Source organism: Rhizobium sp. 01L410 (genome assembly GCF_056400165.1).
On sequence record NZ_JBFTST010000003.1, the window covers coordinates 112,259 to 166,194 of the forward strand.

Annotated in this window: 58 protein-coding genes and 1 tRNA gene (1 of these 59 cut by a window edge); 22 read left to right on the plus strand and 37 right to left on the minus strand. The window is 60.4% G+C overall.

The window, feature by feature from the left end; genetic code table 11:
• Together AC1DV9_RS07745 and AC1DV9_RS07750 are read right to left on the minus strand one after the other, a co-directional pair.
• Nucleotides 1–760, minus strand: the 5' portion of a protein-coding gene (locus tag AC1DV9_RS07745; RefSeq protein ID WP_477947078.1) for a carbohydrate kinase family protein. It extends 167 nt beyond the left edge of the window; 760 of the gene's 927 nt are visible here — the first part of the coding sequence; it begins with the start codon at nt 758–760; its stop codon lies beyond the left edge, outside the window.
• A 60-nt stretch (nt 761–820) separates the two neighbouring features.
• Nucleotides 821–1,516, minus strand: coding sequence for an orotate phosphoribosyltransferase (locus tag AC1DV9_RS07750; RefSeq protein ID WP_112385318.1), 696 nt, complete (start codon nt 1,514–1,516; stop codon nt 821–823).
• A 330-nt stretch (nt 1,517–1,846) separates the two neighbouring features.
• Between AC1DV9_RS07750 and AC1DV9_RS07755 the strand changes: the two genes are divergently transcribed.
• A complete protein-coding gene (locus tag AC1DV9_RS07755; protein ID WP_477947080.1) occupies nt 1,847–2,749 on the plus strand; it encodes a GGDEF domain-containing protein in 903 nt (300 codons plus the stop codon).
• Nucleotides 2,750–2,760: 11 nt separating this feature from the next.
• On the opposite strand, the gene AC1DV9_RS07760 is transcribed toward AC1DV9_RS07755, so the two are convergent.
• On the minus strand, nt 2,761–3,423 hold the full coding sequence (locus AC1DV9_RS07760; RefSeq protein ID WP_477947082.1) for a TetR/AcrR family transcriptional regulator: 663 nt from the start codon (nt 3,421–3,423) through the stop codon (nt 2,761–2,763).
• Between the two features lie 93 nt (nt 3,424–3,516).
• Here AC1DV9_RS07760 and AC1DV9_RS07765 point away from each other — a divergent pair, with 93 nt between their 5' ends.
• A complete protein-coding gene (locus tag AC1DV9_RS07765; protein WP_477947083.1) occupies nt 3,517–3,999 on the plus strand; it encodes an anthrone oxygenase family protein in 483 nt (160 codons plus the stop codon).
• Nucleotides 4,000–4,039: 40 nt separating this feature from the next.
• Here the strand turns inward: AC1DV9_RS07765 and AC1DV9_RS07770 are convergent, their stop codons facing one another.
• The 7 genes from AC1DV9_RS07770 to AC1DV9_RS07800 all read right to left on the minus strand — a co-directional run bounded on the left by AC1DV9_RS07770 (nt 4,040) and on the right by AC1DV9_RS07800 (nt 10,924).
• On the minus strand, nt 4,040–4,576 hold the full coding sequence (locus AC1DV9_RS07770) for a glyoxalase superfamily protein (protein WP_477947084.1): 537 nt from the start codon (nt 4,574–4,576) through the stop codon (nt 4,040–4,042).
• Nucleotides 4,577–4,762: 186 nt separating this feature from the next.
• A complete protein-coding gene (locus tag AC1DV9_RS07775) occupies nt 4,763–5,944 on the minus strand; it encodes a GGDEF domain-containing protein (protein WP_477947086.1) in 1,182 nt (393 codons plus the stop codon).
• A 189-nt stretch (nt 5,945–6,133) separates the two neighbouring features.
• Nucleotides 6,134–7,174 carry a dihydroorotase gene (gene pyrC / locus AC1DV9_RS07780; RefSeq protein ID WP_477947088.1) on the minus strand — a complete coding sequence of 347 codons (1,041 nt, stop codon included), beginning with the start codon at nt 7,172–7,174 and terminating at the stop codon, nt 6,134–6,136.
• A gap of 85 nt (nt 7,175–7,259) precedes the next feature.
• Nucleotides 7,260–7,889, minus strand: coding sequence for a nucleoside triphosphate hydrolase (locus tag AC1DV9_RS07785; protein ID WP_477947089.1), 630 nt, complete (start codon nt 7,887–7,889; stop codon nt 7,260–7,262).
• Nucleotides 7,886–8,668: a sugar ABC transporter ATP-binding protein gene (locus AC1DV9_RS07790; protein ID WP_112514060.1), complete on the minus strand. Its 783-nt coding sequence runs from the start codon at nt 8,666–8,668 to the stop codon at nt 7,886–7,888. The genes AC1DV9_RS07785 and AC1DV9_RS07790 overlap by 4 nt, the downstream gene beginning before the upstream one ends.
• Nucleotides 8,668–9,747, minus strand: coding sequence for an ABC transporter permease (locus AC1DV9_RS07795; RefSeq protein ID WP_112385309.1), 1,080 nt, complete (start codon nt 9,745–9,747; stop codon nt 8,668–8,670). The genes AC1DV9_RS07790 and AC1DV9_RS07795 overlap by 1 nt, the downstream gene beginning before the upstream one ends.
• 157 nt (nt 9,748–9,904) lie before the next feature.
• On the minus strand, nt 9,905–10,924 hold the full coding sequence (locus AC1DV9_RS07800) for a sugar ABC transporter substrate-binding protein (protein ID WP_112385308.1): 1,020 nt from the start codon (nt 10,922–10,924) through the stop codon (nt 9,905–9,907).
• 239 nt (nt 10,925–11,163) lie between these two features.
• Between AC1DV9_RS07800 and AC1DV9_RS07805 the strand changes: the two genes are divergently transcribed.
• From AC1DV9_RS07805 to AC1DV9_RS07820, 4 genes are read left to right on the plus strand one after another with little or no spacing between them, the layout of a single operon-like run.
• Nucleotides 11,164–12,411: an ROK family transcriptional regulator gene (locus AC1DV9_RS07805; protein ID WP_477947091.1), complete on the plus strand. Its 1,248-nt coding sequence runs from the start codon at nt 11,164–11,166 to the stop codon at nt 12,409–12,411.
• Nucleotides 12,395–12,877 carry an RbsD/FucU family protein gene (locus AC1DV9_RS07810; RefSeq protein ID WP_477947093.1) on the plus strand — a complete coding sequence of 161 codons (483 nt, stop codon included), beginning with the start codon at nt 12,395–12,397 and terminating at the stop codon, nt 12,875–12,877. The genes AC1DV9_RS07805 and AC1DV9_RS07810 overlap by 17 nt, the downstream gene beginning before the upstream one ends.
• Before the next feature lie 53 nt (nt 12,878–12,930).
• Nucleotides 12,931–13,206, plus strand: a complete 276-nt coding sequence (locus AC1DV9_RS07815) for a BrnT family toxin (RefSeq protein ID WP_112514063.1) — start codon at nt 12,931–12,933, stop codon at nt 13,204–13,206.
• Nucleotides 13,191–13,499 carry a BrnA antitoxin family protein gene (locus tag AC1DV9_RS07820; RefSeq protein WP_477947095.1) on the plus strand — a complete coding sequence of 103 codons (309 nt, stop codon included), beginning with the start codon at nt 13,191–13,193 and terminating at the stop codon, nt 13,497–13,499. Before AC1DV9_RS07815 ends, AC1DV9_RS07820 begins: the two co-directional genes overlap by 16 nt.
• A gap of 15 nt (nt 13,500–13,514) precedes the next feature.
• Here AC1DV9_RS07820 and AC1DV9_RS07825 read toward each other — a convergent pair whose 3' ends face one another.
• The 3 genes from AC1DV9_RS07825 to AC1DV9_RS07835 all read right to left on the minus strand — a co-directional run bounded on the left by AC1DV9_RS07825 (nt 13,515) and on the right by AC1DV9_RS07835 (nt 17,187).
• Nucleotides 13,515–14,552, minus strand: coding sequence for a proline racemase family protein (locus AC1DV9_RS07825; protein ID WP_477947097.1), 1,038 nt, complete (start codon nt 14,550–14,552; stop codon nt 13,515–13,517).
• A gap of 45 nt (nt 14,553–14,597) precedes the next feature.
• Nucleotides 14,598–15,848, minus strand: coding sequence for an NAD(P)/FAD-dependent oxidoreductase (locus AC1DV9_RS07830; protein WP_477947099.1), 1,251 nt, complete (start codon nt 15,846–15,848; stop codon nt 14,598–14,600).
• Between the two features lie 85 nt (nt 15,849–15,933).
• Entirely contained in the window at nt 15,934–17,187 is a 1,254-nt protein-coding gene (locus tag AC1DV9_RS07835; RefSeq protein ID WP_477947502.1) for an alpha/beta hydrolase, read from the minus strand.
• A gap of 177 nt (nt 17,188–17,364) precedes the next feature.
• Here AC1DV9_RS07835 and AC1DV9_RS07840 point away from each other — a divergent pair, with 177 nt between their 5' ends.
• The gene (locus tag AC1DV9_RS07840) at nt 17,365–17,748 is read left to right on the plus strand and encodes a hypothetical protein (RefSeq protein ID WP_112514347.1); all 384 of its coding nucleotides are present in this window, start codon (nt 17,365–17,367) and stop codon (nt 17,746–17,748) included.
• A 338-nt stretch (nt 17,749–18,086) separates the two neighbouring features.
• Here AC1DV9_RS07840 and AC1DV9_RS07845 read toward each other — a convergent pair whose 3' ends face one another.
• The 5 genes from AC1DV9_RS07845 to AC1DV9_RS07865 all read right to left on the minus strand — a co-directional run bounded on the left by AC1DV9_RS07845 (nt 18,087) and on the right by AC1DV9_RS07865 (nt 23,499).
• Nucleotides 18,087–18,968 (minus strand): aldo/keto reductase, encoded by an 882-nt coding sequence (locus AC1DV9_RS07845; RefSeq protein ID WP_477947100.1) that lies wholly within the window; start codon nt 18,966–18,968, stop codon nt 18,087–18,089.
• Between the two features lie 255 nt (nt 18,969–19,223).
• On the minus strand, nt 19,224–19,538 hold the full coding sequence (locus AC1DV9_RS07850) for a hypothetical protein (protein WP_477947101.1): 315 nt from the start codon (nt 19,536–19,538) through the stop codon (nt 19,224–19,226).
• A gap of 107 nt (nt 19,539–19,645) precedes the next feature.
• Nucleotides 19,646–19,722 (minus strand) — tRNA-Arg (locus AC1DV9_RS07855).
• Between the two features lie 120 nt (nt 19,723–19,842).
• Complete coding sequence (locus tag AC1DV9_RS07860) at nt 19,843–21,345, minus strand: ATP-binding protein (protein WP_477947102.1); 1,503 nt, start codon at nt 21,343–21,345, stop codon at nt 19,843–19,845.
• Between the two features lie 156 nt (nt 21,346–21,501).
• Nucleotides 21,502–23,499 carry a methyl-accepting chemotaxis protein gene (locus AC1DV9_RS07865; protein ID WP_477947103.1) on the minus strand — a complete coding sequence of 666 codons (1,998 nt, stop codon included), beginning with the start codon at nt 23,497–23,499 and terminating at the stop codon, nt 21,502–21,504.
• A 468-nt stretch (nt 23,500–23,967) separates the two neighbouring features.
• On the opposite strand from AC1DV9_RS07865, the gene rpmH reads away from it, so the two are divergent.
• The 4 genes from rpmH to yihA all read left to right on the plus strand — a co-directional run bounded on the left by rpmH (nt 23,968) and on the right by yihA (nt 27,047).
• Nucleotides 23,968–24,102: a 50S ribosomal protein L34 gene (gene rpmH / locus AC1DV9_RS07870; RefSeq protein WP_112385299.1), complete on the plus strand. Its 135-nt coding sequence runs from the start codon at nt 23,968–23,970 to the stop codon at nt 24,100–24,102.
• A 22-nt stretch (nt 24,103–24,124) separates the two neighbouring features.
• Entirely contained in the window at nt 24,125–24,532 is a 408-nt protein-coding gene (gene rnpA / locus AC1DV9_RS07875; RefSeq protein ID WP_112385298.1) for a ribonuclease P protein component, read from the plus strand.
• Complete coding sequence (yidC, locus tag AC1DV9_RS07880; protein WP_477947504.1) at nt 24,532–26,325, plus strand: membrane protein insertase YidC; 1,794 nt, start codon at nt 24,532–24,534, stop codon at nt 26,323–26,325. Before rnpA ends, yidC begins: the two co-directional genes overlap by 1 nt.
• A 65-nt stretch (nt 26,326–26,390) precedes the next feature.
• Nucleotides 26,391–27,047, plus strand: a complete 657-nt coding sequence (gene yihA / locus AC1DV9_RS07885; RefSeq protein ID WP_477947105.1) for a ribosome biogenesis GTP-binding protein YihA/YsxC — start codon at nt 26,391–26,393, stop codon at nt 27,045–27,047.
• A 49-nt stretch (nt 27,048–27,096) separates the two neighbouring features.
• Here yihA and AC1DV9_RS07890 read toward each other — a convergent pair whose 3' ends face one another.
• From AC1DV9_RS07890 to AC1DV9_RS07900, 3 genes are all read right to left on the minus strand, one after another.
• Nucleotides 27,097–27,654, minus strand: a complete 558-nt coding sequence (locus AC1DV9_RS07890; RefSeq protein ID WP_112444477.1) for a fasciclin domain-containing protein — start codon at nt 27,652–27,654, stop codon at nt 27,097–27,099.
• A 109-nt stretch (nt 27,655–27,763) separates the two neighbouring features.
• Nucleotides 27,764–28,483 carry an anti-sigma factor gene (locus AC1DV9_RS07895; RefSeq protein WP_477947107.1) on the minus strand — a complete coding sequence of 240 codons (720 nt, stop codon included), beginning with the start codon at nt 28,481–28,483 and terminating at the stop codon, nt 27,764–27,766.
• The gene (locus AC1DV9_RS07900) at nt 28,480–29,019 is read right to left on the minus strand and encodes a sigma-70 family RNA polymerase sigma factor (RefSeq protein WP_112385294.1); all 540 of its coding nucleotides are present in this window, start codon (nt 29,017–29,019) and stop codon (nt 28,480–28,482) included. The genes AC1DV9_RS07895 and AC1DV9_RS07900 overlap by 4 nt, the downstream gene beginning before the upstream one ends.
• A 145-nt stretch (nt 29,020–29,164) precedes the next feature.
• Between AC1DV9_RS07900 and argB the strand changes: the two genes are divergently transcribed.
• On the plus strand, nt 29,165–30,052 hold the full coding sequence (gene argB / locus AC1DV9_RS07905) for an acetylglutamate kinase (RefSeq protein WP_112514072.1): 888 nt from the start codon (nt 29,165–29,167) through the stop codon (nt 30,050–30,052).
• Between the two features lie 7 nt (nt 30,053–30,059).
• Here the strand turns inward: argB and AC1DV9_RS07910 are convergent, their stop codons facing one another.
• On the minus strand, nt 30,060–30,833 hold the full coding sequence (locus AC1DV9_RS07910) for an isocitrate lyase/PEP mutase family protein (RefSeq protein WP_477947109.1): 774 nt from the start codon (nt 30,831–30,833) through the stop codon (nt 30,060–30,062).
• Nucleotides 30,830–31,909, minus strand: a complete 1,080-nt coding sequence (locus AC1DV9_RS07915) for a bifunctional transcriptional activator/DNA repair enzyme AdaA (protein WP_477947111.1) — start codon at nt 31,907–31,909, stop codon at nt 30,830–30,832. The genes AC1DV9_RS07910 and AC1DV9_RS07915 overlap by 4 nt, the downstream gene beginning before the upstream one ends.
• A 96-nt stretch (nt 31,910–32,005) precedes the next feature.
• Between AC1DV9_RS07915 and AC1DV9_RS07920 the strand changes: the two genes are divergently transcribed.
• On the plus strand, nt 32,006–32,713 hold the full coding sequence (locus AC1DV9_RS07920; protein ID WP_112385290.1) for a pyrimidine 5'-nucleotidase: 708 nt from the start codon (nt 32,006–32,008) through the stop codon (nt 32,711–32,713).
• 101 nt (nt 32,714–32,814) lie between these two features.
• Nucleotides 32,815–33,426, plus strand: coding sequence for an EF-hand domain-containing protein (locus AC1DV9_RS07925; RefSeq protein WP_477947113.1), 612 nt, complete (start codon nt 32,815–32,817; stop codon nt 33,424–33,426).
• Between the two features lie 41 nt (nt 33,427–33,467).
• Here the strand turns inward: AC1DV9_RS07925 and AC1DV9_RS07930 are convergent, their stop codons facing one another.
• Nucleotides 33,468–34,334: an LOG family protein gene (locus tag AC1DV9_RS07930; protein WP_477947115.1), complete on the minus strand. Its 867-nt coding sequence runs from the start codon at nt 34,332–34,334 to the stop codon at nt 33,468–33,470.
• A 180-nt stretch (nt 34,335–34,514) separates the two neighbouring features.
• On the opposite strand from AC1DV9_RS07930, the gene dapD reads away from it, so the two are divergent.
• The 3 genes from dapD (at nt 34,515) to AC1DV9_RS07945 (ending at nt 37,263) form a co-directional block, all read left to right on the plus strand.
• Entirely contained in the window at nt 34,515–35,375 is an 861-nt protein-coding gene (gene dapD, locus AC1DV9_RS07935) for a 2,3,4,5-tetrahydropyridine-2,6-dicarboxylate N-succinyltransferase (RefSeq protein WP_112538449.1), read from the plus strand.
• 111 nt (nt 35,376–35,486) lie between these two features.
• A complete protein-coding gene (gene dapE, locus AC1DV9_RS07940; RefSeq protein ID WP_477947117.1) occupies nt 35,487–36,680 on the plus strand; it encodes a succinyl-diaminopimelate desuccinylase in 1,194 nt (397 codons plus the stop codon).
• Complete coding sequence (locus AC1DV9_RS07945) at nt 36,667–37,263, plus strand: hypothetical protein (protein ID WP_310293255.1); 597 nt, start codon at nt 36,667–36,669, stop codon at nt 37,261–37,263. Before dapE ends, AC1DV9_RS07945 begins: the two co-directional genes overlap by 14 nt.
• Here the strand turns inward: AC1DV9_RS07945 and arsC are convergent.
• From arsC to AC1DV9_RS07980, 7 genes are all read right to left on the minus strand, one after another.
• Nucleotides 37,251–37,667, minus strand: a complete 417-nt coding sequence (gene arsC, locus AC1DV9_RS07950) for an arsenate reductase (glutaredoxin) (RefSeq protein WP_477947119.1) — start codon at nt 37,665–37,667, stop codon at nt 37,251–37,253. The two genes, AC1DV9_RS07945 and arsC, sit on opposite strands and share 13 nt — an antisense overlap.
• Nucleotides 37,645–38,448, minus strand: a complete 804-nt coding sequence (gene truA / locus AC1DV9_RS07955; protein WP_477947120.1) for a tRNA pseudouridine(38-40) synthase TruA — start codon at nt 38,446–38,448, stop codon at nt 37,645–37,647. The genes arsC and truA overlap by 23 nt, the downstream gene beginning before the upstream one ends.
• Complete coding sequence (gene fmt, locus AC1DV9_RS07960; protein WP_477947122.1) at nt 38,448–39,383, minus strand: methionyl-tRNA formyltransferase; 936 nt, start codon at nt 39,381–39,383, stop codon at nt 38,448–38,450. The genes truA and fmt overlap by 1 nt, the downstream gene beginning before the upstream one ends.
• Before the next feature lie 19 nt (nt 39,384–39,402).
• Nucleotides 39,403–39,825, minus strand: a complete 423-nt coding sequence (locus tag AC1DV9_RS07965; RefSeq protein ID WP_477947124.1) for a PIN domain-containing protein — start codon at nt 39,823–39,825, stop codon at nt 39,403–39,405.
• Nucleotides 39,822–40,085, minus strand: coding sequence for a FitA-like ribbon-helix-helix domain-containing protein (locus tag AC1DV9_RS07970; protein ID WP_112514082.1), 264 nt, complete (start codon nt 40,083–40,085; stop codon nt 39,822–39,824). The genes AC1DV9_RS07965 and AC1DV9_RS07970 overlap by 4 nt, the downstream gene beginning before the upstream one ends.
• A gap of 60 nt (nt 40,086–40,145) precedes the next feature.
• The gene (gene def, locus AC1DV9_RS07975) at nt 40,146–40,661 is read right to left on the minus strand and encodes a peptide deformylase (RefSeq protein ID WP_112385279.1); all 516 of its coding nucleotides are present in this window, start codon (nt 40,659–40,661) and stop codon (nt 40,146–40,148) included.
• Between the two features lie 97 nt (nt 40,662–40,758).
• Complete coding sequence (locus tag AC1DV9_RS07980) at nt 40,759–42,255, minus strand: methyl-accepting chemotaxis protein (protein ID WP_112538441.1); 1,497 nt, start codon at nt 42,253–42,255, stop codon at nt 40,759–40,761.
• A gap of 205 nt (nt 42,256–42,460) precedes the next feature.
• Between AC1DV9_RS07980 and AC1DV9_RS07985 the strand changes: the two genes are divergently transcribed.
• The 3 genes from AC1DV9_RS07985 (at nt 42,461) to AC1DV9_RS07995 (ending at nt 47,197) form a co-directional block, all read left to right on the plus strand.
• On the plus strand, nt 42,461–43,687 hold the full coding sequence (locus AC1DV9_RS07985) for a DNA recombination protein RmuC (RefSeq protein WP_112385277.1): 1,227 nt from the start codon (nt 42,461–42,463) through the stop codon (nt 43,685–43,687).
• Between the two features lie 45 nt (nt 43,688–43,732).
• Complete coding sequence (locus tag AC1DV9_RS07990; RefSeq protein ID WP_477947126.1) at nt 43,733–44,632, plus strand: ribokinase; 900 nt, start codon at nt 43,733–43,735, stop codon at nt 44,630–44,632.
• 231 nt (nt 44,633–44,863) lie between these two features.
• Nucleotides 44,864–47,197 (plus strand): methyl-accepting chemotaxis protein, encoded by a 2,334-nt coding sequence (locus AC1DV9_RS07995; RefSeq protein ID WP_477947128.1) that lies wholly within the window; start codon nt 44,864–44,866, stop codon nt 47,195–47,197.
• Between the two features lie 79 nt (nt 47,198–47,276).
• Here the strand turns inward: AC1DV9_RS07995 and ptsN are convergent, their stop codons facing one another.
• The 6 genes from ptsN to lptC all read right to left on the minus strand — a co-directional run bounded on the left by ptsN (nt 47,277) and on the right by lptC (nt 52,416).
• Nucleotides 47,277–47,741 carry a PTS IIA-like nitrogen regulatory protein PtsN gene (gene ptsN, locus AC1DV9_RS08000; RefSeq protein WP_112385274.1) on the minus strand — a complete coding sequence of 155 codons (465 nt, stop codon included), beginning with the start codon at nt 47,739–47,741 and terminating at the stop codon, nt 47,277–47,279.
• A 70-nt stretch (nt 47,742–47,811) separates the two neighbouring features.
• Entirely contained in the window at nt 47,812–48,387 is a 576-nt protein-coding gene (hpf, locus tag AC1DV9_RS08005) for a ribosome hibernation-promoting factor, HPF/YfiA family (RefSeq protein ID WP_112385273.1), read from the minus strand.
• A gap of 219 nt (nt 48,388–48,606) precedes the next feature.
• Nucleotides 48,607–50,145, minus strand: a complete 1,539-nt coding sequence (gene rpoN, locus AC1DV9_RS08010; RefSeq protein WP_477947506.1) for an RNA polymerase factor sigma-54 — start codon at nt 50,143–50,145, stop codon at nt 48,607–48,609.
• A gap of 156 nt (nt 50,146–50,301) precedes the next feature.
• The gene (lptB, locus tag AC1DV9_RS08015; protein ID WP_112385271.1) at nt 50,302–51,084 is read right to left on the minus strand and encodes an LPS export ABC transporter ATP-binding protein; all 783 of its coding nucleotides are present in this window, start codon (nt 51,082–51,084) and stop codon (nt 50,302–50,304) included.
• A 36-nt stretch (nt 51,085–51,120) separates the two neighbouring features.
• Nucleotides 51,121–51,735 (minus strand): LptA/OstA family protein, encoded by a 615-nt coding sequence (locus AC1DV9_RS08020; protein ID WP_477947130.1) that lies wholly within the window; start codon nt 51,733–51,735, stop codon nt 51,121–51,123.
• 15 nt (nt 51,736–51,750) lie between these two features.
• The gene (gene lptC, locus AC1DV9_RS08025; protein ID WP_112385269.1) at nt 51,751–52,416 is read right to left on the minus strand and encodes an LPS export ABC transporter periplasmic protein LptC; all 666 of its coding nucleotides are present in this window, start codon (nt 52,414–52,416) and stop codon (nt 51,751–51,753) included.
• A gap of 213 nt (nt 52,417–52,629) precedes the next feature.
• On the opposite strand from lptC, the gene sppA reads away from it, so the two are divergent.
• Both sppA and AC1DV9_RS08035 read left to right on the plus strand, forming a co-directional pair.
• A complete protein-coding gene (gene sppA, locus AC1DV9_RS08030) occupies nt 52,630–53,580 on the plus strand; it encodes a signal peptide peptidase SppA (protein WP_477947131.1) in 951 nt (316 codons plus the stop codon).
• A 29-nt stretch (nt 53,581–53,609) separates the two neighbouring features.
• Nucleotides 53,610–53,909, plus strand: a complete 300-nt coding sequence (locus AC1DV9_RS08035) for an integration host factor subunit beta (protein ID WP_018898213.1) — start codon at nt 53,610–53,612, stop codon at nt 53,907–53,909.
• Nucleotides 53,910–53,936 lie beyond the last annotated feature (27 nt).

Consider the following 53,936-nt stretch of genomic DNA (forward strand, 5'->3'; position numbering starts at 1 on the left):
CAGCATCGAACGTGTCGCCGGCACCGACGGTGTCGACCACGGTCACGCGCTCGCTGGGAACAGTGACCTTGCGCTCGTTCGTATAGCCCGACGCGCCTTCGGCGCCCTTGGTGATGACGACGAGCTTGGCGCCGTGCTTCAGCCAGTAGGCGGCGAGATCGTCATGGCTGCCTTCGAGACCGAACCACTCCAGATCCTCATCGGAGAATTTCAGGATGTCCGACTTGGCCGCCATGCGCTTGATGCGCGCCATGTGGGTTTCCTTGTTCTTGATGAAGCCCGGACGGATGTTGGGATCGAGCGAGATGACGCGCTTTGCGGCCTCGCGGTCAAGCAGCGCCTCATAGGTTTCGCCGCAGGGGCTTGGGATAAGGCTGATGGCGCCAAAGTGCAGCGCTTCGCAATCGTCACCAAGAACAGGAAGGTTGTAAGTGGTGATCATGCGTCCTGCTGTTCCTTCGTCGTAGAAGGCATAGGTGGCCTGGCCGTTGACCAGCTTGACGAAAGCAATGGTCGAGGGCCGTGGCGTGATGGCGCAAGGGCTGTAATCGACATTGCTGGCCTTCAGAGTGCCGAGCAGGATTTCGCCCATCATGTCATCGGCAATGCCGGTGAAGAAGGCGGTCGGCACGCCAAGGCGGCCGAGCGCGATCGCGGTGTTGAAGATCGCGCCACCGGCATAGGGTGCAAAACCCTTTTCGCCCTGGGTCGTCTCACGCGGCAGCATATCGATCAGCGCTTCGCCGCAGCACAAAATCATCGGATTTCCTCCAAAAAGGCCGTGTTGCCTCAATCCATTAAGTGAGCTTTTGTCAAAAGGCTAGAGCGAAAGCTCACTGACGCCACCGTTCCGGCCCGACCAGGCAAGCGGCGCGTCCAGGAAGGCTTCCACTTCGCTCAGCGTCTTTTCGTCGAAAAGCTTCTGTTCCTTGGCAACAGCCAGAACGTTGCGCCAAGTCGCGATATGATGGAGCTTCACCTTGCCGTCAGCAAAGCGCAAGGCACCTTCGTTGAAGATCCCGTAGTAGAACAGCGCCATGCCGTGATCGACGATGCCGCCGGCTGCGCGGATCGCATCGATGAAGGTGAACATGCTGCCACCGGCCGTCGTCAGATCCTCGATGACCAGAACGCGCGAACCTTCCGGCATATGCCCCTCGATCTGCGCGTTGCGGCCGTGACCCTTCGGCTTCTTGCGCACGTAGATCATCGGCAGGCTGAGACGATCCGCCAGGAGTGCCGCGAAAGGGATGCCCGCGGTTTCGCCACCGGCGATGCAATCGAAGCGCTCGAAGCCGGCGTCGCGGGTGATGACGCTGGCCGCAAAATCCATCACGGCCGAGCGGACGCGCGGATAGGAGAGCAGCTTGCGGCAATCGATATAGACCGGGCTCGCCATGCCGGAGGCCAGCTTGTAGGGCTGCTCGGCGTTGAAATGAACCGCCTTGATTTCCCAGAGCATCTTCGCAAGGAGTTCTGCCATAGTGGCGCGATCGGGAAATGTCGTGTGGGTCATTGCTCTCTCCTTGGCTCACGGTGTTACGCGGCAATAGCAGCAACCAAAAAATCTTTCCAGTGCCGGAACTTTTTGATCTTTCGACGCGGGCGCGAGACGGCGCGCAGACCACAAAACCATAGCGCGCCTAAACTGATACAGCCCGCGATTTTTCCACAATGCCGAGCATACTTCAGTAATTTATGATATTCATTGCATTCCAGAGCGTTCAGCCATTTCGTCACGCCAGATCCCTGAAATTACTCGAATTTTAACGATCCGTTTAACATTTGGATGAGACCTGACGGGTCACCTTCGCCGCGGTTATGAGAACCGGGCAAGGAGTCCAGAATGAGTCTGACGGTATCCGAGATTACTCAGAAGGTCAGCGCTTCCCTGACGTTCAAGATTTTCTCTATCTGCTTTGCATCCACCCACATTCCGCTCTTGGCACTGGTCGTTTATCTGGTTACCGGCTTCCGCAGCGAAGCGATGCCCGTTCTCGGTACGGTGCTTGCCGCGACGCTGCTCGGAACGGGCTTTTGCCTCGCCTCCGTCTGGATGCTGATCAAGCCGCTGCATGAAATCTCGGTCGCCGTCGAAGCGTACCGTTCGACAGGCGCAGTCAAACCGATCCGCAGTAAACGGACCGACGAGGTGGGCGTCGTCACAAACGGAATTTCGATGCTGATCACCGAGCTCGATGCAACACTCTCCCAGCTTCGCCGTCAGGCAACAACAGACGTTCTCACCGGCCTTGGCAATCGCCGCTGGCTGAAAGAGATCGGATCCATGGAAATCACCCGGGCAATGCGCGAGCGCACGCCGGTATCAGTCGTCGTCTTCGACCTCGATCACTTCAAGTCGATCAACGACGAGTTCGGTCACGATGTCGGTGATCAGGTGCTGATGGCGACGGGTGCGACCATCCAGCACAATCTTCGGCCCTACGATATCGCCGCGCGCATCGGCGGCGAGGAATTCTGCCTGGTCCTGCCGAAGACCGGGACGGCCGCGGCCATCGCCATTGCCGAGCGGCTCCGCAAGGAACTGGCATCGAGAGCGATCGGCGTCCTGCCGGCTGGGCGCGTGACCGCGAGCTTCGGCGTCTATCGTGGCGACCCGGCGAATGAAAGCTTGAAGGTCATGCTGACGGCCGCCGACCGGAAACTCTACTCGGCAAAAAACAGTGGCCGCAATGCGGTTCACTGGGCGGCGGCGAAATCGATCACCGGAGAAAGCGTTGCAAGCTAAGTATTTCCTGGTCAGGAAGCACTTGAGATCAGCCCTTCGATATCGGCGGGCAGCATCCTCTTGTAGAGCGTGATCGCCCTACCCCCCTCTTCCTCACCCAGCGAGATTGCATAGCGGACAGCGGCGGCGAGAAGCTGCATCAGCAACCGCGCTGGCGGCAGAAGCTCGCCCGCCGGCCGCGCAGGCCAGAGCCTTGCGAGGACTGCAAACAGGGCCTGCGCGTGAAACTCCATGTCTTCGGCATCGACCGCACGCAGCAGCCTGTCGGCCTGCGTCGCGTGCCAGATATCGCGCATGACCGGTTCGCGGCGGAAAAACTGGTAGTATTCGTCGGTAATATTGGCAAGCGCCCGATGCAGCGACGCGGCATCCGAAACACGCGACAGCTCATCCTCCACGCAACGCCTGCCCTGCTCGTTGAAGCGTTCGGCCAGGGTTCGGATGATCGAACTCTTGTCGGGGAAATATTGATAAAGCGCTCCGAAAGACAGATCCGCCTTCTCGACGATCTCGCTCATTTTCAGTGCGTCACTGCCCTTCGCCTCAATGAGTTCGGCGGCCACCGCCAGGATCCTTTCGAAGCGCTCGCGGCCGCGCTGCTGGCTTGGAATGCGGCGTGGCTGGCCGGTATTGTCAGCCGCGCGCTTGCGCCGGGACGGCATTTTCTCATCCATGGTGCGCCTCTCGAAAGTTGACAAGAAAAATATGAGAGTTTATCTCATTTTGCAAATGAGAGATTTTCTCTTGTTTTAACCGGAGGAATTCGCATGGCCGCCACTCTTCCCATTCTTCTCGTCGCCGCCGCGATCGGTAGCGGTCTCATTGCAGGCATATTCTTCGCATTCTCGACCTTCATCATGAGCGCCTTTTCGAAAATTCCGCCGGAACAAGGCATCGCGGCAATGAACTCGATCAACGTCACCATCGTCCGATCGCCCTTCATGCTGCTGTTCATCCCGGTCGCCATCATCTGCGTGGGGATTGCAGTCATCGCCTTCACGGACTGGCGAGGCAGCGCAAGCCTCTGGATGATTTTCGGTGCCGCCTGCTATCTAATCGCATCGTTCGTCTCGACGATCGTCTTCAACGTACCGATGAACGATGCGCTGGCGAAAGTCAGCGGCAATGGCAGCACAGCGGCCGATCTGTGGAATGTCTATCTGAGGGATTGGACCTGGTGGAATCATGTCCGCACCGTAGCATCGCTGGCTTCGGCAATTGCCTTCGTGCGTGCGCTGGTGCTGCTCTGAAAGCGAGGCAGGAGATAAAGCTCCCGCCTCGTAGATCACTTTACGTCCGCTCGCAGAAGGCAATCTTGTTGCTGAACGGATCGATGACAGTCATCTCGGCGCCCCAAGGCGCGTCCTCGACACCGGGTTTCATATAGCGATAGTCCTTGCCGGCAAGCTCGGCCTGAAAGGCGCGGACACCCTTCATCCAAACGAAGGCCTTGGCCCCGGGGCTGGCATCGCCGGAATGTTCGCTCAGATGCATGATCATGCCGCTGCGCGACACCTGGCAATAGAGCGGAAAGTTTTCGCCGAAGCGGTGCTCCCAATCGAGGGTGAAGCCCAGGAAGCCGCAATAGAATTCCATGGCTTTCGCCACGTCGAAAATGCGGAAGATCGGGATCGGCGGCTCGATCGCGATCGATGGTCCGCCGCCTTCCGCATCATCCAGCTTCGCGGCCAGAATATTCCATTGATCGAAGCCGAATTGCCTGGCAACGATCTCCAGCGTCTCGCTGTGCGTCAGGGAAATGTCGCGGCTGGCCAGCGCCTGCCGCAGTGCTTTTGCCATGGTCTTGGCATCGCGAAAATCGCGCATCGTTCATCCTTCCATCGGCGGCGAACAGGAAGATCAGTGCCCGCGTCTGCTGACCCGTTCGCCATCGTTCGCCATTGGCAAGGATGTGAAGGATTTCATCTGGATGCATTCACCTTAGCGCTTGCGCGCCGCGGGACGGCTGGCTGCATCCGGCCAGCGCCGACATTAGCGATTAATGTTGGATGATCAAGAGGCGCTACGAACGGAGGGCGCGTCGGGAACAGCCAGCAGATGGCTGGCAAGTTCAACGCGGTTGCGGCCGGCGCGCTTGGCGGCGTAGAGCGCCTTGTCGGCTTCGCTCAGCATGGTGTCGAAATCCATCGGTGTCGCGCGGCCCGGCGCCACGCCGATGCTGACAGTGCAGCGCAACATCTCGTCTTCGACATAGATCTCGCGCTCCTCAAAGGTGCGGCGGATGCGTTCGGCAATCATCTCCGCCCGGCCCGGCATGATCTCCTTGAGGACGAGGGCAAACTCCTCGCCGCCGAGACGAGCGACGGTATCCCCATCGCGGCAATGAGCGCCGAGCTCGCCGGCGAAAACCCGCAGCACGCGGTCTCCGACAGCGTGGCCATAGCGGTCGTTGATCGACTTGAAATGGTCGAGATCGAAAATGATGACGGCCGTGGAGGCGCCCATCAGACGCTCGCCGTGACGATCGAACAGCGCGCGGCGGTTCATCAGGCCGGTCAGCGGATCGGTAATCGCATCCTGCCTGTGGCGGGCCGCCAGACGCCATTGATGCAGCGCCAGCGACAGGGCGCCGATACCGGTCATGCTGGCGATGCAGATGGCAAGGCTCAGGTCCTCGGCCCAGTTGTTGGGTGCAGCGCCCAGCACCATCTTGCCATCCCAGATCAGCACCGCCGCGCAGAGCGCAAAGGATATGCCCGTCAGCGTGTAAAGGACGGTGATACCCATGATGGGTGCCGGCGCCTCGGCCCGCGCCCGCCAGTATTGATAGGCGGTGGCGAGCAGCAGGAGGGTGATCGACGTGTTATCAGCGATGAAACCGAGCCCATCGTAGCCAGCAATCATGCTGCCGACCGGCACCAGCATCGCAAGCAGCGTATATGAGAGAATGCCCGCGAGCGGCAGACGGCTGGTGCGGAATTGATAGCCGGCGCCCCATATGGCAGCGAAGCCCGCTTGAAAGAGGACAAAGCTGGCGGTGCCAGAGATCAGGCCGGGCGATGAAACATAGACACTGTAGACGAAGATGCCGCTGACGACGAGGACGAGGCCGCAGGTGCAGGTCAACAGAAAGGTTTCGGCACGCCGCGCAAACCAGCTGCCCATCAGGGTCACAGCCAGACACGTTGCTGAAACGCCGAGCGCCAGCAAAAGGGAATTATAATCCAGCATCATGCTTTCAAAACTCCGCGGCTTCTGCCGCGCCCTACAATTCGTCCAGAAACTAGCCTGTCACTGGTGACGAATGTCTTATGCATTCTGTTAAAAAATCATGGACCGCGAACGCGAATATTCGAACCGCGAGCCTGTCATAGTATCGGCAACACGGATACCCGCCGAAATTGACGGTAAAGCCGGTTTTCCTTAGCGTTTTACATCCCAATGCAGCGGGAACATCGGATCGAAGACTGTCACAGGGCCTGCCCCCGTCTCTATCTTTGACGGAAACGTGATCGCTTCATCCCGCTTGACCAGCGTGACCTTCTCCTCATTCGGCTGCAGGCCATACCAGGCCGGGCCATTCAGCGAGGTGAAAGCCTCGAGCTTGTCGAGCGCATTCTCCTGTTCGAAGACATGCGCCAGGCAGCTCATCGTATTGATCGAGGTATAGATACCGGCGCAGCCGCAGGCGCATTCCTTCAGCGGATCGACGTGGGGGGCCGAATCCGTGCCGAGGAAGAAGCGCTGATCGCCGCTAACGGCGGCGGCCCGTAGCGCCAGACGATGGTTCTCGCGCTTGGCGACCGGCAGGCAGTAATAATGCGGACGGATACCGCCGACGAGGATGGCGTTGCGGTTGATGATCAGGTGATGCGTGGTGATCGAGCCCGCCAGATTGGCTTTCGACGACTTGATGTAGTCGATGCCATCGGCCGTCGTCACATGCTCCATCGTCACCTTCAGTTCCGGCAGACGCTTGCGCAGCGGCTCAAGCACGGTTTCGATGAACACGGCCTCACGGTCGAAGATATCGATCTCCGGCGTCGTGACCTCGCCGTGGACGCAGAGCGGCAGACCGATCTTCGCCATGCGCTCCAGAACAGGCATTGCCTTGTCCATATCGCGCACGCCGCCATGCGAATTGGTGGTGGCACCGGCCGGGTAGAGCTTCACGGCGGTGATCAAGCCGCTCTTCTTCCCCTCTTCGACATCGTCGGCGCTCGTATGCTCCGTAAGATAAAGTGTCATCAGCGGTTCGAAGCGATCGCCCTGCGGCAGCGCCTTCATGATCCGCTCGCGGTAGGCGCGCGCATCTGTGGTGGTGACCACCGGTGGCACGAGGTTTGGCATGATGATGGCACGCGCGAAATCGCGGCTGGTATCGCCGATCACCCCCTCCAGCATGGCGCCATCGCGCAGATGCAGGTGCCAGTCATCGGGACGGCGGATGGTGATCGATTGCATGGGAGCCTCCGGAGCGCTGCGGGTGGCGCTTCGATAGCATCAACAGGCCGATGGAAACAACCGTTTAGCCGTGACCAGATCGGCCCTAAAGCGCAATCTCTAATGTCATATCAGAGGGGCGGCGGTTCTCCAGGATGAGGCGGCCGTTGGGGAGGTCGTTGCCATAGACCTTGGCGCTTGCCTCTTCTTCCGTGAGCTTGTAGCCGCGCCAGCGCTCCCAGAGGCGCTCCTCGAGCACTTCCATCGGCGGCGCTAGCATGATCGTGTAGTCGAAGATACCGTCCAGGGCAGCCCACTTGCCCTGCGTGAAGAGCAGGTAGTTGCCTTCGATGATGATGAAACGGTCGTGCGGCGAGATGGGGCGGGCGGAAGCGATCGACAGTTCGCGGGAACGGTCGAAGACCGGGACCAGCACTTCCTGATCGGCCGGGCGCACGGCGCGGACGATATCGAGGAAGCCGCGGACGTCGAAGGTCTCGGGGATGCCCTTGCGGGCGAGCAGGCCGCGCTCGATGAGCACGGCATTGTCCATGTGAAAGCCGTCCATCGGCAAGACAGCGGCGGTTTCGCCGCGTGCTTTCAGGCCGTTGGCGAGGTTGTCGGCCATAGTCGATTTGCCGGCGCCGGGCGGGCCGGCGATACCCACGAGGAAGCGCTTCGCACTTCCGGCGCGGTCAAGAACCGCGCCGGTGATTTCATCTATCCTGACATTCATGCGGCGACCGGCTCCGTGGGGGCTGCCTTGGCGCCTGTCATGAAAGCGACGGCATCCGACATCGTGTATTCCTTCGGATTGATCACCGTCAGGCGGCGTCCGAGGCGGTGGATGTGGATGCGGTCGGCCACTTCGAAGACATGCGGCATGTTGTGCGAGATCAGCACGATCGGGATGCCGCGTGAGCGGACATCCAGAATGAGCTCCAGAACGCGGCGGCTTTCCTTGACGCCGAGCGCTGCCGTCGGCTCATCGAGGATGATGACCTTGGAGCCGAAGGCGGCAGCACGTGCCACGGCAACGCCCTGGCGCTGACCGCCGGAGAGCGTTTCCACCGCCTGATTGATGTTCTGGATGGTCATCAGGCCGAGTTCGGAGAGCTTGGCGCGCGCCTGCTTTTCCATCGCCGAGTGATCGAGTTTGCGGAAGAACTGACCCATGAAGCCCGGTTTGCGAAGCTCGCGTCCGAGGAACATGTTGTCGGCGATCGACAGCGCCGGCGACAAAGCGAGGTTCTGGTAGACCGTCTCGATGCCTGCCTTGCGGGCTTCGATCGGCGACGAGAAGTGGATCGGCTGACCTTCCAGCCGGATCTCGCCTTCGTCGGGACGGATTGCGCCCGAGATCGCCTTGATGAGCGAAGACTTGCCCGCGCCGTTGTCGCCGATCACGGCGAGAATTTCGCCGGGATAGAGGTCGAAGTCGGCATGATCGAGGGCGGTGACGCGACCATAGCGTTTGACCAGACCGCGCGCCGTGAGAAGGGGTTCGGTTGCCATCAGCCTGCTGCCTTTCTGATCCACTGATCGATACCAACGGCGGCGATGATGAGCACGCCGATCAAGAGATAGGTCCACTGGACATCGGTGCCGAGCAGACGCAGGCCGAGCGAGAAGACGCCGACGATGAGCGCCCCGAACATCATGCCGAGAATGGAGCCTCGGCCGCCGAAGAGAGAGATGCCGCCGATCACCACCGCCGTGATGGACTCGATGTTGGCAAACTGACCCGCTGTCGGAGAGACGGAGCCGATACGGCCGATCAGAGCCCAGCCGGCAAGCGCACAGATCAGACCTGACAGCACATAGGTCGAAACCAGCATGCGCTTGACGTTGACACCGGAAAGGCCGGCGGCTTCAGGGTCGTCGCCGACGGCATAGAGATGCCGGCCCCAGGCGGTATGGTTCAAGACATACCAGAGGACGGCGACGAGCAGGACCATGGCGATGACGCCGTAGGTGAAGACTGCGCCGCCGATGCGGAACGTGTTGCCGAAGAGCTGCAGCAGCGGCGCCTGGGTTTCGATGTCCTGAGCGCGGATCGTCTCATTGGCCGAATAGAGGAAGTTCGTGGCAAGCACGATCTGCCACATGCCAAGGGTAACGATGAACGGCGGCAGCTTCATGCGGGCGATCAGCAGGCCGTTAATGTAGCCGCAGAGAGCGCCGACGGCAAAGCCTGAGAGCACCGCGATCTCAACCGGAAGGCCGTAGCGGAACACGAACTGTCCCATCACCACCGACGACAAAACCATGATGGCGCCGACCGACAGATCGATGCCGGCCGTCATGATCACAAGCGTCTGCGCAGCGCCGACGATGCCGGTGATCGCCACCTGCTGCAGGATCAGCGTCAGCGAGAAGGCCGAGAAGAATTTCGTACCCAGGAGGGCGCCGAAGATGATCAGCGAAAGCACAAGAACGATCAGCGATACGGCCGAAGGCGACGAGTGCAGGAAATGCCTGAATTTCTGGAGGACCGAATTGTCATCCGTGTCGAAAGACGCGACGTCCTTCGAGCTGTCCTTGAGAACTTTTTCGTAGTCGTGATGCGGTGCGGCTGTTGTTGGCTCGCTCATGGAAATCCTCCGCGTGACCCCACTCCCTAAGGGGTGTCCGGCCGCTTTCGGGCAAGACGTGGGTTAAGCTGCACCCAATTCGGCGCGCTGTCAAAGATGAGCAGGGAGCGGAGATGCCGCTGGGCATCTCCGCGTTTTGGTTCAGGCTAGGCTGGGATCAACCCCAGCACTTGCCGAGGCCTTCCTTGGTGTCGATCGACTTGACGCCGGAAACCGGCTTGTCGGTGACGAGGGTGACGCCGGTGTCGAAGAAGTTCTTGCCTTCAGTCGGCTTCGGCTTTTCGCCGGAGTCTGCGAACTTCTTGATCGCTTCGATGCCGAGAGCGGCCATTTGCAGCGGGTACTGCTGCGAGGTGGCGCCGATGACGCCGTCGGCAACATTCTTGACGCCCGGGCAACCGCCGTCGACGGACACGATCAGCACGTCCTTCTCGCGGCCGACAGCCTTCAGCGCTTCATAGGCGCCGGCAGCAGCCGGTTCGTTGATGGTGTGGACGACGTTGATGGTCGGATCCTTCTGGAGAAGGTTTTCCATCGCGGTGCGGCCGCCTTCTTCGTTGCCGTTGGTGATGTCGTGGCCGACGATGCGCTTGTCGTCTTCGTCACCGATCTTGTTCGGATCCTTCGGGTCGATACCGAAGCCCATCATGAAGCCCTGGTCGCGCAGAACGTCGACGGAAGGCTGGGACGGGGTCAGATCGAGGAAGGCAACCTTGGCATCGGCAGCCTTGTCGCCGAGTGTTTCCTTGGCCCACTGGCCGATCAGCTTGCCGGCGAGCAGGTTGTCGGTCGCAAAGGTCATGTCGGCGGAATCGATCGGCTCAAGCGGGGTGTCGAGCGCGATGACGAGCAGGCCGGCATCGCGGGCCTTCTTGATGTTGGGAACGATGCCCTTGGTGTCGGAAGCAGCAATCAGGATACCCTTGGCGCCATCGGCGATGCAGGTTTCGATAGCGGCAACCTGGCTTTCGCTGTCACCGTCGATCTTGCCGGCGTAGGACTTCAGCGTAACGCCGAGTTCCTTGGCTTTGGCAGTCGCGCCTTCCTTCATCTTGACGAAGAAGGGGTTGGTATCGGTCTTGGTGATGAGGCAGGCCGAAACGTCGGCGGCCATTGCCGGAGCCGAGAAGGCGACGCCGAGTGCGAGCGCGCCGAAAGCGAGAACTGATTTCTTCACGAGAACTCCTCCCAGAGATTAAGCGGATCGCCACGATGGCCGGACCCGTATTTTCAAGCACGAACGCCGCCTCGGATTTCGCCGGAAGCCTCCTCCAAGACCGTTCGATGCCGTTCACGATGGCGATTAAAAGCGAAAAGAAAATCGCTTGTCAATAAATAAATCCAATTGAATTATTAATTCGATGTGGCATGGTGGTTGAAAATAGGGCATAGGCCGATGATCGGGAGGAGTGCCCAATGTCGTCCCTGGAAGGCCCGGCGCATGCGCCGGCCGCACCGCCAATTCTGAACCCCGCTGGGGGCGCAAACCAGATCCGGGTGCGCGCCTATAACGAGCGGCTCGTGCTATCGCTGGTGCGCCTCTACGGCGCCCTGTCGAAGGCGGATATCGCGCGCCGCAGCGGCCTTTCGGCCCAGACCGTCTCGGTCATCATGCGGGAGCTGGAAAAGGACGGCCTGTTGTCACGCGGCGCTCCCGTGCGCGGGCGCGTGGGCCAGCCATCCATTCCCATGCATCTCAATCCGGATGCCGTCTATTCCTTCGGCGTGAAGATGGGCCGGCGAAGCGCCGATCTGGTGTTGATGGATTTCGTCGGCAATATCCGCATGCAGCTGCACAAGACCTACGCCTATCCGCTGCCCGGCGACTTCCTCGATTTCATCGTTTCGGGGATCGCCGAACTCGAAAACCGGCTGGATGCGAAAGAGCGCAGCCGCATCGCCGGCATCGGCATCGCCGCCCCCTTCGAGCTGTGGAACTGGGCGGAGGAGGTCGGCTCGCCGCCTGGCGCCATGGATGTCTGGCGCGGCCTCGACCTGCAGGCCGAAGTGACGAAACGGGTCTCCTATCCCGTTTTCCTGCAGAACGACGCCACCAGCGCCTGCGGCGCCGAACTGGTTTTCGGCGTCGGGCCATCCTATCCTGATTTCGTCTATTTCTTCATCGGCTCGTTCATCGGCGGTGGTATCGTGCTGAACTCGGCGATCTTTTCCGGGCGCACCGGAACGGCCGGCGCGATCGGCCCCCTGCCCGTCCGCGGCAAGAATGGCGAGACGCTGCAGCTTCTTGAAATCGCTTCGATCTTCGTGCTCGAAAACATGCTGCGTGAGCGCGGCATCGATCCCGAACCGCTCTGGTATTCTGCCGACGACTGGGTCGATTTCGGCGAGGCGATGGAGCTCTGGATCCAGGACTCCGCCAAGGCGCTGGCACAGGGGATCGTCGCCGCAGCCTCGATTATCGATTTCAGCGCCGCGGTGATCGATGGCGGCTTCCCCGGCTGGGTGCGCGAACGCATCGTGCGCGCGACCATACACGAGGCGGAAAAGCTCGACCTTCAGGGCGTCGTCATGCCGGAGATTATCGAAGGTGCGGTGGGATCACAGGCGCGGGCGATCGGCGGGGCGAGCCTTCCGATCTTTGCGCGCTATCTCACCGACCAGAACGTGCTGTTCAAGGAGATTGAAAATGCTGAAGGGGCTTGATCCGCTCTTGAGTCCGGAACTGCTTTCGACGCTGCGCGCCATGGGCCACGGCGACGAAATCGCCATCGTCGACGGCAACTATCCAGGCGTCGAACACGCGCGCCGGCTGATCCGCCTCGATGGCCATGGCCTCATCCCGGTTCTCGATGCGGTGCTCAGCGTGCTGCCGATCGACGATTTCGTACCCGAAGCGATTTTCCGCTCTACGGTGAAGGCCGAGCGCGACAAGCTCGATCCGGTGCATGAGGAGATGATCGACTGCTGCGCCAGACACGAACCGTATCAGCCCGTCGTACCGCTGATCGGCCAGGACTTCTACGGCCGCGTCCGCGCCGCCCATGCGCTGATCCAAACCAGCGAACCCCGGCTTTATGCCAACATCATCCTGCGCAAGGGCGTGATCTATCCGCATGCCGCCGGTCAGCATGCCACAGCAAAGGGGAAGACCGACCCCTTCGAGTATTGAGCGGGCTGCGCACTTCCTGTTGCCAACGCAAATAAACGTAACTACATTAAATCATGAAGATCGTTTGGGACGAACCGAAACGGCAGGCAAATCTGGATAAACACGGATTCGACTTTGCCGAGGTCGGCGAGTTCGACTGGCAAAATGCCGCGATCGAAATCGCGAGGCCCGACGCGGACGGCAGACAGCGGATGAAAGCAGTGGGCTACTACCGCGACGGAACGGCCGTCGTGATCTTCGCGTTGCTTGGAAGTGAAGCGATTTCAATCATCAGCTTCCGTAAGGCAAACGCCAAGGAAAGGAGCAAGCTTCAATGGCCAAAACAATAAAGACCTTTCAGCCTGGCCGCGGCTACTCCAAGGACGATTGGGATGCGGTCGATTCACTGCCGCTAACCGATGAAGAACTCGCGGCCCTGCGTCCTGCGAAGGAGGTTCTGCCTCAGGCGTTCTTTGACGCAATGGACGAGCAGCGCCGTTCGCGTGGCCGGCCTCCTGTCGAGCATCCAAAGAAGCAGGTGACGCTGCGCATCGACGAAGATGTCATCGCCAAATTCCGGGAAACCGGCCGGGGATGGCAGGGGCGAATGAACGCCGCCTTGCGAAAAGCTGCCGGGCTCTAAAGCCCGGCATTCCGTTTAAATCTCACCCGCCTGCGGACCCCAGACATCAGTCAGGGCAAAACCGCCCGGATGGGGGTCGAAGGGATCGAGGGCGACCTGGGAGAGGCCGAAGGTGAAGCCGCGACCGGTGATGGTCGGGATGATTGCCGGGCGTCCGGCGACCTCGGTGACCGACTGCAGGCCAACTTCGAATTCCGAGCCGATGATCGAACGCGACGTGAAGATGTCGCCGGGCTTGGCCTTGCCGCGGGCATGCAGTGTCGTCAGGTTTGCCGAGCTGCCGGTACCGCAGGGCGAGCGGTCGGCGCGGCCGGGCCACATGGTCGTGCAGGTGCGCACCGCTCCGTCAGGCTCGATATCGCGGAACATCACATAAGCAACGCCTGAGATCGCCGGGATTTCGGGGTGAACAACCTTGATGTCGCGGTTGATGATATCCTTGAGAACCATGCCGGCGCGTACCAGCTCGGCGGCATTCGACTTCTCGATCTTCGAACCGATCTGGCCGACATCGACAAGCGCATAGAAAATGCCGCCATAGCAAAGATCGACCTTGATCGTGCCCCATTCCGGCGTCTCGACGTCGACATCGAGCTCGTGAACGAAGGCCGGGACCATGGTCAGGCGGACCTTCTCGCAGCGACCGTCGCGGCAGGTTGCGACTGCCTTGACCAAACCGGCCGCGGTCTCGAGCGTCACCACCGTTTCTGGCTCCTTCATCTCGACGATGCCGGATTCCAGCAGGGCCGTCGTCACGCAGATCGAGTTCGAGCCCGAGCTTGCATGCGCCTGATCGGGCTGCAGGATGATGAAGGCCGCATCGGCATCCGGATGCTTGGCGGGCAGCAGGAGATTGACCGAGCCGATCGGCGCGCCGCGCGGCTCAAGGCAGAGAAAGCGGCGAAGCTCGGTGCCCTTCGGATCGGTGTTCAGCCAGTGCAGTTGAGCCGCCACCGTTTCGCCAGGAATCTTCGGGACGCCGCCGATCGCGACCTTGCCGATTTCACCCTCGCAATGAACATCCAGAAGCTGGATCGTGCGCTTCCATCTCATCCGTCTCGTCCTTCCAAAGAGAGCCAGACCGGCTCGTCGTGCAAATCAGTATCTATCGATGCGGAACGGCGTCATGTCGATCGCCGGCTTTGTGCCCGAGACCATATCGCCAATCAGCTGCGCCGTCGTGGCGGCAAGCGTCAGGCCGAGATGGCCGTGTCCGGTGGCATAGAAAATACCCGGCACCTTCGACGAGGCCGATATGATTGGGATGGTATCAGGCAATGCGGGGCGATGGCCCATCCACTCGCTGGTATCCTCGACCTTCAAGCCGGGCAGCACGCGCTGCGCATGGCGCACGAGAACCCGTGGACGGCGGAAATCAGGCGCGGCATCGAGGCCTGCGAGCTCGACATTGCCGCCGACGCGAATGCCGCCTGCCGTCGGCGTGACCATGAAGGCGCGATGCGGCCAGATCACCGAATAGCGCATGGCAATGCCCGGTTTCATGATCTGAGTGTGATAACCACGCTCGGTTTCCAGCGGGATCGGTTCTCCAAGCTTTGCAGCGAGATCACGGGTATGAACACCGGCGGCAACGATAACGGAATCAACCTCGATGCGGCCTCCGCTTTCCAGAATAACGGCCGACGGCCCCCCCGGCTTGCGCTCGATGCTGCGCACGCTACCCGACAGGAACCGCGCACCGGCTGCCTCTGCGGCAGCGGCCAGCTTAACGACGAGCTGGTAGGGTTCGCGGATCGATTTGTTGTCCGGCAGCAATACCGCCTTGGCGACCTTGGACGACAGCGCCGGCTCATAATGCTGGATCGCGCCGCCGTTCAGCACCTCGAACTCGAAGCCGTAGCGCTGCATCATCTCGATATGGCCGCGATCACCGGCAAACTCCGACTCGGTCTCGTAGATTGCGAGGCAGCCTTCATCGGTCATCAGTTCAGGCGCGCCGATTGCCGAAAGCATGGCGCGGGTATCGGCGAGCGCGCGTCCGGTCAGCAGCATCCCGGCATCCTCGATCTGCCGCAGACGCGAGGGCCGTCCGGCGGCGATGAAGCGCAGGAACCATGGCAGCATCTTCGGCGCGTAGGATGGGCGAAGCCACACCGGACCCTCGGGATCGAGAAGCCAGCGGGGGATCTTCTTCCAGGTGGCGGGGCCGGATCCGGCGGCGAAATCGAGCGCGATGCTCGCCATGTTGCCGTAGGACGTGCCGCGGCCCGGTCCACCCTTGTCGATCAGCGTGACCTGAAACCCGCGCCTTTGAAGCTCGAAGGCAATCGAGGCGCCGATCACGCCCGCGCCAATCACTGCAACTGTTCGCTTCACGTCTTCAGTCATCGCGTCATCCATCATAGCGGGGCCGCCTGCAGCCGCCGTCAATCGACGTGATATATCAGATCGCGGACCTTGCCTATGGAAATTTTCACTGGCTCGGCAGCCCTGCCCCGACGCTGTCGCCGACGGAGCCTGCAGTGTTTTCCACCGACTGACCAAGGCGCTTCAGCTGCGCATCATAGTTGCGCCGGGTGCGCGGATCGAAGATCGCAATCGGCGTGCTGACGGCAACACTGGCGGCGCTGCCGACGGTCTGCGCGGCACCGATCGCAACAGCACCGACAGCTTCGCCAAGCCCGACATTGGAGTCGGTGATGGTCTGGCCTGCGATCAGGCGATCACCGATCAGCTTCACGACTTCGGGGCTTTCTGCAAACTTTCCGTGGTTCAGCCGGTCGCCGCCCTTGAGCTTGGTCAGGTCGAGCACGGTGATGCCGGCGGCTTCGAGCTTGCTGCGATAAGGCTCCACCGACGGGTCGATCTGGCCGAGGCGATCGACATTGCCGGAGATCCGCCGCGACAGTGCCAGTGCCCGGTCGTCGCGCGACACGAAGATGGTGAAATGCGGCTTCTCCTTGCCGAGGCTGGCGAACTGGCGGCCGAAGACGTCCACATCGAGATCGGGAGAAGCGAGGATGACGTTGTTGATCTTCGACGCGACTTTCCCGTCGCGGATCGCCATCTGCCGGAGCGCCTCGACGGTCAGCCAGGTTCCCATCGAGTGGGCCATGATGGTGACGTCGCTGACGGCGGGGTTATCGGCCGTGCGCCGCAGCAGCTCCTCCAGCGCGTCGCGCGAATAATTGGTGCTTTCCTTGTCGTAATTGTAGTCGAAGATCGAACCGCGGGAGGGCCAAGTAAAAACCACCGGCGCCACGTCCGCATGCGAATCGTGGACGATCTGGGCAAAGCGGTAGACGGCGTCCTCGTAGAGGTTGTTGAAGCCGTGCACGAAGATCAGCACGCGGCGGCTCTTCGGCATATGACCCTTTAGCCATCCCTCGCCTGCCTTCTCTCCCTGCAGCGGATCGACGGAGACGGTGACGAAATTGCGCAGGGGATCCGCGGGCAAGCGTGTCGGCCACTGGACCTGACCGACCTTGCGATTGGCCTCCGGCGGGATCGAGACATCGACGGCATTGACCAGCAGACCGGTGCCGCGTTCGCCGGAGAACAGCACGCCGGGATCGGTATCCGGCGCGCGCGTCGTGGCGACCAGCAGATTGACCTGCGATGTGCCGGGCTGAACGGAGCCAACCGGCGTCATGACGCCGGTCGCGCGGCCACCGCATCCCGACAGGATAAAAGCCGACAGCATTACCGCCGCAAGCGTCCTGCGCATGGCTCCCGAGCCGCCCAGCATGCATTCTCCTCTTCGAATACCGGCAATGCGGCTACGGCCCAAATAAGACGTCGGCAGGAGCGGAGTCAAATAAGGCAGCGATCGTGGACATGGTGAAACTTTGCGCCCGGCTTTGCCGTTATTGCCTCTGACCCCGGGACAAATCGGATGGACGCCATGAAAGCCGTTCTTATCGCTCTTGCTTCGACGACCCTGCTGCTTCCATCCCTCGCCCGCGCGGAACGCCTCGCCGAAGACGATATCCGCCGTGACATCATCGGCAGGACGATCTATCTCGCGACGCCGCTCGGCGGCGAACTGCCGCTCAACTACCACACATCCGGCGCAGTGGACGGCAGCGGCAAGGCGATCGGCCTCGGGCGCTATTTCAAGCCCAGCGATACCGGCAAATGGTGGATCCAATCGGACCAGCTCTGCCAGAAGTTCCAGACCTGGTACAAGGGCGCACCGATGTGCTTCCAGCTGGAGCGGGCTGGGGCCGGCAAGGTGAAGTGGACGCGCGACAACGGCGAGACCGGCGTGGCTCGGATCGGCGAATAATTTTCGAGAGCTGAAATAGAAAAGAGCTCGGTGCGGGAGGAGGTGCACCGAGCTCTTGATCTTGACTGGCAACTGGGAGGAGGAGTGTTACCAGTCGGCGTAAGAGCGCTGGGAGGAGGAGTGCGCTGCTTACGGAGATATAGATAGCCCATTCATTTGGTCAGGAATAGGGATAATACCGCAACGCAGCAATGCAAAAAGCGCATGACTAAGTGTATCAATCTTGAGAATATGCCTCATTTTACAGCAATTTTAATCAGATGGTCAAATATCTGCGCAGAGTTTGATCGTGAAGAAGGACACGGCAGCCTAATTGCCGCCGCGTCCCGATGATGACGTCAAGCGGCCTTGAAGAGCTTCCTGCCTTCCGCGTCGAGGGCGGTGAATTCCTCCTCGGACAGCGTTATGCCGACAGCTGCGACGTTTTCTTCCAGATGCTTGACCTTGGAGGTACCGGGGATCGGGAGCATCACCGGGCTGCGCTTCAGCACCCAGTCGAGCGCGATCTGGCTCGGCGCGGCATTGTGCTTCCTGGCGATCGTATCCAGCAGCGAGCCTGGCTTTGCCAGATCGCCTGCAGCAAGTGGATACCACGGGATGAAACCGATATTGTGCTTTTCCGCGTAATCGAGCACGTCCTCGCTGGTGCGATCGACGAGGTTATAGCGGTTCTGGACCGTTGCGACCTTGAAGTACTTCGATGCAGCCTGGATATCGGCCACCGAAACCTCGCTCAATCCCGCATGCCGGATCAGCCCGGCGGCCTGCAGCGACTTGATCGTATCGAATTGCTCGCCGGCCGGCACCTTCGGGTCGATGCGGTGCAGCTGCCAGAGATCGATCTGTTCGACCCCGAGATTGCGTAGGCTCTTGTGCACCTGCTGGATCAGATATTCTGGGCGGCCGAGCGGCAGCCAGATGTCGGGACCATGGCGGGTCAAGCCACCCTTCGTGGCGATGACCGAGCCGTGGCTATAGGGATGCAAGGCTTCCTTGATCAGCCATTCGGAAACGTCGGGCCCATAGGAATCGGCCGTATCGATGAAATTGACGCCAAGCTCTGGAAGACGCTTCAGTGTGCGGATGGATTCGGCGTGATCGGCAGGTTCACCCCAGATACCCCGGCCGGTGACGCGCATGGCGCCGAAGCCCAGACGGTTGACCTCGAGATCGCCGCCGATCTTGAAGGTGCCGGATTGCGCGGCATTCAAAGCGGACATGGTCTTTCCTCCCTTATGGATGCGTGAAAACAGGCGAAGTCGCTGAGCTGGCGACGTGCTCCCTGGCGCCTGATGACAGCGCCGGCGGCGTCAGCCTCGTGCAGGCGGAACGATCCCGTTCCGTGCCAGCTTTACATGGGCAGGCAGCTCGCCGGAGGCAATATGTCTGATGCCGCCGCAGCTGCTTTTTCAGCCACAGTGCGATCGGGCGCCGGTGGAGCCCGCTCCTAGTGTCGAGAGGAAGCGTGTAACGCCCTACTGATCGTAGACGGCGCGATAGCCTTCGGAGGAAGCACAGGCGGTATAAGCCCGCCGGGCAGCGCTACGCGACACGGCCTCGCCCTCGCTCTGGTCGTATTGGCCGCTGATCTGCGAGCGCTCCTTGTAGAGCCGCATGGATTCGTCATAGGCGGCATTGCCTTCGCCCATGCACATCGTATGCGCGACGAAGGATGGATTGACCGGCGTACCGACGGGATAAAGAACCGGAGAGTTGGCCCGATCGACGCAACCGGAAAGCAAGGCTGCCGCTCCAGCAACCGACACCGCAACCAACATTCTTGTCTTCATCGCATTCACTCCTGCCTGCCTCCGGACAATCCGGCGCCAGACGCAGATAGCCGCGCAAGGTTGCGCGAAGCTAGGCTACTCGATGATTTTCAAGGAAAGAAAATGAGTGGCGCACCCGAAGAGATTCGAACTCCTGACCCCCAGATTCGTAGTCTGGTGCTCTATCCAGCTGAGCTACGGGTGCGTCTCGAAGCGGCTGAACCGCTTGCGTGGCGATCCTCTAAAGCCTCCTCCGGGGGAATGCAATAGGCTTTGTGAAAAAATCGCGACTTTCGATCTTCAGAGCTGATCTGTGAATTTTGCTTTACTTTTCAGCGTGGCTGCGGATGCGGTAATCTTCCAGCGAAACCGGGCGATCCGGCACTTCGATGCGGAACTGCGTGCCCGCTGAGGGCTTTTCCACAAGAGCAATGGTGCCGCCGTGGGCAAGCACAAGCTCACGAGCAATCGCCAGACCGAGGCCGGTGCCGCCGGAGCGGGCCGAACCGCGGAAGGCGGTGAAAAGGTTCTGACGAGCTTTCAGCGGCATGCCAGGACCGGTATCGTCGATGATGATGCTGACCACGCTGCCGACGCGTTGCGCGGAGACGGTGATGCGCTTGACGCCACCGGCACCGAGTTCGCCGGGCATCATCAACGCCTGCAGCGCATTGCGGCAGAGATTGTGGATCACCCGGAAGAGCTGCTCGTTGTCGCCGTCGATCTCGATGTCGCTGGGCATCTGCTCCAGAAACTCGATGCCGCTGGCGGGATCTATGGCCAGCATGTCACGAACGTCCTGGGTCAATTCCAGCAGCCGGATGCGGCGTCGGCGCGGCGCCGATTCGGTCGTCTGGCCATAAGACAGGACTTCGGTCGTGTAGCCGACGGCGCGGTCGATCGTTCTGAGCAGCTTCGGCGCAAAACTCTTCACCATCGGATCGTCGACATCGACGAGACGGTCGGACATCAGCTGCGCCGAAGCCAGAATGTTGCGCATGTCATGATTGATCTTGGAGACGGCAAGGCCGAGCGCTGCAAGGTTCTTCTGCTGCTTCAAGGTCTTCTGCAATTCGATCTGCATCGCCGTCAGATGACGGCCGGCGACTGCCAGCTCGTCCCGTCCGCCATCGCCGACAAAGACGTTCTGCGGGTTCTCCGGATCCGTCGAAAACTGCTGCATGCTGCCGCTCAGATTGCGGATCGGGCGGATCAGGATGCGGTTGATAACGAAGAAAACCAGCGTCGCGGTGAACAGCGAGATCAGGACCGACAGAAGCAGAACGTTTCGTGCATAGACGAACATCGCATTGCGCAACGCCCTGTCCTTCATCACCACTTCGACGCCCGTCGCGGTATCGCCGACCGGGCCATAGACGCGAATCATCCGGTTGCCGCCGAAGATCAGCGTATCGAGCGCATCGCAGATGGCGTTTACGGGAGTGACTTTCGTCAGATCGTACTGCTCATCGACGGAGGTCGGCATCTCGGTCATGGCCAGAAGCCGCGAGGTGCCGTCCTTGCGAAGTACGATCGCCTTGGTGCCGGTTGCCTCCAGGGTTTCCTTCTGGAGCATGCGCGGCAGCTCGACGGGCTGAAGGCCATCGATGACGATGGCGGCAGCGGCAGCGGTGTTGAGCTTGTCGTCAAGCCAGCGGATGCGCATGCTGGCAACCGACGGGAAAAAGATCAGAACTTCGGCCAGCATGATGAAAAGCACGGTCATCCAGAGCAGCTTGCCGGAGAGCCCGCCAAACCACCCTGCAGGGCGTTCGCCGCCCGCAGCCGTCATATTCACTGGCATTTCGCTTTGGTCTTGCACCGGCATCGCTGTTTCCGTTCGGCGCAAGCGCCTGCGAGGCAGAGACTTATAATAGACGGTTTGCGATCTGCTTTCAAATCTTCGCGAGGCGCGGCAAGTCGTCACAAAAGAAAACGCCGCCCGAAGGCGGCGTTTCCGATTAGAAAGCTGTGGATTCGGAGATCAAAACTCTTCCCAGCTCTGCTCTGCGACCGCCGCATTGCCGTTGAAGGCGCGGGCGACGGTGTTCATGGCGCGGCGCGCAGGCGAGGCCACCGGGCGATGCTCCTCACGGCGGGCAACGGCCACCTGCGGCGCAGGGCCGTTGGAGACCTTGAAGCGCGAGATGAGGCGGACGAGGCCATCGGCTTCGGCAGACAGCTTGTGCGTCGCAGCCGAGGTTTCCTCGACCATTGCCGCATTCTGCTGGGTCACCTGGTCCATCTGGTTTACGGCGGTGTTGACTTCCTTGAGGCCGGTCGACTGTTCCTTCGCCGCGGTTGCGATCGAATGGATGTGGTCGTTGATGGCGATGACGCGGGTCTCGATTTCCGACAGCGCCTCGCCGGTTGCCTGCACCAGCTTCACGCCGACATTGACTTCATCGCCCGACTTGGTGATGAGCGCCTTGATGTCCTTGGCAGCGGTTGCCGAACGCTGAGCCAGTTCGCGGACTTCCTGAGCGACAACCGCAAAGCCCTTGCCTGCCTCGCCGGCACGCGCTGCCTCAACGCCTGCATTGAGCGCCAGCAGGTTGGTCTGGAAGGCGATCTCGTCGATGACGTTGATGATCTGGCTGATCTCGCGGGATGCCTGCTCGATGCGGCCCATGGCATCGACCGCATTACGGACGACGACGCCGGATGCACCCGACTTGTCCTTGGCTTCGGAGACCATGACGCTGGCTTCCTGGGCACGCTCGGTCGAATTCTGGACAACCGCCGTGATCTCGTCGAGAGCGGCAGAGGTTTCTTCCAGTGCGGCAGCCTGCTGCTCGGTACGCTTCGACAGATCGTCGGTCGCAACGCGCAGTTCGTTGGTGTTGCCGTTGATGGCTTCGGTCGTTTCGCGAACTTCGCGCATCGTTGTCTGCAGCGTCACGAAGGTGCTGTTGACGTTCTGCTGCAGTTCGGCAAAGGCGCCCTGGAACTCACCGCGCATCGTCTGCGTCAGGTCACCATCGGCAAGGCTTGCAATGACGCGGCGGGTTTCGTTGACGCCGGTGTCGACGCTGGAGAGCAGCGAGTTGATGTTGCCTGCGAAATGGTTGAGGCTTTCGTCCTCGTAGTCCTTCTCAATGCGGCGGCTGAAATCACCGGCGGCAGCGGAGGCAACGACGACGGACATGCTCGACTGCAGGTCATCGCTCTTGGCGCGCATCGCCGTTTCCTGGGCGTTGAGGCGCTTGATGGCGAGGCCGTTTTCCTTGAAGACGGCAACGGCCGCGGCCATGTCGCCGATTTCATCCTGGCGGCCTGCATAGGGCACTTCCGCTTCGAAATTGCCGTCGGCGACTTCCTTGATCGCGGTCGTCACTTTCTTGATCGGGCGGCTGAGGTGGCTGGTACCGATATAGAAGCCAAGGCCGACGCCCGCAGCGATACCGATCGTGGTGATCGCAAGCACAAGCCAAAAGACAGAGTTGCGGAAGGCCTCGATCTCGTCATCGACGGCATCGAGTTCGGCCTTGTCGGTCTTGACGATTGCGTCGATCTCGGCCTGGAAGGCCTTGCGGTTGGCGCGGTTGGCGTCGTTATTACCCTGATCGTTTGCGGCTGCAGGGCCGACTTCGGTGCCGAGACGTGCAGTCTCGGTGCGGAAGGCACGGAATTCCTTGGAGCGATCGACGAGCTTGCCGAAGCTATCCTTCTGGCTCTCAGGAACCAGCGGCGCCCAGCCAGCGATCACCTTGTCGATCTCGTCGAGATCGGTGTTGATGCCTTTGGCAAAAGGAGCGACGTCCTTGATCTCCTTGGAGGCATAGATGCCACGGGCTTCCATCACGGTTGCAGTGACGAAACGATTGAGACGCTCGCCGGCATAAGCGCGGCTGGAAGCGCTTTCATAGGCGGTCAGCTTATTGTTATACTCGTTCATAGCGAACAATGCCGTCGCGCCGATGACCAGCGCAACGCCAGCCATAACGCTGACAAGCAAATTGATCTTTCCACGAATTTTCAAAGTATAGTCTCCCTAGGGGGTGAAGAGAGACTGGAAAGCAAATTCCCAGCCGAATGACCAAAATATCGGCGAAATTTCTTAAAGTTATGTTTCGGATTTTAGCTATTACGACTACAAGAAATTATCCCTATTATTCGGGCTCACAGCAGATTTTTCGCAAAAATTGCAATCAGCAAGACCGAATCAATGGGAAATCGTGGCTACCTCAGAAGAACTTCAGCAAAATTCAACTCATGGGGTATTGTCGTAGTCGTTAACACCCTGATGCGACTTTTTGCACATTGGCGCTTTAGCGGGCAGGCCGCGTGGACGATTTTTACGGCTATAATTGACTTTTTTGGCGACCGTCCCTATAAGCCGCCGCACGTCCGGTCACTATAGGTCTTTTGGCCTCGCCCGTTCGCAAAAATAACGCTCCTTGCACTTTGCAAAACGTAAGAAGGGCCGCACTCCGCGGTATTAAAATAAATGAAGCGTACTTACCAACCATCCAAGCTTGTCCGCAAGCGCCGCCACGGTTTCCGTGCACGTATGGCTACTGCCGGTGGCCGCAAGGTTATCGCCGCTCGCCGCGGACGTGGCCGCAATCGTCTTTCGGCTTAAGGCCGGAATTGCCCGATAAGAGATGGCGGGCGAATTGACGACCAAAAAAGAACAAGAAGAAATGACTGTCGGGCGGCTGAAAAGCCGCCCGCAGTTTCTTGCTGTTCGCGTAGGCGAAAAGCGCAGGGGCGGCTTCTTCCTGCTCGAGGTACTCGATCGCAAGGAACCCGACACCGAAGCCCGCGTCGGCTTCACAGTCACCAAGAAACATGGCAACGCAGTCGAAAGAAACCGCATGCGGCGGCGTCTTAAAGAGGCGGTGCGGCTTCATGCAGGGTTTGCAATGCAAGCCGGACACGACTATGTGGTTGTCGCGAGAAGGGATGTCTTGAAAGCATCTTTCCAACAATTGACTGCGGAGCTCAAAGCCCGCGTTGAAAACAAGCCGAAACAAAAGCGGTCGAGTGAAGACCGCTCCAGGAACGTATGATGCAAAACAACCGCAATTATTTCATTGCGATCGCTCTTTCGGTGCTGATCGTTCTTGGCTGGCAGTTCCTCTATATGAATCCGCGCATCGAAGCGCAGCGCAAGGCGCAGGAAGCTCAGAAGGCGCAGCAGACCACCGAGCAGACGCAGACGCCTGCCGCCGGTGGCGCACAGCCGGCTCAGACGAGCGGCGCCGCTCCGAGCGGCCAGGTGGCAACGGTCGCGACGCGCGAAGAAGCACTCGCCAAGTCGCCGCGTGTCGCGATCAATACCGCGGCTCTTTCGGGCACGATCAACCTGACGGGCGCCCGCCTCGACGACCTGAAGCTCAAGGGCTATCACGAGACCGTCGACAAGAGCAGCCCGATCATCACGCTGTTCTCGCCGGCTGAAACCAAGGACGGCTACTTTGCCGAACTGGGTTACGTCGGCAGCGATCAGACAGGTACGGTTCCGGGCGCATCGACCGTGTGGACGGCACCGGAAGGCGCGAAGCTGACGGAAAAGACTCCCGTTACGCTCACCTATACGAACGACAAGGGCCTGACCTTCGCGCGCACGATCTCGGTCGATGAGCGCTACATGTTCACCATCGCCGACAAGGTGACGAACAGCGGTGCGGCTGCTGCATCGATCTCGTCCTACGGCCGCGTCACGCGCTACAACAAGCCGACCACGCCTTCGGTCTACGTGCTGCATGAAGGCTTCATCGGCGTTATCGGCGAAGACGGTCTAGTCGAGAGCAAGTACACGGCTGTCGAAAAGGAAGCCGTTACGCCTGCCAAGTCCACCGGCGGCTGGCTCGGCATCACCGACAAATACTGGGCGGCAACGATCGTTCCGCCGCAGAAGTCCGCCTATGAGGCGCGCTTCGCCTACTATCCGGGCACGCAGCCGAGCTATCAGGCAGACTACAAGGAAGATGCGGTCAGCATCGCTCCCGGCCAGTCCGTCGAGCTGAAGAGCCTCGTCTTCGCCGGCGCCAAGGAAGTTCCGGTTATCGACGGCTATGAGGCCTCCTACGAGATCCCGCGCTTCGATCGACTGATCGACTGGGGCTGGTTCTACTTCCTGACGAAGCCGATGTTCAAATTGATGGACTTCTTCTTCCGTTACTTCGGCAATTTCGGCGTGGCGATCCTGCTAACCACCATCGTCGTCAAGGCACTGTTCTTCCCGCTCGCCAGCAAGCAATACGCTTCGATGGCGAACATGAAGCGCATGCAGCCGAAAATGGAGGAGCTGAAGGCCAAGTTCGGCGACGACCGCATGGGTCTGCAGCAGGCGATGATGCAGCTCTACAAGGACGAGAAGATCAATCCTGTCGCCGGTTGCTGGCCGATCGCGCTGCAGATCCCGATCTTCTTCTCGCTCTACAAGGTGATCTACATCACCATCGAAATGCGCCACGCGCCGTTCTTCGGCTGGATCAAGGACCTTTCGGCTCCCGATCCGACCTCGATCGTCAATCTTTTCGGCCTGCTTCCCTTCGAGGCGCCGACCCTGCTGCATCTGGGTGTCTGGCCGCTGATCATGGGCATCACGATGTTCCTGCAGATGCGCATGAACCCGACGCCGCCGGATCCGACCCAGGCCATGATCTTCACGTGGATGCCGCTGGTATTCATGTTCATGCTGGCGAGCTTCCCGGCCGGTCTGGTCATCTACTGGGCCTGGAACAACACGCTCTCGGTCATCCAGCAGTCGGTGATCATGAAGCGCCACGGCGTGAAGATCGAGCTCTTCGACAATCTGAAGGGCGTCTTCAAACGAAAACCGGCGCCATCCAAGTAGACTTAGAAAAGCCCCGCTCCGGCGGGGCTTTTTCTTGGCGGCAGAAATGATCTATAAGGCAGCCCATGACAGAAAAGAACGATAAGCCCCTCTTCGGGCGGCCCTGGATCTTCATCCGTGGCGTGCCCTCCATGAAATTCCTGCCGCCGGAAGGCCCATTCGAAATCGCCTTTGCCGGACGCTCGAATGTCGGCAAGTCGTCGCTGATCAATGCGCTGGTCGGGCACAAGGGGCTGGCGCGCACGTCGAACACGCCGGGACGGACCCAGGAACTCAATTATTTCGTTCCGGACGGCTATTCCGGCGCCGATGGCGACATGCCGCCGATGGCGCTCGTCGACATGCCGGGCTACGGATATGCCCAGGCACCGAAGGATCACGTCGATGCCTGGACGAAACTGGTCTTCGACTATCTGCGTGGCCGCGCCACGCTGAAGCGCGTCTATGTGCTGATTGACAGCCGTCACGGTATCAAGAAGAACGACGAAGACGTGCTGACGCTGCTCGACAAGGCTGCCGTCTCCTATCAGATCGTGCTGACCAAGACCGACAAGATCAAGCCGCCTGCGGTCGCGAAGCTGCTCGCCGAGACGCTCGAGAAGATCAAGAAGCGACCTGCCGCCTACCCGTTCGTGGTCGCGACCTCGTCCGAAAAGGCCGAAGGGCTCGATGACCTCAGGCAGGCGATCGCCGAGACGGTGGAAATCAGCAACTGGAAATGAAAGAGGCGCCCCGAAAGGCGCCTCCCCACATTCTCCTGCCTGCAATCATTTACATCTTCGGCAGAAGCACCTTGTCGATGACGTGGATCACGCCGTTCGACTGCTTGACGTCGGCGATGGTCACATGAGCGACGCCGCCGTTTTCATCGGTCAACGTAATCTTGCCCATGCTTTCCTTGGCCTTGATGATGCAGCCGCCGACCGTCTTGATGTCGTGCTCGCCGCCATCATCCTTGATCATCTTGGCGACTGTCTTCGACATCGCGTCGGCCGCGACGACATGGCAGGTCAAAACCTTGGTGAGCTGGGCCTTATTCTCCGGCTTCAGCAGCGTATCGACGGTGCCGGCTGGAAGAGCTGCGAAGGCTTCGTTGGTGGGCGCAAACACCGTGAACGGGCCCTTGCCCTCAAGCGTCGAGACCAGGCCCGCGGCCTTAACCGCGGCGACCAGGGTGGTGTGATCCTTGGAATGCACTGCGTTTTCGACGATGTTCTTGGTGGGGTACATCGCGGCACCACCGACCATCGGATTCTTGGCCTGCGCTGCAAAGGCGATTGCGGACACGGCAGTGGCAAGCGCGATGGTGCGCAAAGCGGACGTGATCATGATTGTTCTCCTCGACGCCGGCTGCAGGCACTGGCCTGATGCCTCGTGCTGCCCGGTCATTGAAGCTACGGGCGGCAGCGGAAAAGAGTTTCGGCGACAGGAAAGAATTTTACGGGCGGTGTGCCGCGCCGCTGGCAACGACCGGTCCGGTCGGAGCGCCCGTCGATGAGCCGCCGAACGGCTCGAGGCTGACGGCGAAGGTCGCGCCCTCGCCGATCTGGCTGCGCAAGTTTGCCGGGATGACCAGTTCACCGCCCTCGCCCGGCTGGAACACGCCCAGCGACTGCGGCCCGCCGCTGCCCGGAACGAGCCAGAGCTGCAGAGACTTTTCTTCCGGCTTGCCCGCAGCGACCGGTATAATGCGCAGGTGGCCGGTATCGGCCTGATACGAGGCCAGCAGATTGACCTGGCTGCCGGCTGCCGACAGTTCCGCAACCAATGGTGCCGCCCCCTGTGGCGGCGGTACGATGCCGGAGGCGAAGATGATCGCTCCGGCGGCAACGACCAGCGAGGCGAAAGTCAGCGAACGCCAGAAGACAGCCGAATTCCATAGACCACGCGAGAAAGACGGCGCGTGCGCGGGATCGCCAAAGAGACGGGCTTCGACCTGCTTGAAGGTTTCGCGGCTCGGCGCAACTGTCTCATACTCGTCGTTGAAAGCGGAAAGATTGGTTTCCCAGCGGCTGACGATCGCCGCAAACTGGCGATCACGGCGCATACGCTCTTCGACAACCCGCCGATCCTGGTAAGAGAGAACGCCAAGCACATACTCGCCTGCGAGCACTTCGTCGCGAGAGCGGCCTCCCTTGCTTTGATCGGGCGATGTCATCGTTCCATGCACTCTCTCAGCTTCAAAAGGCTGCGCCGCAGCCATGTCCGCATGGTGTTGAGCGGAACGCCGAATTGGTCGGCAAGTTCCTGGTAGCTCAGTCCTTCGACATAGGCCCGCCTAACCGACGTCGCCCTGTCAGCTTCCAACTCTTCCATGCAGGTGTCAATCCGCCTTCCTTCATCACTCATCACAGCTTGCTTTTCCGGATCGAGTGCGGAGTCGGCAAGATCATAGGCACTATCGAGCTCGTCGCTGACGGGCTTTCGCGCGCGCATGGTATCGATCGCCTGGTTGCGCGCTATTGCCGCAAGCCAGGCAGTGGGTGCGCCCTGCGACGACGCGAAAACCTTGGCGCGCTGCCAGATCTTCACATAGATCTCCTGCAGCGCCTCTTCGGCTTCCGCCCTGTCTTTCAAGATACGCAGGCAGATGGAGAAAAGTTTCGGGCTCGTTTCCCTGTAAAGGGCGACGAAGGCCTGCCGGTCGGACATCGCCACGCGGCCAATCAGTCTTGCGAGTTCATCGCCGGTCATGCCGCTGCCGCTCTCCCTAATATACCCTTACATAGAGGGACGGGCGCAAAATTGACAAGAGGCCGTCAAACTAATGCGCAACGCATTATTCCATCTGTCAAAAACTTGAGATAAAAGGCCCGCGATCCATTCTGCGGGGTAAGCCATGAACCAGTCCGAAAGCGAAATGCAGGCGCATCTTCTGGCGCAGGCGCTGCCTTTCATGCAGCGCTACGAGAACAAGACGATCGTCGTGAAATATGGCGGTCACGCCATGGGCAATCCCGAGCTCGGCAAGGCCTTCGCCAGCGATATCGCGCTTCTCAAGCAATCCGGCGTCAACCCGATCGTCGTCCATGGCGGCGGCCCGCAGATCGGCGCCATGCTCACCAAGATGGGCATCGAATCCAAGTTCGAAGGCGGGCTGCGCGTCACCGACGCGAAGACCGTCGAGATCGTGGAAATGGTTCTCGCGGGCTCGATCAATAAGGAGATCGTCGCGCTCATCAACCAGACGGGCGAATGGGCGATCGGCCTTTGCGGCAAGGACGGCAACATGGTCTTCGCCGAAAAGGCGCAGAAGAAGATCAAGGACCCGGATTCCAACATCGAGCGCGTTCTCGATCTCGGCTTCGTCGGCGAAGTCGTCGAAGTGGACCGCACGCTGCTCGACCTGCTCGCCCGCTCCGAGATGATCCCCGTCATCGCGCCGGTGGCTCCCGGCCGTGACGGTGCGACCTACAACATCAATGCCGATACGTTTGCAGGTGCGATCGCCGGTGCGCTGAACGCCACCCGCCTGCTGTTCCTGACGGATGTTCCCGGCGTTCTCGACAAGCAGGGCAACCTGATCAAGGAACTCTCCGTCGCCCAGGCGCATGCGCTGATCGCCGACGGTACGATCTCCGGCGGCATGATCCCGAAGGTCGAGACCTGCATCGACGCCATCAAGGCCGGCGTCCAGGGCGTCGTCATCCTGAACGGCAAGACGGCTCATTCCGTCCTGCTCGAGATTTTCACCGAACATGGTGCGGGCACGCTGATCGTCCCCTGATCACCGGTCAAGGCGCGGCGGCGTAAACCGCTGCCGCGGCTTCCTTCAGCTTTTCCATCATTGCCCGATAGGGTCCGGGGCCATAGCTGACCCGGCCGACGCCGAGGCTTGCCAGGGTCTTCACGTCAGGCACGCCGGCCCGCATCATGATGTTCACAGGCAGCGGCGATGCGGCACAGATCTTTTCGATCAGCCTGGCATCCGCAAGGCCCGGCACGAAGAACCCGCGGGCACCGGCCGCCGCATAGGCCCTGCCGCGCTCGATTGCTTCATCGGCAAGAGCGGCGTGTTTCGACGGATCGCTCTCTGCCAGGAAAAGATCGGTGCGGGCATTGATGAAAAACGGAATGCCGCGGGCATCGGCCATGGCGCGGATCGCCCTGATCTTGGCCGCCTGCTTTTCCGGGGAATGCAGCCCCTTGCTGCCGACGACTTGGTCCTCGAAATTGATGCCGATGGCCCCAGTATCGATGACCTTGGCGACATTGGCCGCGACGCGATCCGGCTCTTCCGAATAGGCGCCTTCGAAATCGACGGAGAGCGGCAGATCGGTTGACGCAGCGATCGACCGGGCGGTGGCGATGAGCACATCCATAGGCAGCTTCTGCCCGTCCGCATAGCCCTGCGCCGCAGCCACCGACCAGCTGCCGGTCGCCAGCGCCTTGGCGCCGCCTTCGGCAACCGCCTTTGCCGTTCCGGCATCCCAGATATTGTAGAGAACAACGGGCGTTCCCTTCCGGTGCAACGCTTCGAATGCCTTTGCCTTATCCGCCTGGTTCATGATGCTTCCTCCATTTCGGGCCTCGCTGCCCGCATTTCTGCTTCGTGTTTCAACAGCCACTGCTTGCGCCAGAGGCCGCCGCCATAGCCGGTCAGCGATCCATCCGCGCCGATCAGCCGGTGGCAAGGGATGACGACGGCAATCTGGTTGGCGCCATTCGCGCGGCCGACTGCCCTTACGACTTGCGGATTGTCCATGTCGCGGGCGATGTCGCCGTAAGCGCGCGTCTCGCCCACCGGGATGCGCATCAGCCTCGACCATATCTCCCGCTCGAAAGCTGTTCCAAAGGCAAGGGCAAGCGGCGTTTCGAACTCCCTCAGCCGCCCCGCGAAATAGGCTTTCATCTCCGCCTCGATCCGTTCTATTGCCGGCGTACGCCCGGCGGCAACGGTAGAGCGCGTCTTGCGCTGCAGGCTCTCCAGCTCCTTTGCCAACGCCTTGCGGTCGTGGAACTCCAGCAGATGCACATGCGTGTGATCGGCCACTGCGATCATCGGCCCGAGCGGTGTATCGAAGAGATCGGCAAAGAGCAGTTCGCGGTTCTGGACGATGGCGGGCGCCATGCCGATCATCCGGTGAAAGGCGGCGCGAAAACTGCTTGCCGATTCATAGCCTGCGTCTAGCTGTGCATCGATAATGCAGCCGCCATCAGCGATCTGCTTGGCAGCCTGCCCGAGCCTGCGGTAGCGGGCGATGTCAAGAAAAGTCATCCCGAGCGCGCGCTTGAAGGCGCGGCGTACCGTCGAAAGATCGTAGCCGAGATCGGTGAGGCGATCCTCCGTCCAGCGCGCGGAGGGATCACGGTCGAGCGCCTTCAGGAGATCGTCGACAACAGGCTCCCGCCCCGCCTGCTCCAACGGCCTGCACCGCTGGCACGGCCGGAATCCCGACTGCATGCAGGCCGAGACCGAGCCGCAAAAGAGCGTGTTCTCCCGCTTCGGCTTTCGCGCCGGGCAGGTCAGCCTGCAGAAGACGCCGGTCGTCTTGACGCAGGCATAGGCGAGCCCCTCGTAATCGGAGCTTCGGGCAATCAGCGCATCGTAAAGCGCGTCATCGTCGGGCAGATCGAACAGCATAAAGCCCTTCTACCATCCCGTCGAACCGCCGTCCGCCCGAAATCGGGCGTCTATTTTCGATTGTCGATGATCCCGGGCTCATGCCATAAGACGCGCATGACAAAGATCGATCGCACCCCTGAAAAATCCGACTTCGAGCATGTGAGCGAGTGGGTCTTCGACCTCGACAACACGCTCTACCCGCATCACATCAATCTCTTCGCGCAGATCGACAAGAACATGACGGCCTATGTGTCGGCGCTGCTGCAGATGGAGCGGGATGAGGCGCGCAAGCTGCAGAAGCAGTATTATTACGACCATGGCACCACGTTGCAGGGTCTGATGATCCATCACGGCATCGATCCGAACGACTTTCTGGAGAAGGCGCACGCGATCGACTATACGACGCTGTCGCCGCATCCGGAGCTTGGAGAGGCGATCAAGGCGCTGCCGGGGCGCAAGTTCATCTTCACCAATGGCAGCGTCAAGCATGCCGAGATGGCGGCGGGTGCGCTTGGCATTCTTGAGCATTTCGACGACATCTTCGATATCGTCGCCGCCGATTTCGTGCCGAAGCCGGCGCAGGCGACCTATGACAAGTTCACGGCCTTGAAGCGGGTGGAGACCAAGAAGGCTGCGATGTTCGAGGACCTGCCGCGCAATCTCGTTGTGCCGAAGGCGCTTGGGATGAGCACCGTTCTCCTGGTGCCGAACAACCTTGAAGACACGGTTGTCGAATGGTGGGAAAAGACCAGCGGCGAGGAGGATCACATCGATTTCGTGACCGATGATCTCACCGCATTCCTGGCCAAGATTACCGGCTGACTTACGAAAGTTTCATCCAGCTTACCTAGGTTTAATTGGGTTTTCTGCAACCGCAGCCTTACCTTTTGGTCGTGAAGGGATACGAACCGAAAGGAAGTCTCATGTACCGCAACAAGCTTATCCTGGCAGGCCTCTCCGCCGTTTTGATCGCCGGTGCCGCAGGCGCGAGCTTTGCTGCTCCCGGCCATCGCTCCGATGGGCCGCAGCACCATCGCGAGATGATGGGCGGCCCGCGTGGCGCCGCTTTCCGCGAGATCGCCTTCGTGCGCATGCTGAAGCAGTTCGACGAGAACAAGGACGGCAAGATCTCGAAGCAGGAAGCGATCGACGGCGTCGACAAGATCTTCGCAGCCGCCGACAAGAACAATGACGGCAGCCTGACGCCGGGCGAAATTCGCGAATATCATCAGGCGCAGATCAAGGCCTGGCGCGATGCACGCAAGGACGCCAAGAAGGATGGCGGCGACGATCAGCAGATGGCACAGAACGACAGCAAGGGCCAGAATGGCGGACCGGACGGCCACCGCTGGGGCAAGCGCCACGGCGGCGACATGATGTTCGCCTCGATGATGCGGCGCGTCGACAAGGACGAGAATGGCCAGATTTCCAAGCAGGAAGCCGAAGATGCGATGACCCGGCTCTTTACCCGCCTGGATACCAACAAGGACGGCTTCATCTCGATCGACGACATGCCCGATCGCCCGTTCCTCTAAGGGAGGAAACAGGAAGCCCGCCGCTCGCGCGGCGGGTTTTCTTATTCATGCGGTTCGTAGAAATCCTGGATGATCTTCCAGGCCTCATCGGCCGTTTCCACGAAACTGATGAGCTTGACGTCATCAGGCGCGATCGTCCCAAATTCCGCAAGCGCCTCGAAATTGACGATCGTCCGCCAGAACTTTTCACCGAACAGAATCAGCGGCATCTTTTCCATGCGGCCGGTCTGGATCAGCGTCAGGCACTCGAAGAATTCGTCGAGCGTGCCGAAACCGCCGGGAAACACGGCGATCGCCTTGGCACGCACCATGAAGTGCATCTTGCGGATCGCAAAATAGTGGAAATTGAAGCTGAGCTCCGGCGTCACATAGACGTTCGGCGCCTGCTCGTGCGGAAGGACGATGTTGAGGCCGATCGACGGTGCGCCTTCATCGGCAGCGCCGCGGTTGCCGGCCTCCATCACGCCCGGGCCGCCACCGGTGACGATCACATATTCATGGAAATCGTGGGCCGCCGAATAACGTGAGCAGAGGCGGGCGAACTTGCGAGCCTCGTCGTAGTAGACAGACGCCGCTTCCAGGTTGACCCGCTGCACATCGTTGCGCGCTGCCCAGGCGCTCTGGCCGGGCGCTGGAATGCGGGCGCCGCCGAACATCACGACCGTCGACTTGATGCCACGCTCGGCCAAAAGCATTTCCGGTTTCAGCAACTCGAGCTGCAGGCGGATCGGCCGTAGTTCCTCGCGGCAGAGGAAGTCCTCGTCGACATAGGCAAGACGATAGGACGGAGAGAGCGTTTGCGGTGTTTTCGGTACGGCGCGGGCGCGATCCTTGTCCGTTTCGCTGGTCTTGAGCGGATCCCAGACCCCATCCTTGCGCCGGAGTCTGCCATTCTTACCCTTCGCCATTCAAAAATGCCTTTCAGTCTTACCAAACGCGTCTTTAACGCCTTGAATCCAGAAACGATCTGGTTCGAAAAATCATTCCATTTTGGACGCCCATGCGATAGAGCAGATCGCATCCCGCCGATCACAATTCCCGGAGGCCCTGTAGCCTTCAGGATAAAGTTCGAAGTTTAAGGAATTCTCATGAGCGCCACCGATCTTGCATCCCTCGAAAAGACCATCGAAGCGGCCTTCGACAACCGCGACAGCGTCAGCCTCTCGACCAAGGGCGAAATCCGCGATGCGGTCGAAGCTGCGCTCGAGCTGCTCGATGGCGGCAAGGCACGCGTTGCCGAACGCGGCGCTGACGGCGCCTGGACGGTCAATCAGTGGCTCAAGAAGGCCGTGCTGCTCTCCTTCCGCCTGAACGACATGGAAGTCGTCAAGGGTGGCTCGGGCAACTCGACCTGGTGGGACAAGGTCCCCTCGAAGTTCGAAGGCTGGGGCGAGAACCAGTATCGTGACGCCGGCTTCCGCGCCGTTCCGAACTGCATCGTCCGCCGCTCGGCCTATATCGCCAAGAACGTCGTGCTGATGCCGTCCTTCGTCAACCTCGGCGCCTATGTCGGCGAAGGCACGATGGTCGATACCTGGGCAACGGTCGGCTCCTGCGCACAGATCGGCAAGCATGTGCATCTTTCCGGCGGCGTCGGCATCGGCGGCGTGCTGGAGCCGATGCAGGCAGGCCCGACGATCATCGAGGACAACTGCTTTATCGGCGCCCGTTCGGAAGTCGTCGAAGGTTGCATCATCCGTGAGGGCTCGGTCCTCGGCATGGGCGTCTATATCGGCAAGTCCACCAAGATCGTCGATCGCGCCACCGGCGAAGTCACCTATGGCGAAGTGCCGCCCTACTCCGTCGTCGTCGCCGGCTCGATGCCCTCGGGCAACAAGACCATGGCCAATGGCCTGCCGGCGCCGCATCTCTACTGCGCGGTCATCGTCAAGCGCGTCGACGAGCAGACCCGCTCGAAGACCGGCATCAACGAGCTGCTGCGCGACTAAGCTTGAAGTGACAGCCGGACATCGATCCGGTAAACAGACGGCGCTCTTTTAACGCGAGGCGGCATTCGCCTCGCCATTTCTTTGCCATCCCCGCCGGATAATTCGACCGTCATGACCGCTACCAATCCCGTCGCCAATCTCCAGACACTCATCCGCTGCCCGTCCGTCACACCGACCGAAGGCGGCGCACTTTCGGCGCTCGATGCGATGCTGTCGCCGCTCGGCTTCACGGTCGATAGGGTGATGGCGACGGAGGCTGGAACAGCCGATGTCGAAAACCTCTATGCGCGCATCGGAAACAACGGCCCGCACCTGATGTTTGCCGGCCATACCGATGTTGTGCCTGTTGGTGATGAGGCCGCCTGGACACACCCGCCCTTTGCCGCAGAGATCGCCGGTGGCGAGATGTTCGGCCGCGGCGCCGTCGACATGAAGGGCGGCATTGCCTGTTTCGTTGCTGCAGTGGCACGCCATATCGAAAAGCACGGCGCACCCAAGGGCTCAATCTCCTTCCTGATCACCGGCGACGAAGAGGGACCTTCGATCAACGGCACGACCAAGCTGCTGCAATGGGCGGCCGAGCGCGGCGAGCGCTGGGATGCCTGCGTCGTCGGCGAGCCGACCAATCCGGATGCGCTTGGCGACATGATCAAGATCGGCCGGCGCGGGTCGCTGTCGGGCAAGATCACCGTTCATGGCGTCCAGGGCCACGCAGCCTATCCGCATCTCGCCGACAATCCGGTTCGCGGCCTGCTGCAGCTGACGACGGCGCTGATGGATCCGCCGTTCGACACCGGCACCGAAAGCTTCCAGGCCTCCAATCTCGAAGTGACGACGGTTGATGTCGGCAATCCCGCAACCAACGTCATTCCCGCGAAAGCGACGGCGAGCTTCAATATCCGCTTCAACGATACCTGGACCGCCGACACGCTGCGGGCCGAAATCGTCAGCCGTCTCGATGCCGCCGCTGACGAGGGTGCATTGCGGCCGGGCCGTGATGCTGTTCGCTACGAGATCATCTGGGCCGACCGTCCCAGCCATGTCTTCCTGACCCGCAACAACGCGCTGATCGCGTCTCTGTCTTCGTCCGTCGAGAGCGTCACCGGCAAGGCGCCGAAATTGTCGACGACAGGCGGCACGTCGGATGCGCGGTTTATCAAGGACTATTGCCCCGTGGTCGAATTCGGCCTCGTCGGCCAGACCATGCATATGGTCGATGAGCGCGTTGCCGTCGCGGATCTGGAGACGCTGACAGTCATCTACGAAACTTTCATAGAGCGCTGGTTCGAGAATGCCGGGGCTTAGGGAAGTCCAATATTATCTGGCGGGGCTCTGGCTGCTGATCCGCATGGATCCGCGCGGCTTCCGCTTTCTGGATGTCTCGGAGCGCGGCGTGAACCGCTCGTTTTGGGCCATGGTCTGGTGCCTGCCGCCAATGGGCATTTCCTGGCTCTGGTGGCGCCAGGCTTTCCTGCAGACCATGCCACCACATTACGATGTCGGGCTGCCCTTTTACCTCCGTCTTGGAATGGTGGAGGTGGCGAACTGGTTCGCACCGCTGGTGCTGGCCGGGCTTTTGCTGTTGATCTTCAAGATGGGCAACCGTTTTGCCGCAGTCGTCGTCAGCGTCAACTGGCTGGGCGTGCCGCTCTCCTACATCAATGGCCTGCTGCTTGCTCTGGTCTTCTTCATTCCGGGAACGGTGAGCGTCGTCTCGATCCTGCTGCTGATCCTGATGATCGCGCAGGTCTTCATTCTGGCGCGCATCCTGCGGATGATCTTCCATGGACACGGGCTGATGGTCGGGGCGCTGACGCTGGCGCTGCTTGTGCCGACGATGATGCTTGCCGAATATCTTCAGAAATTTCTCGGGATCTATCCCGCCTGACCCCGCGCGGGCACGACCTCACCGTCTTCCTTGGTGAATAGGCCGATATCCGGATTGGGCAGAAGATCCAGCACCAATTCCGAAGGGCGGCAAAGCGCTGCGCCTTTTGCCGTCACGACGATAGGCCGGTTCATCAGGATTGGATGCTCTACCATCGCATCGAGCAAGTGACCGTCGGAGAGAGATTGATCGCCGAGGCCCAACTCGCTGTAAGGCGTGCCTTTCTCGCGCAGCATATCACACACAGAAACACCCATTTTCGCAATCAGCGCCGCAAGCTCGTGCCGCGAAAGCGGCGTTTTCAGATATTCGATGACAACGGGTTCCTCGTCTGATTGACGGATCATAGCCAGAGTATTGCGCGAGGTTCCGCAAGCGGGGTTATGATAGATCGTCACCGTCATCGCTATCTGCTCCCTTTCGTCTGTCCGGAATCACGTCCGGATAATCGATCTGCATGAAATAAAGCCCATCCGGCGGCGCTACCGGCCCGCAAGCCTTGCGGTCGCGAGCTTCGAGGGCTGCCTGCACGTCATCAGGCGTCCACTTGCCCTCACCTGCCAGCTTCAGCGTTCCAGCGAAGGAACGGATCTGATTGTGGAGGAAGCTCTGCGCTGTCGCCCGTATCTCGATCAGCTCGCCTGTGCGCGTGACATCCAGCCTGTCCAGCGTGCGCACCGGGCTCTTGGCCTGGCAATGAGCTGACCGGAAGGTCGAGAAATCGTGATTGCCGACCAGCCTCTGGGCCGCCTCATGCATCGCTTCGTGGTCGAGTGCCTTCGGCACCCACCAGGCCTTGCCCGCTTCGATCGCAAGCTGCGCGCGGCGGGTAATGATCCGGTAGAGATAGTGACGGCGAAGCGCCGAAAAACGGGCATCGAAGAATTCGGGCACGGCCAGGACATCGATGATCGACACCCGCTCGCCGGCCAATCTGAGATGCGCGTTCAATGCGTTCTGAAGCTTGAAGTCAGCCCATTCCTTGGAGAGATCCACGTGAATTACCTGACCGAGCGCATGGACACCGGAATCGGTGCGTCCTGCGCCCCGGACGGAAACCGTCTCGCCGCTCAACGACAGGATTGCCGCTTCGATCGCGCCCTGGACCGATGGGCCGTTGTCCTGACGCTGCCAACCGACATAGGGCGCCCCGTCATATTCGACGGTCATCCGGTAGCGTGGCATCAGGCGAGCCTTGTGCCGCGGGCAAGCGGTGTGCCGCGCAGGAAATCCGCCGCAGGCAGAGGTTTGCCGCCTGCCTTCTGAAGCTTGGTCAATCGGACAGCGCCGCTCGCGCAGGCCACGACCAGGTCATCGCTCAGCAATTCTCCCGCCGGCCCATTGCCTTCGGCAAGTTCAGACCCGAGAGCCTTGACGCGCTCCGGCTTGCCGCCGATCTCAAGCTCGAACCAGGCACCGGGGAACGTTGCCAGACCGCGGATGTGGTTGTGAACGTCGGCCGCAGTCCTGGCGAAATCGATACGGGTTTCGTCTTTGTCGATCTTGCTCGCGTAGAGCACGCCGTCTTCCGGCTGGGGCGTCAGCGGCAGATTGCCGGATTCGAGCGCGACCATCGCCTCGCCGATCGCCTTGGCGCCGGTGTGCATCAGCCTATCGTGCAGTTCTCCTGCCGTCATGTTCGGGCCGATCTCGACTTCGCGGGTGAGCGCGACAGGGCCGGTATCCAGGCCCTTGTCCATCTTCATCACCATCATACCCGTCTTGGTATCGCCTGCCATGATCGCCCGCTGGATCGGGGCGGCGCCGCGCCAGCGCGGAAGCAGAGACGCATGGCCGTTGTAGCAGCCGTCCCGCGTGCCGGTCAGGATAGCTTCCGGCAGCAGCAGGCCATAGGCAACGACAACGGCGACATCGGCGCCAAGAGCACGAAATTTTTCCCGCTCTTCGGGGTCCTTGAAATTCACCGGCGTGAAGACCGGCAGGCCCAGCAGTTCGGCAGCCTGATGGACCGGCGATTTCTGCAGGTCGAGCCCACGGCGGCCGCCCGGCCGCGGCGGCTGGCTATAGACCGCAACGATCCGATGCCCGGCATCGACGAGCGTGCGCAGCGTCGGAACGGAAAATTCGGGCGTCCCCATGAAGATGATGCGAAGTGACATTCTATTCCGCCGTTAACGATCAACCGTCTTCAAACGGGTTTACGAGCTTGAGATCAAGCCCCTCGAAGTCTTTTATGTTGCGGGTGGCCAGCGCAATGCGGTTGGAAAGGCAGATCGCCGCGATCATGGCGTCCTTCGTTTCTATCGGCCTTCCCGATTTCTCCCGCTCTGCCCTGAGCAGTCCATACCGATGAGCCGCGTCAATCGTAAACGCCGCTATTCGGCCTGCAAAGCCAGCTTCGATCTTCGCATAGGCCTCGGTCAAGGCGGCGCGCCGCCGTCCTTCAGGAAGCCGCGCAAGGCCATACTGTATCTCGGCTATACTGATCGCACTGATGAAGAGTTCTTCCGGCTTGTATCCGTTCAACCAATTCAGCAGCCGCTCGCTGTACATTCGTCCCTCAAGCTCCGAGAGAACGTTGGTATCGAGCAGGATGTTCATTTGCCAAACGCCGGCGGTTCGCGATCGGGCTCGCGCCTTGCTGCCTCGATGTCGGCAAGCTCGTCATCGCTCCACGCATCTTCAGAAAGAAGCGATCGCAGCCACTCGCCAGCTAGCCGGTTCTGCTGATCTGCGGTGCCCAGCGATTTGCGAAGACGCATGATAGCCTCATCCGAGAGGCTGCGCCCATTGGCGCGCGCACGTTCTTGAAGCTCACGCTTCAAAGCATCGTCGAGATTTCGGATCAGCAAGTCACCCACGGACGCCTCCTATGATATCAGCGATATCATAGTGTTCGATCGCCCATTTTTCAACGACCGTCAGAGGACCTTGGACTTGGCAGCCTTGGTGAACTTCTTGATCACCATTTCGCGCTTCAGCCGCGAGATATGGTCGATGAACAGCACACCGTTGAGGTGATCGATCTCGTGCTGCAGGCAGGTGGCCAGTAGGCCGTCGGCGTCGATGGTCTGTTCCTTACCGTCACGGTCGAGATACTTCAGCGTGATGACGGCAGGGCGCTCGACCTCGGCGTAATAATCCGGGATGGACAAGCAGCCTTCCTCATAGACGGAACGCTCTTCCGAAGACTTGAGGATCTCCGGATTGATGAACACCTGCGGCTGCTTATCCTCGCCTTCGCGCGCCACGTCGATAACCAGCATGCGGCGCGGAACGCCGATCTGGATCGCGGCAAGGCCGATGCCGGGGGCGTCGTACATAGTCTCCAGCATATCGTCGGCGAGACGCTTCAGCTCGTCATCGACACGCTCGATCGGCTTGGAAGCCTGGCGGAGAACGGGATCGGGAAGGATGATAAGTGGCTTGATGGTCATGGCGTTCCCATAACCTATCTTTTTAAGCGAGGGAATTATCCCGGAAGTGCCGGAGGCGCTTTTTTACGCGCACCTCCGGAAAATCGCCGTATTCGTCTCAGGCTGCACGGCGGCTGGGAGCGCTGCTGCGCATTTCCATCCGGGTACCGAAGCGCTGCAGCAGCTCCATAAGATTGCTGACTTCGCCGCGAAGGCGGCGGGTCTCGGCCGAGGTGTGCTCGACCATGCCGGAATTCTGCTGGGTGATCGTATCCATGTTGCGGATGGCAACGCTGACCTCGTTTACGCCAGTCGCCTGGTCGCGAGCGGCGGCGGCGATTTCAGCGACCACATGATTGATCATGTCGATGCGGCTGATCATGTCGCCCAGTGCTTCGCCGGTGCTGCTGACGATGCCGACGCCCTGGTCCACCTGTGCAGAGCTCTGCGAGATCAGGTTCTTGATCTCCTTTGCCGCTTCTGCAGTGCGCTGGGCAAGCTGGCGGACTTCCTGGGCGACGACCGCGAAGCCCTTGCCTGCCTCGCCTGCGCGTGCAGCTTCGACACCGGCATTCAGCGCCAGAAGATTGGTCTGGAAGGCGATCTCGTCGATGACGCCGATAATCTTGGCGATTTCATCCGACGACTTCTCGATGCCGGCCATGGCGGAAACGGCGCTGTTCACAAGCTCGCCGGAATTCTTCGCACGCTGCTGTGTTTCACGCACCGCATCCGAGGCCTTCTCGGCATTGGCGGCGGTCAGCCCGACGCTGACGGACAGCTGCTGGAGCGCCGCCGAGCTTTCTTCGACGCCCGCAGCCTGCTGTGCGGTCCGAAGCGCCAGATCGTCGGCAGCCTTGGAAATCGTGTCCGTGCCGCGCAGGATTTCAGCCGAGCTGCTACGAACCGAGCCGAATGACGTGCGCAGCGCAGCGACGGCGCGATTGTAGTCGTCGGCCATATGCTTGAAATTGCCCGGAAGGTCGGTAGGCAGCTTGGCATCGAGGTCTCCGGCGGAGAGCGCTTCCAAACCGCGGCGCAGATGGTCGAGCGCCATGGTCTGGTCGGCCTCCGCCTTGGCGCGGTCCTCCTCCAGCTTGCGGCGCTTTTCTTCCAATGCCTCGAGATAGACGGAGATCGAATAGTCCATGTCCAGCATCCCTGCCTTGATGACGGCGGAAAGCTTCTCGGCCAGTACCTTGCCCTGCTGGCGGCCGAACATCGACGGCCACTGCTTGTCCATGATGCCCTTAACGAGCTCGGACATGACGATCGCGTAGCCACCGATATACCACCGCGGCTCCAGGCCGATGCGGGCGTGAGTGCGGCCGACTGCGGTGACGCCCTTCACGTAGGTTTCGTCGAAATTGCCACCAGCCAGATTGGCCCAATGGTTCTCCTGCGCCTTCTTGGCGTGGCCCATATGGGATTTGTCGGAGAAGAAGCTGGCAACGGCCGGGGTCTTGGCGATCTTCTGATAGAATTTGTCAAGCGCACCGCCGACCAGCGAGCTGATGACAGGCCGGATCTCGCTCATCGTCTTGCGCGCAGCATCGTCGAGCTCGATGAAGTCGAGGCGCTGCTTGAGGTCGGATTGCGATTGCTGGCTGCTCATGATGTTCTCTGTCTGCGCGATGCGCGGTAAGGATCTGTTTCGGCAGAGACATTTCTAAAATATGGTTGAGCAATCGTTAAGCATGGCCACGATTTGTCGTCCCTCTCCCAAAGTGGACTGCGGCCTTTTGATCATACCAAAGCTACCTGTGGATTCGTTCACGTTTTGATCTGGTCAACAGGTTGAAGTTTGCTATGGTGGCCGGATGAACAATTCTGCCGACTCGCTCACCATCTCGCTTGCCGCCGTCAATCCGGCCATTCTCGCCATCGCAGGCGGCGCCATCGCCGCCATGGTCGTCGTCCTCGTGTTCTTGCTGTTCAGAAGCAGCAACTTGCGGCGCGAGCAGAATGAGGAAGCCGCGATCCGATCGGCGGAAGCCGATATGCGCATGTCGGAGCTTCTGAAAATCCAGGCGGAGATGCAGGGCCGCATTTCGACCATGGCGGAGGTGTTCGGCACGCGGCAGGCAGAGCTCAATCAGGCGATCAACCAGCGTCTTGATGGTATGTCGCAGCGGGTCAGCCACACGATCACCGAACAGACGAAATCGACCCACGAAAACCTGCAGAAGCTGCAGGAGCGGCTGGCCGTCATCGACGTTGCGCAGAACAACATCCAGATGCTGGCCAAGGACGTCGTCGGCCTGCAGGCGATCCTTTCCAACAAGCAGACACGCGGCGCCTTCGGCCAGTCGCGGATGGAAACGATTGTTGCCGATGGGCTGCCGATGGGCGCCTATGCCTTCCAGCAGACGCTGTCGAACGGTTCGCGGCCGGACTGCACCGTGAAGATGCCGAATGGCGCACCGCCGCTCGTCATCGACGCCAAGTTTCCGCTCGAAGCGTGGAACGCCATTCGCGACGCCGGCGGCCCGGATGCCACCAAGATCGCCTCCCAGCAGTTCCGGCGCGATATGGAAGTGCATATTCGCGATATCTCGGAAAAGTATCTGATCCAGGGCGAAACCCAGGACACGGCCTTCATGTTCGTGCCCTCGGAATCAATCTTTGCCGAGGTCCACGAGAACTTCGAGCCGATCATCCAGAAGGCGCATCGCGCCCGGATTGTCATCGTGTCTCCTTCCCTGCTGATGCTGTCGATCCAGGTGATCCAGGCGGTTCTCAAGGATCAGCGTATGCGCGCACAGGCGCACGTCATTCAGGGTGAAGTCGCAAACCTCATGGACGATCTCGGCCGCCTCGATGAGCGTGTGCGCAAGCTGCAAGGGCATTTCGCCATGGCGCAAAAGGATGTCGACATGATCGTCACCTCCGCCGACAAGCTGACCAAGCGTGGCTCGAAGATCGAGGCTCTCGAATTCGAAGCGACGGGCGATACCGGCAAACCGGAGCGCGAAGACCAGCCAGCTGCGAAATCGGTCGAGAGCCGGACAGGCCTTCTCAAGCTCAGGGTGGTTGACGAGGAGTGAGCCCTTCGGGCAGTGTCGCGCCAATTAAAGGACGGGACATCTACCATGATCACTGTGTTCGGCTCCATCAACATGGACCTCATCGCCACCACCGCGCGCCTGCCGAAGCCGGGTGAAACCGTGGCTGGGACTGGCTTTGCGACTGCCGCCGGCGGCAAGGGTGCCAACCAGGCGCTTGCTGCGCGCCGTGCAGGCAGCACCGTCAATATGGCTGGCGCAGTCGGCAAGGATGAATTCGCCGCCCCCGCCATCGCGCTTCTCAGTGAAGCCGGTGCAGGACTTTCCAAGGTCAATCATGTGGACGGTCCAACCGGCACCGCCCTGATCCTCGTGGGCGGCGACGGCGAAAACATGATCGCGGTCGTTCCCGGCGCTAACGGCACCGTCAGCCCCGAAGATGCTGAGGCCGTGGTTGCGGCAATGGAACCCAACGATATTCTCATGCTGCAGCTCGAGGTTCCCCCGGCCGCCGTCGAGAAGGCTCTTGATGCGGCCCGCAAGAAGGGCATCCGCAGCGTACTCAATCTCGCACCGCTGATTGCCGACGCACCACGCCTTGGGCGGCTGGCAGATATCGTCATCGCCAACGAGACGGAATTCGAGCTTCTGGCCGGACAAGAAGGTATGACCGCTGGCGATCGCGAGGCCGCCTTGAAGCGCCTTCACGGCGAAACCGGACAGACACTGATCGTCACACTTGGCGCCGATGGCGTCATTGCCATTCGCGATGGCGAGCTCGTCCGAGCGAAAGGACTGAAGATTGAGCCTGTCGATACCGTCGGTGCCGGCGATACCTTCTGCGGCTATTTCGCCGCAAGCCTCGACGACGGTCTCGATTTCGAGACATCACTGCGCCGCGCCGCCGTTGCCGGATCCCTTGCCTGCCTCAAGGCGGGAGCCCAGCCGTCGATCCCGCTCAGCGCTGAAGTCGCAAACAAGCTATAGACTTTTCTGTTTCCGATACACTCTACGAAAACCCTCTGCCGCCAAGGCAATTCAGGGGCTCAATTCGTACAGTTTCATTCAAATTTAAGAGATTTCTGGCGATCTTTCCGGCGATCGTCAGGCTTCAATTTTAACGGCGCCTGGACTTTTGCACGGCTGCTCCATGACGGTGCGGCTCACCCTCGCCTGTGCCGGAAATGTTCGTCCGGCAAGTCGCCCCGCCGAGGCACCATGTTCATCTTCCGCATGAAGTCGCTTGCCGCAAAACTCATTGTCATCACCGGCGTCGCCATCGCGCTCGTCCTTTTTGTATCAAACTTTTTCCTCATCGATCAGACGCGCAGCCGCGTGCAGACGCTGACGATGGACCAGGCGAATCTTGAGGCAAAAGCTATCGCCAACGAAATCGCCGCCAATGTCGGCGAACTGGCGAGTGCTGCGCGCTCGATGTCCGGCGTTGTCGGCCGTGGCCACGAGGGTGGCAACTTCGACCGCAAGGGCATCATCAATATCCTGAAGGCCAATCTCGAGAAGAACGCCTTCGCGTTCGGCAGCTGGTTCTGCGAACAGCTCGGCGCCTTCGACGGCAAGACCACCGAGATTGCCGACAAGCTCGACGAGGGCACCAACAAGGCTGGCGCGTTCACGCCTTACTGGTCGAAGACCAAGGATGGCGCGATCCAGTTCTCGACCTTCGACAACGACTATACGGCCGAATGGTGGAAGCTCGCTGCCGAAAGCGGCAAAGGTGCCATCACCACGCCTTACCTTGCTGAAGGCACGGATGTCCCGACGCTGCTGACCTCGATCGCTTATCCCGTCGTTTCCGGCGGCAAGATGATCGGTGTCGAAGGCGTCGATATCTCGCTGAAGTCGCTGACCGACAAGCTGCAGGCCCTGCATCCTTTCGGCTCCGGCCGTGTAACGCTGGTTGCCCAGAACGGCAACTGGATCGTCGCGCCGACGAAGGAGCTGATGTCGAAGCCCTACGGCGACGCTGAGGGTTCGGCCCAGGTCAAGTCCGCCCTGAGCTCGATGACGCCTGGCGTTGTCAAGAATCTCTCGCTCGACGGCTATGAGCCCTTCGATCGCGTCGTCTATCCTTTCGCCGTTCCCGATCTCAACGCCACCTGGGTCGTACTCGTGGACGTGCCGCACAGCGCCATCAATGCTCCGGTGCAGGATCAGACCTTCATGATGATCATCGGCGGCATCGTGGTGCTCGGCGCCGTGATGCTGGCCCTCTATTTCGCCGTCCGCTCTCTCGTGCAGAAGCCGCTCGGCCAGCTGGTCGCCGGCGTCAAGAAGCTCAGCGATGGCCAATACGAGCAGCCCGTGGCCGGTCAGGAGCGTGCCGATGAAATCGGTTCGGTCGCCAAGGCACTCGAGGGCTTCCGCTTTGCGCTTGCCGATACGCGCCGCCTCGAATCCGAGGCCGACAGCCAGCGCAGTGCCGCTGAGTCCGAACGCAGCCGCTCCGAAAGCGAGCGCCAGCAGTCGGTCGCGCTCCAGCGCCAGATCGTTGCCATCGTCGGTGCCGGTCTCTCCGAATTGTCGCAGGGCAATCTCGGCCACCGGATCAACGACGAGTTCCCTGGCGAATATGCAAAGCTGAAGCAGGACTTCAACGCTGCACTCGCCAGCCTCGAAGAAACGATCAATACGATGAATCTCAGCGTCGGCAACATCGGCTCCGGCACCAGCGAGATCAGCAACAGTGCCTCCGATCTTGCCAAGCGCACGGAACAGCAGGCCGCAAGCCTGGAAGAGACCGCAGCTGCGCTGAACGAGCTGACCGCACAGGTCAATTCTAGCGCCGAGAACGCCCGGACCGCTGCCGAGAACGTGAACCTGGCCTGCGAAGACGCAGAGAAGTCTGGCGAAGTCGTGCAGAAGGCAATCGCTTCGATGCAGGGCATCGAGCAGTCCTCGACCGAGGTATCGCGCATCATCGGCGTCATCGACGAGATTGCCTTCCAGACCAACCTTCTGGCTCTTAACGCCGGCGTTGAAGCTGCTCGTGCGGGTGAGGCCGGCAAGGGCTTTGCGGTCGTCGCGCAGGAAGTCCGCGAACTGGCGCAGCGCTCGGCGAGTGCTGCGAAGGAAATCAAGACACTAATCAATACCTCGGCCGTCCAGGTCAAGGAAGGCGTCGATCTCGTTGGCCGTGCCGGTGGCACGCTGCACAAGATCGCCGATCAGGTGATGAGCATCAACGAGCTGATCCGCCAGATTTCCGCCTCCGCCAGCGAGCAGGCGATCGGACTGAAGGAAGTCAACCAGGCCATGAACCAGATGGACCAGGTGACCCAGCAGAACGCCGCGATGGTGGAAGAAGCGACCGCAGCCAGCGTCACGCTGAACGACGAGGCACAGACCTTGAAGGCCCTGGTACTGCGTTTCCGGGTGTCCGGTCAGACAAACGGTGCGGCTCTTCGGGCTACCGCCGAGCACATGCGGGCTTCCGCAGCCCCTGCTCCCGCCTACCGGGCTCCGGCGCCCCGCCGTGCTGCTGTTGCACATGGCTCGGCTGCCGTCGCGCAGGATAACTGGGAAGAGTTCTGAGAACTGACGTCCAGTCCTAGGCAAATGAAAAGGCGCCCGGTAGAACCGGGCGCCTTTCTCGTTATTGCGCTGTACAATATCAGGCGGCGTTCGAGGCTTGCTCTTCGTTGAGGAAAGCATAGATCGCCGAGGCAGAGTCCGTTGCGCGGAGCTTGGCGACCAGATCCTGGTCACGCAGCACACGGGCGATGCGCGACAGCGCCTTCAGATGGTCGGCGCCCGCGCCTTCGGGAGCGAGCAGCAGAAAGACGAGATCGACGGGCTGATCATCCAGCGCTTCGAAATCGACCGGGCTTTCGAGCCTTGCGAAGACACCGACGATCGAGCGGACGCTGGCAATTTTCCCATGCGGGATTGCAATGCCGTTGCCGACGCCCGTCGAGCCCAGGCGCTCACGCTGCAATACGACGTCGAAGATTTCCCGTTCGGAAAGGCCGGTAATCTTGCTGGCCTTTGCCGCCAATTCCTGAAGCAGCTGTTTCTTGGAATTTACCTTGAGGGCGGGAATAATCGCATCTTGGTGCAGCAGGTCTGCCAATGCCATTTCTTTTTCCTTCTGTCGCCAAAGCCGGGTGATTGGAAGAGCGGCGCAACGCGCCGCTCATCGCCCGATCTCAGCTCTTGATATTGGCTGCGTCGATCCAGCCAATATTACCGTCATGCCTGCGGTAAACGATGTTTAACTGTTCCTTGCCCGGGCTGCGGAACAGAAGCAGCGGCTCGTCCGTCATGTCGAGCGCCATCACGGCGGTCGCAACGGACATGGTCTTCAGCTGCTTCGTGCTCTCAGCTACGATAGCCGGGGCAAAATCGTCGGGAACCTCTTCTTCGTGGTCAGGAACGCCGTCCATGACCGTATAGGCGACTTCCGCAAAACCGTTCAGATGATTTCCGGCATGATGATCTTTCAGCTTCCGCTTGTAGCGGCGAAGGCGCTTCTCGATGCGCTCCGAGGCGGCATCGAATGCGACCTGCGGATCCATTGCTTCTCCTGCAGCATGCAGCACCACCCCGCTATCGAGATGAAGCTTGCAATCCGCAGAGAAGCGCGAGCTCGACTTCTCAACGATCACCTGACCAGAATATCCCCCGTCGAAGTATTTCGTGACGGCCATGGCCATTTGCTCCTCGATCTTTTGACGGAACGAGTCACCAATTTCCATATGTTTACCGGATACACGCACACTCATGGAGTTTCCCTTCTTATAGTGGTTTGCGGTACCAGTTTACGCCAAGCCTACCTCTCATCCAAGCACTTCACGCAAACTCAAGCAAGATCGGCTTAAGTCTCGTGCTTCAAGCGCCCTGAGGATGATGGGGATAAGTCTGAACGCTGTTTCACAGCGCCAATTGCGGCGGGCTAATAAAGGCAGGTTACCAAAAAGTCAACGCCAACCGCGGGAGTTCGCCTAGAAGCCTGCAACCTTTGCCAGCGCGCGCTTTTCGCGCCGGCGCTGAACCGAAGAGGCGATATTCATCGCTTCGCGGTACTTGGCGACCGTGCGGCGGGCCAGATCGACGCCACCTTTTTTCAGCATATCGACGATATCGTCATCGGAAAGCACTGCTTCCGGACTTTCCTGCATGATCAGCGCGCGGATCTTGTGACGTACCGCCTCAGCCGAATGACCATCGCCACCCTCTACCGCGCTGATCGATACCGTGAAGAAATATTTGAGCTCGAAGAGACCGCGCGGCGTCAGCATGTACTTGTTCGACGTCACGCGGCTGACGGTCGATTCATGCATCTTGATGGCGTCGGCGACGGTCTTCAGATTGAGCGGGCGCAGATGATCAACACCGTGGAGCAGGAAGGCATCTTGCTGGCGGACGATTTCGGTCGCGACCTTCATGATGGTCTTGGCGCGCTGGTCGAGGCTGCGCGTCAGCCAATTGGCATTCTGCAGACATTCCGAGAGGAAGGCGTGATCGTCTCCATTCTTGGTGACATTCGCAAAATAAGCCTGGCTGACAAGCACGCGGGGCAGCGTGTCCGGATTGAGCTCCACTAGCCAGCTACCATCGGACGATGGCCGCACGACGACGTCCGGCATGATCGCTTCTGAAACGCCCGCCTCAAAGCCGCTGCCCGGCTTTGGGTTCAGCTGGCGGATCTCTGTCAGCATGTCGAGGAGATCTTCCTCATCGACGCCACAAAGACGCTTCAGGGTCGCAAAATCGCGGCGCGCGAGAAGCTCGAGATTGGAGACGAAGGCTTCCATCGCCGGATCGAAGCGATCTTTCTGACGAAGCTGGATTGCCAGACATTCAGCGAGATTGCGGGCGAAAACGCCGGGAGGATCGAGCGTCTGCAGTTCGGCCAATACCCGCTCGGCGTCGGCGGTTGCAGCACCGAGGCGTTCGGCGGCTTCGGCAATATGACCCTGAAAATAACCGGCCTCATCCAGCTGATCGAGAAGATGCTGACCGATCAGCCGGTCTGCAGCGCCAGTCAGAATGAAGGGAATCTGCTGGATGATGTGATCTCGTAGCGAGACCTGACCGGCGACGAAGTCGTCGAGATCATAGCCCTCGCCCTCGGAGCCGCCCGGCATCGATTTCCATTGGCTGAGAAGCTCCGGCGCATCGGCGCGCTGCGGCGCACCGTCATCCTGAAAGACGTTGGAATAATTGGCGTCGAGTTCGTCGCCGAGATGGCTAACACGGCCTTCGCTGCCATTGTCGTACCAGTCGCCGGAGAGCGCGTCGCCGCTATCGCCGTCTTCGGCCTGATGCTGCGCGTGCCCCTCATCTTCGCCGTCACGGTCGCTGCCCGTTTCCGCGTCATTTGACGGAAATTCCAGCAGCGGGTTCTTTTCGACTTCCTGGGCGATGAACTGGACGAGTTCGAAATGCGTCATCTGCAGCAACTGAATGGACTGCATCAGCTGCGGCGTCATGACGAGGGATTGGTTCTGTCGCAGGAAAAGATTGGCTGACAGGGCCATGGCGGACGCGAAACTCCCGTTCATTTCCTCCGGGAAACCGCGTCGAAACAAGAATTTCGGGCCGCGGATATCCAGTTGGCCCAAAAATTGCTTTTTTATTCTATTTGGTCAAGCGCAAGTATGGCGGAAGGTGAATTTCCGCCGGCTTCAATCCAATCAAAGGCTGAAATTGTCGCCAAGATAGAGGCGGCGGACCTCGGGATTGTTGACGATGTCATTCGCGCGGCCATGCGTCAGCACTTCACCGGCATGGATGATATAGGCGCGGTCGATCAGGCCCAGCGTTTCGCGAACATTGTGGTCGGTGATCAGCACGCCGATGCCGCGAGCCGTCAGATGATGCACAAGGTTCTGAATATCGGAAACAGAGATCGGATCGACGCCGGCGAAGGGCTCGTCCAGCAGCATGAAGGTCGGGTCGGTCGCCAGCGCGCGGGCGATTTCCAGGCGGCGGCGCTCACCGCCGGATAGCGACACTGCTGCAGCCTTGCGGAGCTTGGAGATATGGAATTCTTCCAGCAGTTCGTCGAGCTTCTTTTCGCGCGCTGCCTTGTTCTTCTCGTGCACTTCGAGAACGGCGCGGATATTTTCCTCGACCGTCAGGCCGCGGAAAATCGAGGCTTCCTGCGGCAGGTAGCCGACGCCCAAGCGCGAACGGCGATACATCGGCATCGTCGTGACGTCGTTGCCGTCGATCTCGATCGTGCCTTCGTCGACAGGCACCAGGCCGGTGATCATGTAAAAGCAGGTCGTCTTGCCCGCGCCGTTCGGCCCGAGAAGACCCACAGCCTCGCCGCGGCGAACCACCAGCGACACGCCGTTGACAACGCGCCGGGTGCTATAGGTCTTGGTCAGACCGCGCGCAATCAGCGTGCCCTGGTAACGGCTCTTGTCTCCGGCGGAACCGTCCGCGGCCTGCGGCGCGGACTGGCCGAACATTTTGGGAAGCGAGAAAAGTTTCACGAGAGGGCCGGATCAGTTCTTCTTCTGGGACTTCGGATCAAGCTGGATCTGGACGCGGCCCCCGCAGCTATCCAGTTGCGCCTGCCCGGTCTCCATGTGAACGGTAAGCTGGCAGCCGGTGAAGACATTCGGGCCATCGGAGAGAACGACTTTGTCGCCCTTCAGAACGAAGGTCTGTGCCGCCATGTCGAACGCGCCGTTATCGGCCGTCGCCGTCTGCGTTCCGGAGCTGACGAATACCTTGTCGCTGACCAGAATATGGTCGATATCGGCATTGCCGGACGAGATCGACGCCGCACCGGCATCGGGCTTCGCCTTTGCATCGGTCGCCTGTCCGTCGACTGCCGCCTTTGGCTTGTAGAACACGGTCATGTGCCCGGCCTGCAGGGTCGTCTTGCCCTGCACGACCTTCACGTTGCCGGCGAAATCGGCCTTGTGTTCCTGGTCATGAATTTCGAGCTTGTCGCTCTCGATCTGGATCGGCTCGTTCTTGTCGAGCTTGAGGCCATCCATCTGGCTGGTGGTCGCCTGCGCAAACGCGGCTCCCGCGATCATCAGAAGTGCCAGAGCGCCGCCGGTTGCTGCTGCGCCAAACTTACGTACTGAAGAGTGACAATCTTTTGTCATTAAATAACCCGGCTGTTAGGTGCCCTGTTTGCGGATGGCGGATGGATCAACGTTCATACGAACTTTCCCCTCGAACGTGATCACGCGACCCTTATCCGCCATCTTGAGGGAGTTCGCAACAACCGAAGTTCCCTCTTTCGTGATGGTAACGGGATCATCAGTCGACATGCTGCCGCCCTTGATATCGAGCTTTGCAGACTTGAAATCGGCTTTCAGTCCATTGCTCATGATAACGGTGAATGGCGAAGTCAGCGCCAGCTTGTCCGTCGCGCGGTCATAATCTGCGGAAGAGGCCTCGACGCTGGCGACCAGGCCGTCACTGACGGGGACGGCCGCCTTGATCGTCTCGAGCGTGATGAGGCTGGGGTTCTTGATATCCTGCAGTGCGCGCTCGGCGAGCATGGAGTAATTGATGCCGTCGGAATTGCGGCCCGAGATCGCGGGCTTCGCCATGACGACCTTGCCGTTCTCGATCTTGGCGCCTTCGATCTTGATATTCTCCGGCAGATAGGCCCGGATCATAGAGACGGCGATGAAGATCAGCGAGATGATGACGGCGGTGACCGGCAGCAGCACTTTCAGGCGGCGGACGCGCGCGGAGTGATGCAACGCAGCGCCATAGGCGTTGCGCTCGGGTCTGGCAATTGCAGCCCCCCCGCCGCTGTTGATGGTGTTGAGCATCGGTCTGTCCGTGTCTGTTGATCGGCTTCCTATATAGGAACTACTACCGTCGATCACAGATCGTTTCGCATTATTACATTAGCTTGCCAATATGGATTTTTTTCTGCAACAAGCAACAAACGGATGAAAACGAGGTAAACCGGCATTTTCACAACACTATGCCGCCTTATCTCTGCCGCAGTGAATGAGGCCGCCGCCGGCCCTGGAGGACTTATGGACAGCTCGACGATCGCCGACCGCCGCAAACTTCGCCGGCGCCTCGGATTCTGGCGCATCGCCGCAGCGCTGCTTCTCGTCGCACTCGGCTTCTCCCTGTATCAGTTCTTCCGTGCTGATATCGAGCAGCGCCGGCCGCAGATCGCCCATGTGACGATTTCAGGACTGATCACCGACGACGACGAATTGCTGGAGCGGCTAAAGAAGATCGAGGAGAATGATCAGGTCAAGGGCGTGATCATCTCGATCTCCTCGCCAGGCGGCACGACCTATGGCGGCGAAAAGATCTTCAAGGCAATCAGGGCGATTTCAGCCAAGAAGCCTGTCGTTTCGGATGTCAGAACACTGGCCGCTTCGGCCGGCTATATGATTGCCACGGCAGGCGATACGATCGTCGCCGGCGAGAGCTCGATCACCGGATCGATCGGCGTCATCTTCCAGTACCCCCAGATCCAGCCGCTGCTCGACAAGCTTGGTGTCTCGCTGCAGGAGATCAAGTCCTCGCCTTTGAAGGCCGAGCCCTCGCCTTTCCACAACACCAGTGAGGAAGCCAAGGCGATGATCAACAGCATGGTCCAGGACAGCTATGCCTGGTTCGTCGATCTCGTTGCCGATCGCCGGAAAATGCCACGCGATGAAGTACTTAAGCTTGCCGATGGGACGATCTATACAGGCCGCCAGGCGCTGAAGGTCAAGCTCGTCGATCAGCTCGGCGGCGACCCCGAAATTCGCGACTATCTGGCCAAGCGGGATGTCAGCAAGGACCTGCCCGTGGTCGATTGGGACAAGAAGAGCAGCACGCCTTTCCTGCTTGCCGGTGCGCTTTCCAAGGTCGCGACGCTTCTCGGTTACGGCGACCTCGTCAAAAGCCAAGCGCTTGAGGGCATTCTGCCACAAAAGTTGCTCCTTGACGGGCTCGTTTCAGTTTGGCAGTTTGGCCGCGATTGATAAGAAATCAATAATTTAAGGGGGCGACCGTGATCAAGTCGGAACTGGTGCAGATAGTTGCCGCGCGCAACCCGCATCTCTATCACCGCGACGTCGAGAATATCGTCAATGCCGTTCTCGACGAGATCACCGATGCACTGGCAGCGGGCAACCGCGTCGAGCTGCGCGGCTTCGGCGCCTTTTCCGTCAAGAACCGCCCATCGCGCTCCGGCCGCAACCCCCGGACCGGCGACACCGTGTTCGTCGAAGAGAAGTGGGTTCCGTTCTTCAAGACCGGCAAGGAACTGCGCGAACGGCTGAACCCCGGCCAGGCCGATCAGGACGACTGAGACCTGCCCTGCGGCGAAACCGCGCTT

Excerpts from the sequence above, each read along its gene's own strand:
- lptC (WP_112385269.1), bottom strand. The coding sequence starts at position 52,416 with ATGCTCAACACCATCAACAGCGGCGGGGGGGCTGCAATTGCCAGACCC.
- AC1DV9_RS07925 (WP_477947113.1), top strand. The coding sequence starts at position 32,815 with ATGTACCGCAACAAGCTTATCCTGGCAGGCCTCTCCGCCGTTTTGATC.
- AC1DV9_RS07915 (WP_477947111.1), bottom strand. The coding sequence starts at position 31,909 with ATGCTGTTCGATCTGCCCGACGATGACGCGCTTTACGATGCGCTGATT.
- AC1DV9_RS07810 (WP_477947093.1), top strand. The coding sequence starts at position 12,395 with ATGCTGAAGGGGCTTGATCCGCTCTTGAGTCCGGAACTGCTTTCGACG.
- yidC (WP_477947504.1), top strand. The coding sequence starts at position 24,532 with ATGCAAAACAACCGCAATTATTTCATTGCGATCGCTCTTTCGGTGCTG.
- ptsN (WP_112385274.1), bottom strand. The coding sequence starts at position 47,741 with ATGGCATTGGCAGACCTGCTGCACCAAGATGCGATTATTCCCGCCCTC.
- AC1DV9_RS07985 (WP_112385277.1), top strand. The coding sequence starts at position 42,461 with ATGAACAATTCTGCCGACTCGCTCACCATCTCGCTTGCCGCCGTCAAT.
- argB (WP_112514072.1), top strand. The coding sequence starts at position 29,165 with ATGAACCAGTCCGAAAGCGAAATGCAGGCGCATCTTCTGGCGCAGGCG.
- lptB (WP_112385271.1), bottom strand. The coding sequence starts at position 51,084 with ATGTTCGGCCAGTCCGCGCCGCAGGCCGCGGACGGTTCCGCCGGAGAC.
- AC1DV9_RS07995 (WP_477947128.1), top strand. The coding sequence starts at position 44,864 with ATGTTCATCTTCCGCATGAAGTCGCTTGCCGCAAAACTCATTGTCATC.
- AC1DV9_RS07850 (WP_477947101.1), bottom strand. The coding sequence starts at position 19,538 with ATGAAGACAAGAATGTTGGTTGCGGTGTCGGTTGCTGGAGCGGCAGCC.
- AC1DV9_RS07820 (WP_477947095.1), top strand. The coding sequence starts at position 13,191 with ATGGCCAAAACAATAAAGACCTTTCAGCCTGGCCGCGGCTACTCCAAG.
- AC1DV9_RS07965 (WP_477947124.1), bottom strand. The coding sequence starts at position 39,825 with ATGAACATCCTGCTCGATACCAACGTTCTCTCGGAGCTTGAGGGACGA.
- AC1DV9_RS07765 (WP_477947083.1), top strand. The coding sequence starts at position 3,517 with ATGGCCGCCACTCTTCCCATTCTTCTCGTCGCCGCCGCGATCGGTAGC.
- rpoN (WP_477947506.1), bottom strand. The coding sequence starts at position 50,145 with ATGGCCCTGTCAGCCAATCTTTTCCTGCGACAGAACCAATCCCTCGTC.
- def (WP_112385279.1), bottom strand. The coding sequence starts at position 40,661 with ATGACCATCAAGCCACTTATCATCCTTCCCGATCCCGTTCTCCGCCAG.
- AC1DV9_RS07770 (WP_477947084.1), bottom strand. The coding sequence starts at position 4,576 with ATGCGCGATTTTCGCGATGCCAAGACCATGGCAAAAGCACTGCGGCAG.
- AC1DV9_RS07825 (WP_477947097.1), bottom strand. The coding sequence starts at position 14,552 with ATGAGATGGAAGCGCACGATCCAGCTTCTGGATGTTCATTGCGAGGGT.
- AC1DV9_RS07795 (WP_112385309.1), bottom strand. The coding sequence starts at position 9,747 with ATGAGCGAGCCAACAACAGCCGCACCGCATCACGACTACGAAAAAGTT.
- AC1DV9_RS07750 (WP_112385318.1), bottom strand. The coding sequence starts at position 1,516 with ATGACCCACACGACATTTCCCGATCGCGCCACTATGGCAGAACTCCTT.
- arsC (WP_477947119.1), bottom strand. The coding sequence starts at position 37,667 with ATGACGGTGACGATCTATCATAACCCCGCTTGCGGAACCTCGCGCAAT.
- yihA (WP_477947105.1), top strand. The coding sequence starts at position 26,391 with ATGACAGAAAAGAACGATAAGCCCCTCTTCGGGCGGCCCTGGATCTTC.
- fmt (WP_477947122.1), bottom strand. The coding sequence starts at position 39,383 with ATGTCACTTCGCATCATCTTCATGGGGACGCCCGAATTTTCCGTTCCG.
- AC1DV9_RS07900 (WP_112385294.1), bottom strand. The coding sequence starts at position 29,019 with ATGACCGGCGATGAACTCGCAAGACTGATTGGCCGCGTGGCGATGTCC.
- truA (WP_477947120.1), bottom strand. The coding sequence starts at position 38,448 with ATGCCACGCTACCGGATGACCGTCGAATATGACGGGGCGCCCTATGTC.
- AC1DV9_RS07755 (WP_477947080.1), top strand. The coding sequence starts at position 1,847 with ATGAGTCTGACGGTATCCGAGATTACTCAGAAGGTCAGCGCTTCCCTG.
- AC1DV9_RS08020 (WP_477947130.1), bottom strand. The coding sequence starts at position 51,735 with ATGACAAAAGATTGTCACTCTTCAGTACGTAAGTTTGGCGCAGCAGCA.
- rnpA (WP_112385298.1), top strand. The coding sequence starts at position 24,125 with ATGGCGGGCGAATTGACGACCAAAAAAGAACAAGAAGAAATGACTGTC.
- AC1DV9_RS07840 (WP_112514347.1), top strand. The coding sequence starts at position 17,365 with ATGAAAGCCGTTCTTATCGCTCTTGCTTCGACGACCCTGCTGCTTCCA.
- rpmH (WP_112385299.1), top strand. The coding sequence starts at position 23,968 with ATGAAGCGTACTTACCAACCATCCAAGCTTGTCCGCAAGCGCCGCCAC.
- AC1DV9_RS07790 (WP_112514060.1), bottom strand. The coding sequence starts at position 8,668 with ATGGCAACCGAACCCCTTCTCACGGCGCGCGGTCTGGTCAAACGCTAT.
- AC1DV9_RS07785 (WP_477947089.1), bottom strand. The coding sequence starts at position 7,889 with ATGAATGTCAGGATAGATGAAATCACCGGCGCGGTTCTTGACCGCGCC.
- sppA (WP_477947131.1), top strand. The coding sequence starts at position 52,630 with ATGGACAGCTCGACGATCGCCGACCGCCGCAAACTTCGCCGGCGCCTC.
- AC1DV9_RS07920 (WP_112385290.1), top strand. The coding sequence starts at position 32,006 with ATGACAAAGATCGATCGCACCCCTGAAAAATCCGACTTCGAGCATGTG.
- dapD (WP_112538449.1), top strand. The coding sequence starts at position 34,515 with ATGAGCGCCACCGATCTTGCATCCCTCGAAAAGACCATCGAAGCGGCC.
- dapE (WP_477947117.1), top strand. The coding sequence starts at position 35,487 with ATGACCGCTACCAATCCCGTCGCCAATCTCCAGACACTCATCCGCTGC.
- AC1DV9_RS07760 (WP_477947082.1), bottom strand. The coding sequence starts at position 3,423 with ATGGATGAGAAAATGCCGTCCCGGCGCAAGCGCGCGGCTGACAATACC.
- AC1DV9_RS07835 (WP_477947502.1), bottom strand. The coding sequence starts at position 17,187 with ATGCGCAGGACGCTTGCGGCGGTAATGCTGTCGGCTTTTATCCTGTCG.
- AC1DV9_RS07815 (WP_112514063.1), top strand. The coding sequence starts at position 12,931 with ATGAAGATCGTTTGGGACGAACCGAAACGGCAGGCAAATCTGGATAAA.
- AC1DV9_RS07805 (WP_477947091.1), top strand. The coding sequence starts at position 11,164 with ATGTCGTCCCTGGAAGGCCCGGCGCATGCGCCGGCCGCACCGCCAATT.
- AC1DV9_RS07945 (WP_310293255.1), top strand. The coding sequence starts at position 36,667 with ATGCCGGGGCTTAGGGAAGTCCAATATTATCTGGCGGGGCTCTGGCTG.
- AC1DV9_RS07775 (WP_477947086.1), bottom strand. The coding sequence starts at position 5,944 with ATGATGCTGGATTATAATTCCCTTTTGCTGGCGCTCGGCGTTTCAGCA.
- AC1DV9_RS07930 (WP_477947115.1), bottom strand. The coding sequence starts at position 34,334 with ATGGCGAAGGGTAAGAATGGCAGACTCCGGCGCAAGGATGGGGTCTGG.
- hpf (WP_112385273.1), bottom strand. The coding sequence starts at position 48,387 with ATGAGTGTGCGTGTATCCGGTAAACATATGGAAATTGGTGACTCGTTC.
- AC1DV9_RS07980 (WP_112538441.1), bottom strand. The coding sequence starts at position 42,255 with ATGAGCAGCCAGCAATCGCAATCCGACCTCAAGCAGCGCCTCGACTTC.
- pyrC (WP_477947088.1), bottom strand. The coding sequence starts at position 7,174 with ATGCAATCGATCACCATCCGCCGTCCCGATGACTGGCACCTGCATCTG.
- AC1DV9_RS07895 (WP_477947107.1), bottom strand. The coding sequence starts at position 28,483 with ATGACATCGCCCGATCAAAGCAAGGGAGGCCGCTCTCGCGACGAAGTG.
- AC1DV9_RS07845 (WP_477947100.1), bottom strand. The coding sequence starts at position 18,968 with ATGTCCGCTTTGAATGCCGCGCAATCCGGCACCTTCAAGATCGGCGGC.
- AC1DV9_RS07830 (WP_477947099.1), bottom strand. The coding sequence starts at position 15,848 with ATGACTGAAGACGTGAAGCGAACAGTTGCAGTGATTGGCGCGGGCGTG.
- AC1DV9_RS07890 (WP_112444477.1), bottom strand. The coding sequence starts at position 27,654 with ATGATCACGTCCGCTTTGCGCACCATCGCGCTTGCCACTGCCGTGTCC.
- AC1DV9_RS07910 (WP_477947109.1), bottom strand. The coding sequence starts at position 30,833 with ATGAACCAGGCGGATAAGGCAAAGGCATTCGAAGCGTTGCACCGGAAG.
- AC1DV9_RS07990 (WP_477947126.1), top strand. The coding sequence starts at position 43,733 with ATGATCACTGTGTTCGGCTCCATCAACATGGACCTCATCGCCACCACC.
- AC1DV9_RS07860 (WP_477947102.1), bottom strand. The coding sequence starts at position 21,345 with ATGCCGGTGCAAGACCAAAGCGAAATGCCAGTGAATATGACGGCTGCG.